The following is a 56237-nucleotide window of genomic DNA, read 5'->3' as shown; positions in this document are numbered from 1 at the left end:
CCTTTGGACGCCTCAATCACCAGTGTTCCCAGTCCTGGCAAAGCGCCTTTAGCGGAGTTCACTCCGCGGGTAAAGAGCGGGAGGGTGTGAGGCTGCAACGACTTCTGCCACGACTCGAAAGCCGACTTGATACCCTTCGGACCCTCGATCGAGTCGTATAGGGCACGCTGCTCCGGCGACAGCTTCGCCAGTTCCTTGCGGAATTCCTCCGACTTGGAGAGAGCAGTCGACGTCGCGGACGCGCCAGACAGACGAGCTGACGCAACGCCACGTTCCGCGGACTCCACAGACTCAGCGGCAGACACCTGAGCTTCAGCAGCGTTCTGTACGGCGTCCGCTACACGACGTTGTGCGTCCGCGACAGACTGAGCCGCATCCACCTGTGCACGGGCCGATGCTTGTTGTGCGTCGGCGACAGCTTCGGCACGTTCCACAACGTCGCGCTGAGCATCCGAGAGACGCTCCGTCGCGGACTTCACCGCATCAGAACCCTCAACGCCGGCCTTGGCCTGACGACGGGCTTCCTTCTGGAGTTCCTGATAGTCCTGACGTTGCTGTTTCGATGACAGCATTGCCTGGTCGAGGGCTAGCTTGGCTTGCTCTCGTTGCAGATCACTAGCCTTCGGATCCTTCATGACTTCTTGAAGACGAAGCTGGGCCTCTGTTACACGGAGCGCCGCCGACCGTTGGTCAAGCGCGCCGCCCTCGATCTGACGATTCAGGTCACGGAGCTGCTGGGTTGCCGACTCTCGCGCCTGTGTGAGGTCCATTTCGGCACGTTGTGCCGCATGCTTGGCGTCGGCAAGGCCCTCTTCGGCTCGCTTCACCGACTCGGCAGCCTGCCGTCGTTGGTCCGCGGCCCGCTGGGATGCGTCGGCAACGGCACGTTCCGCGTCCGCTACCTGGCGGTTGGCCTGAGCGATGCTGCGGGCCGCGTTGCGGTGAGCCGACTCCAGAGCCTGCTGGGCACCCGCCATCTGAAGGGCCTGTGAGGCTGCCTGTTGTGTTGCGGCAGCCGCCCGAGACGTCGCGCTGGCAGCGTCATCCTCAGCCGCCTTCTTAGCCTTGATGACCTCGGTGACGCCCTTGACAGCAGGGATGGCCGCCAGAGCGAAAGCGCCGACACCCGCACCCGCCGTGACCAGCATGGACGTCAGTGCGCCAATACCGGCCGTCAGGATCGGGGCCAGGGGGATGGCGGTGAGGATGCCGATCTGGAGGCCTAGGTGCATGATCGCGTTACCGGCACGCGACGTGTCTGCAAAAGCCGTGATACGGAAAACCTTGTTGTCATCCGCCATGGCCTTAAGCGCCGCCAGCTCAGCAGCGGCCTTGCCAGTGTCTACCCTGACGTCGATGTCGGTGCGCTGAACACTCAGCGCCCCAAGGCGTGCCTGGATAGCCGTGACCTCCGCGAGTGCTGCACCCGCGTCGATATCGATACCAACACGCACATCCGCCAGAGCCGCCAGACGGGCGCGGAGCTGCTGCATTTCCGCCATCGCGGGCGACGTATCGGCGTCGACGTTGACCTCAGGTAGCGACGCCTGAGCCGCAGCAACCACCGCGCGGAGCTTCGCGCCGAATGCGCCGTCCACCTCGATTCCGACTTCACGCCGGCCCGGGATTGACGCGATCTCCGCCCGAATCTCCGCCAACGCCGCGCGGGCAGTCGCCGTGTCCGCCCGTACCGCGACGCTCGGATGTTGGGCGCCAAGCTCCTGGAGTTGCGCCTCCAGACGGGCTATCTCAGCCTCAGCGGCTGCGACAGAAACATCCACACCAATGGTCTTGTTTGACAGCGTTTCCATGCGTGCCCGGATTCGGGCCAGCTCAGCGTCTACACCTGTATCCCCAAGTCGAATATCCAGCTTAGGCATAGCCCGGAATGCGGCCGTCAGTTTGGTCCGCAGGGAGCGAGCAAACGCACCACCCGCGTTGTCACCCTGCCGGCCAGCAGCCTGAACTCCCGCCCGACCACCCTGGGTTATGGCATTGGGAATGGCGATCACGATGTTGTTCGAAATCGCCTGCCCCATACGCTTCCCTGCCTCCTTACCCACCTTATCGGCGATAGGCAGCACGAGGCCTTTGAGCTTGGTGTGAAAATTCGGAATGATGGGTACGACGTCGACGGCCGCATTGCCGACAATGGGCGGAGTAGTCATGGTTCTCCTACGTCTGATTCCTCAGCCGCGGGTCTAGCGCGCGGCGCTGCTCATCGCTCAGCGACTTTCGCGGGCCACCGGTCGACGTGGGGGCAACTCCGGGTCGCGGAGTCGGATGGAACGGCGGGGGCTTTCCACCAGCAGCCGCGATTGCGACGCCACGGCTGAGGAAGATCTCATCCTTGATGCCAGCGAGGAGAATCTCAGCGGCGCTCCATGGACCATGACCTGGCCGGCGATTGGTCTTGGCCTTTTCTAGGTCGGCGGGATCGATGGAATTCCAGATCGCTGTCTTCGTCGTCGACTCAGGCGGAAGGCGTTCGATAAGGACCCTCAACTTCCGAAGCGAGAGCTTTCCTCGATAGACGTCGAGAAGATCCAAGCCGTCGCAATAGAAAGCGAGATCACCTTCTAGCGCTTCCGCGTGCTCCGTGAGGACCGCGAACGTGCTCCAGACTTTCCCGGGGTCTCTCCCACAGCCTCCATAGCGGCAGTGGTGAACGCGTTGATCTCGTCGAAGGTCGCATCCTCGTCGATGAAAAGCTGCACGTCATCTTCGTGAAGGACGCCAGCAGCCCACCCGTCGTAGTCGCCCTGGCGGAGGGCTCGCATGTACGAGGGGCGCCAGTGGGAAACGCTCTTGATGCGGAGTGAGATGCCATTCAGCTCAGCGACACCGTAGCCATCGGTGGCCTCGATCTCCTGTGCCTCAGCGGAAGTGATTTCAGACATGCGCGGGTCTCCTAAGTCAGAATGCGCGGGTCAAAAGCATGAGAAAGCAGAGCCCCGGACCCGCGCGGTACAGGGCTCTGCTGGTTTGGGTTACGGCGTCGGGAAGAACGCCGACACGTCAACGCCGCCATACTTCAGGGAGCGCTTGACAGCTGCCGCATTGCTGGCGCCCTTGTAGAACTTGAAGGTCATCTGGAGCGGCATCACGTCGGTGGTTTGCGGCTGTTCGTCGCCTCGTTCGGTCACCTTGCCGTTAGGCATGTACAGGCGCATACGCTTGGCGCTGTCCATGGTGTCGAAGATGAATGCGTACCGAAGATCGGCCGGCTTATCCGGGAGGTCGTAGGTAGCGACGTCCGTGGTCGGTTCTAGAGAATCGATCGGCACGTTGTCGTAGAGAGCCCGTACCAGGGGATTGAGACCTTCGAGGAAGGTCACCTGAGCGGACTTAGTCGACTTAGTCGTCAGAGTCCGGATCGGGTCCAAAGATCCTGCTGCTTCTACGTCCTGCTGCTCTTCCTCAATCTTGAAGAGTCCACCCTCAGTGGTGATCCAGCCTGCATTGACCCACGGAGTCGCAGGGTCAGCGAAGGCTGTAGGCATAACGGTGTTAACGGCCGCCACATAGACGAGGTAGTCGGTTGCGCCGAACGTGAGATCGGCATTACGGGTATCCGCCATCAGCCCTCCAGGGCATGCGAAAGACCCGAATGCCGACGGCGATTCGGGTCAAAGAGTTGTGGGTTATGCGGCTCGAAGGCTTACGGTGTACGTGGCGCCACGTCGATGGATTGCGGGACTGGCCCACGGCTGCCGGGACGGACCAGAGTCACACCGCACGGAGCGAATGACTGCACCGTTCACAGAGCCGTGAAGGAAGAGCAGTGCGTCACGAACCTGAGCCGCCAGTGTCCGAGCCTCGTCCGCTGTAGCCGCGAAGACGTCGACTGCCACTCGGGGATGCAGCGAGAACCGATCGTCGTGTCCGCCAACGCGCTCCACCCGGATCACAGGGAGTCGGTCCTCCAGGTCGGCAGGAGTCTCGGCAGCGGAGAACACATCGAACGTCGACTCAGCCCACGGGGCCAGCACTGCCTCGATGTCAGCCATATATGGCCTTCACAGCATCAATGGCCGTCTGCATCGGTGCGTAGCGCGGCACCCGCCCGTCACCATGCTCCACACGCCAAGCGTGCGACGCAGAGTTGATCAGCCGTGCGCCATGGCGGCGACGTGGACGACCCCTGAAACGGACGCTCTTGGCGATAGGCACAACGCTGAAGCTGGCCTTATACAGACCAGGGTGCGCATCCTCCGTCGGGTCTCCGACAGGCGATACAGCCTGAGCCGCTACACCAATCTCGTCCGCGGCAGCAACACATCGTGCTTGCAGCCATGGTGCGGACACCATGGCCCCCAGACCTGAGTAGCGCCCGGTGTACTTAGAGCGGTACGCCATCAGCCGGTCACCTCCTCCAGGGATGCCTCCACGCGGGCCAACGACGTCAGAGGAAAGATCAGCGGCCGTCCGATGACTTCGTACGTTTCGCTTCCACGATTGATTCGATCGCCAGCACGCACATCGGTCCCAAGCGGCGCCGACAGGACGCGTCGTGTTGTGACAGTCGTCGACGCGTCCTGCTGTTCCGACGAGGACCCAACGGTCACGCCGTACGGGCTCATCACCGCGCAATCCTCCACAGTGATGAACACCGGAGGGCCAGGGACGAACGAGCCCGTAGAGTCACGAACTGGTGTGCCGGGGCGTCGGATCTGGATCGTCTCCGACATCAGTTCTTTGATCAGGCTCATGGCGCCTGCCAGATCCGAACATGCCGTCCGTCGTCGATGGGAGCGATCGTCAGCATCGAGGCCCCAGAAGACAGACCCACCGCGCGACGCAGCCGACGGCGCTCATCCTCAGAGAGCGCAACGCCGGTTTGTGCGTCTGCGTAGGAGATCAGCATTCCGCCTGCCTGTTCAGAGCGGACCCCTGCCGGATTCGTCAGCACCCGGGCAGCCACCGCCAGGGCGACGGACTTCACTCCCGGCTGCGGAGGGTCGATGATCCGATCCCCCACTTCGCCACGAATGGCGTCCTCCGTCAGGTCGTGCGCCAGGTCCGCGCGCTCGTCGGAGATGGTGCCGATAAGTGCTCGAAGCTCAGCCGTTGTGAACAGAGGCATCAGGAGCCGCCTTACGCCGTGCTGAGGCACGCTTAGCTGGAGCCTTCGCAGGTTCTGGCTCCGCGAGTCGACTTACGGACGGGACCTCGTCCCATACCTTCGGGTTGGTGATCAGTGCCTGTGCCCACTCCGGGACCTCGTCCGCGGGGCCGAACACGTGGGCGTTGCCCTTGTCGTCGGTGACATGGACGACTGACTTCAGGGTTGCCATGTGAGTGCCTCGCGTTCGGAGTTAGATGACGTCGGCGACAAACGTGAGGTCCGGAGCGCCCAGAACAGGCAGGACAATGGCAGTCGCGCGAGTCCACACGGTCTGGGGGTCCTCCGACTTGTACGCGCCCACAGCCACGCCCGCAGCATCACCAGCCAGCCCGTATCGAGGATCGTTCGCCTCCACGGGGACACCCCATAGCGTCTTACCCAACGCGTCACCCTGCGCTGGCAGGAATGCGATCTTGTCCTCCGGAGTGACACGGGTAGCCGTACCCGCTACGGACACCTTGGCGTCGTAGATAGCCACAGGCGGGATGTCGAAGTCACCCAAGATGTTGTTCAGGTCGTCCTTGGTCAGTACGGTCGGTGCGGTCGAAGATCCGCGATAGGCAAGCTCTCGGATCTGCTTGTTCCGACGCAGGAAGTTGTATGCCTTCCGCGACATGAGAGTGTTCGCCGGTAGGTCGCCGTTCGTGTCGTTGTAGACGTCGAGCCATGCCATGAAGTAGTCGTAGGCCAGCGACGTCTCCGTGGAACTCCACGCAATCGCGGCCGTCACGGAGTGTCCGGCCTTGCGACCGAAGTCAACTCCAGCTGAGACGTTGTTTTCAGCAATGGTGACGGACCCGTTGAAGATCGCGTCACCACGGGCCAGTTCTGTACGAGCCGCGATGGCAGAGATGCCCTTGACGGCATCCTTCTCCATCGCATCGCGGATCTCGTCGTCCTGACTGTCCACGTTTCGCATCTTGATCTGGTCGTACTCGCCAAGCGGGTACTTCCGCGAGATCGGCGGAAGCTCGCCGGTTACCCTCGCGGCACCTGACCGGGATCCGATGTCCGACTCAGCGTCGAACGCCCGGAACACAGCTGCCTCCACGAGGCCACCGCCTCCCCGGTTGAACCGATAGACAAGATCATTGATCGTGTCGTTGGGGAGCCAGCGGTTGAGGGAGAACTGATTCTCCTCCCGGTCCCGCAACGCCTCGCGTGCGTAGCCGGTCAGCTCCGCAGGGGTCGCGTACTCAGTGATGAGCTGCATTTATCAGGGCCTCTCAGACGAAGATGATGCGGCCGGCGACATCGGTCTTGCCAGCAGCGTCGACGGCGATCGGGAGCTTCGCCTCACGGATGAAGCAGTGGACGAGCATCGAGCCGACGACCTTGGTCGACGCCACCCGTCGCGCGTTGACATCCTGTGCGGTGAACAGGAAGCCCACGAGGGTCTGCCGGCCATCGCTCACAGCATCGTCGTAGGGGCCATAGAGCCCGGTGGCCGTCACCTTCCCCAGCGGGATACCGCTCTTGATGTACCCGTCGGGGTAGTGGGTACCAGCGGTGAACTTACTGACGTCGAGAGAAGCTGAGACAGGCGCGTCCGTGCCGTGCGCGGACCCCAGCCAATCCCGGCGATCCTGAGTGAAGCTCTCAACCTTGAGGCTGAGGTCCATATGTCCTCCTAGAGGAGTGGTCAGTTCTTTCCGTGGCGCTCGCGATATCGCTCAGCGCCGGTCGTTACGCCCTTGGTGCCACCGACGTCGCTCCCACGGGCTCCGCCTGAACGGGACGATCCGCCCTGGCTGCCGGCATCTCCGGTCTGGCCGAACTCCGCCTTCAGCGCATCGGCGTCTGCCTCCAGTTCCTCCTTCGTGGAGCCCTGGAGTCGCTTGGCCTGAGCGACGGTCAGTCCCTTGTCTGCCGCGACCCGAACGCGCAAGAGCTCAGCCGTCGCAGCCGCAGCAGTCGCTGCATTGGCAGCAGCGAGAGCCGCAGCGTCGTCGCGTTCCTTCTGAAGTCGCTCGGTTTCGCTCAAGTCCGCGGCCTTGCGGGTGGCGAGTTCTGCGTCAGCGGCACGCAAGCGTTCCAGTTCGGCCGGGTCAGGGGCCTGAGAGGCTCGCTGCTCATGCTTGCGAGCGTGGTGCTTCCAGTAGGCGACTTGGTGTTCCGCGGACATGTCAGCGGTGGGAGTGTTGTCCGGATATCCGTGCTCGTTGACCGTCGGAGCGCCCCCTCCGCCTCCGCCACCGTCAGGGTCCTCGTGGAGAGTCCACGGCTGAGAGGCAAAGGTGAGCAGCGCAAAGCGAGCGCGGGTGCGCTTGGGCATGGTGGTTTCCCCTGTCGGGATAGGTGTTAGCCCCTGTCGGGCATGAGAAAGGGCCCGCTGGTGGGCGTGCCCTAGATGCGCTATGCGAGTACCTACTCGGAGACGTCCTCCATACAAGGCCCATCGCCAAGGCGACGCATCACCGCATCACGAGTGGTGGACACCGTGGCGTCAGGAGTCTCATCAGCGGCAGCTTCAGCCTCCAACATCGATTCGAGCCGGCGTTGGGCTTCCTCGAATCCGTATCGCTCCACTAGGTCCCCGACCACTGACCGTCTATCCATGTTCATAGCTTCCCCAGCAGTCCTAGTTGCTCAAAGAGCTCGTCAAGAGCGTCAGCGATTTCAGCGAATTCCTCCGCAGGCCATTGCCCGGGGTACCCGGCCGTAAAACCGGTGATCAACTTGGCCCCCATACCAGGATCACTGAGCTCATGCAGTTGCTCCATGAGGACTGGATCATACGAACGTGTAGCGATCCACTGTGCATACGCTCTACCGAACACCTCCCGTGGACGCGCCAGGTAACTCACGTACTCCCGAGAGACGTAGAAGTCCTCAATGGTGCCGTTGGGCTGTTCGATCTTCGCCCATCGCATCTTGGGACTCCACTTCTTCATCATCCGAAGTGTTCGATGCGTGTCTGTACGCTGTACCGCATCCCACCACTCGGCAAATATGCTGTCAGGTGCCACCTCGTCGTTGTCCAGGCCCGTACTCATGACTCCGGGCTCACCGATACCTTGGTGATCCAGGAAGTGTCCCAGCTCATGTACAGCGGTCAGTTCTGGATGGGCGTAGGGTGCTGGGTTGATTCGTAGCAGCACCGACTCATCTCCGACACGCCTGTACACCCCGCCATAGTCGGGGCGAGTCTCTGTATAGAGCGGGATGCGCGGTAGTTCGCGATCCATACCGTGGACGCGAGCAATCGCCGCGATGGCATGATCAAGGGCCTGACGCGTTCGAACAGTAGGTGGCGTCTCGTCATGGTCGTTGGCCCCACCATCGAAGATCGACGATCCCAGGGGACCCGGACCATCTTCAGGGGGATTTGGCTGTGCGGGAGTCGTCGAGGGAGGCTCATCTCCACCGTTACCAGTAGGTCCGATGGCGCCAGGTCCGATGAAGCTATGGTCCTGGAATGTCAACACGGGCCCGATCTCACCGTGCTTGCGCGCGATGATGATCTGGCGGTAGTCGATCGCGCGTCCACCACGGTCACTCTGACCTGTGGCCTCTTGGACGAGCTCATGTATCCGCTCAAGCTTTGCCTCGTCGATGATCTGGCCAGGGTCGTAATCGGCACTGACCGTCTTGACGATGCAGTTGCATCCGGGGTGGATAGGCTGGAGGTCGCGCTTGTGGTACCTCTGCGTCGACGCGATCATGCACAACGCACAGTCGTACTCGCCGAACAACTCCCGGACGGTGTAGGTCACACCGTCCTGATCGGCAGCGACTTCACGCACCGTGTGAGTACGCGCTAGCTGGAGATCCGTCGCCGTGATGGTGTCGAGGCGGTGAGCGCCTCGTGTGGTGGCGACATCGAGTGACTCGCCCTTCGAGAGTGCGTTCCACACCTCTTTGAAGGGGCGTCGATAGACTTCTTCGGGGTCTACATCCCGCAACGCCCTGCCCGTGACAGCGTCGAAGTCCAGGTCGATGGGGTGAGCGTCATCGGCTTCGGATTCCCGATACAGCGTCTCCAAATACGACGCCGTCAGGCTCGCCACCTGACGCTGACCACCGAGGACCGTGGGAAGTGCAGCGCGCTGGAATCGCCGTACGTCTGCCTCCCGCCAGGACCCAAGGTCAGTCCATGACCGACCAACCCGTCCGCGGACACTCGTCCACACCCGGCTGACTGCGGCCCCGTACTGGCGATCAAGCCGCGTCAGCATCGGCGCCCCGTCCGATCATGAGTCGCTGATCGCGCTGTGCACGAGCATCTGCGAGGGAGGCCGGCTGCTGTTGTGGGTCAGGCGCGGGAGGTGTTGCGTTCAGCGAGTCCGCGGCACGGTCGATCTCCATACGGTCGATCTGTGTGGGGGTATAGCCCATGTCTTGCATTCGCTGACGCCATGGGACGTCGGCAGCCTTCTTCTTCACGGCTGCGTCGGCCAGCTCAGCAATGCTGCGGGACTCAGGATCGCGCCAAACGGTTTCTGCGTCGTAGGTTGTGGCGCGCTTCTCGTCGCCAAGAACGACGAAGGACAGACGCATGACCTGTTCCCACGACTCGCCGAAGTTGCGCTGTCTGTCGCGCACCTTGCTGACGAGTCCGGTCTCCGCAGCCTTCAGCGCGTCTCCGCTGACGTTGACGACCTGGCCCAACAGGTAGTGCGGAGGAGTGCGGGAAATGGCTGCCAGGTCCTGTACCGCGGACTCCACAGCTGCGATATAGGGCGTCAAGTCGGTGGCAGCGAACTCACCGAAGCGAGTGTCAGTCTCGGCGGATGTCCACAGCTTCCGAATATCGAGCTGGAACGGCTGGATCTTCTGTCCCGTGACCGGGTCCTCGTCAACCTCCAGGCCAGAGGCCCAACGCTGTCTGAACGCTCCGTATTTCATGGCAGCGATCAGGTTGATCAGCGACAGGTTGATGCGGTTCTGGATGGTCAGAACGTCCTCGTGCTCCGCGAAGCCCTCCGGTCGACGGTTGCGTCGGTTGATGAAGGGGACGAGGGGGACGGCCTTGAGATCATTGGGACGCGTGCCGTCTTTCGCGTTGGGAAGTACCAACGCATCCCATGACCGGAGCTGTGCAGATCGTCCGCCAAAGGCGGGCGCATTTGACTTGGTCATGAACTCGTGCACCGTCTCAGGCGTCCAGAGCGTCGCCCGGGTCTGTCCAGTCCAGTCGTCTCGCCACAGCTTGAGGCCGGCAGCGAGCTTCCGACGGTTGCCCTGCGCGTGCTCGACGGCCACCTGACGAGGTGTCTCGTGCGTCAGAACGGGTCTACCGTCGTCGCCCTTCTCCACCAGGACGAACGCTCGCCGTTGTGACAACGCGCCGTAGTGGACGAGGTCGGCATCGGCGTCCATGCTGTTCTCTTGCCAGACTCGGTTGGCTTCCTTGTCTGACGTCGACGCACCGTCACTCTTGCCCTCAGGGGCGCCTTCGTCGGTGCTGCCGAATCGGAAACCGTCGACGTGCATTCGCTCGACTGGACTGTCCAGCACCAGCGCAGTCCAGTTGGTCCGCGCGTCCCGCATCCACTCGCGAACCTCCCGCGGATCCACACCGGGAACGTGGGGCATCTGTGGGCGGCCTTCGGCGAAGTCGCGGAGAGTGTCGAGTCCCGGTGTTTTCTCACCATCAGAATCGATCGAGTCTGCTCGCTCGTCGAGCAATTTCTTTCCGAGCCGTTGCAGCCACCATCCGGGAGACTCCACCTTCGTTGCATCGATAGGCACTTACGGACCTCCCTCAGAAGGCGACGAGACGACGAGAGCGCTTCTTGCGCTTGGTGATTCCTGCTGCGACGGCATCGGCGCGGCACTCGTAGGCGAGTACGGCGGACATGGCGGCATCGATCTTTTTGGGGCTCTTGGCGTGCTCCTTGCCAATGCCCAGGTGGTTCCGGGCCATGGGCCGGCGCCTGGCGTTCTTGACGTGGCGAGAGAGCGTTGCGCCCAGACGCAGGCACGAACTAGGTTCGTCAGGGTCCAGGGATTCTGCGTGTGACAACGCCTTGTCGTCGACGGCTTCCATGAAACGGTCGAGTGCGGCCTCCATCGCGGTAGGCCGGTTGGTCCAGTACTCCAGTGGACGCGCCTGCGTGGCCCGGACCTGCAAGTTCTCACCGAAGTCCGCGGTCCATCGGTCGACGTAGTCCTGCCAGTGGGGCGGGTCAGCGTAGAAGCCGACCACGTCGAAGCGGTCGAAGGCACGGGACACCGCAGCGTCGACGGACACGCGGTCGACCTGCCAGCCTTCGCCTTCCGGGCCTTCAGGTTTCTCCCAGCAGCCGAGAAGCATCAGGTGGCCATCGGAGACACGACAGGCAGTCAGCGCCGTGGCGTCGTCACGGATCGAGCCGTCGAAGCCCAGTGTGATCAGGTCTCCTGTGGCTATCTCTTCCGCGCGCCGGCAGAGTGCCCATGCGTCCGGGTCCATCCAGGCGTCAGACGCAACGGTGCGGGAGTTGAGGAAGTAGCGACGTCCGTCCGCAGAATCGTTGCGAGTGTCATAGAAGTCGTCGACAAGACTCTCAAGGTCCATCCACTCCATCGCGTCGCCGTAGGCATCGATGAGGGCATCACGAAGCTCGTTCTCGTCCTTGAGGTTCTTGCACTCACCCCAACGGTGGTCGTACATCAACCTCGCGCGACCACGCTTCTTACGGCCGTCGCGGATTGCTTCTGCTTCCTCGTACGTCTTCTCTGCGACGGAGTCTTGGCCAGGCGCGAACATCGTGGTGGTTTCGAGATACCACGGTTCGGCCAGGCGCTTCCTCTTGCGGAGGTTTCGCGTGACGGTTGCGTACATGCGGCGCAGCTCAGGCGTGTTGTAGAGATGTGTTTCGTCGAAGACGACGAAGGTCTCTTTACCACCGTCCTTCGATGAGGACGAGGCGGTTGACGGTGTGATTTCCCCACCGTCAGGGAGATTGATTCGGGTGATGCCAGGGTCTACCCCGGGCACACGAAAGAGCGGCGCGTCCTCGTCGGTCAGGTTGAAGTGGATGGTGTCAAAGACGTTGCCGGTCTGGCCTTCTTCAGTGGCCATGATCCGGATATACGGCACGCTGACGGGGCGACCCATTGGCTCACCGGGCTCGTAGACGTACTCAAAGCCCAAGCCCCACGGGTCGCGGTAGACCTCACCGCCTTCAGCCCAACCGTCGAATCGGCAAGGTCCGAGAGCTTCGAAGAGCGCCAGACGGGCGCCAAGTCCGCTCTTGTCACAGCCCTTCGGCCGACTGAAGAATGCGGAGTCGTAGAACCGTCGGCCGTCACCATCGAGGCCGTAGCAGTCGACTACGAACCCGGTGTACTCGTCTCCGTGCCGTACCGGCATCCCCTGGACGTCGCCAGGGCCGTGTACGACGAAGAACTCCATCCATGCGACCGATAGCCACCCCAAGGAGCGGGATCGGTTATGACCGGGGGCGCGCACAATGGCGCGCGGCACACGGTCTCCTTATCCAGTGAGGCGAGCCCTACGGCTGCTGATGTCACTCACGTTGTCGGGGCGCTGTACGGGCGTCTGAGAGGCGTTCGTTGGGTCGTCGACCTTGAGCTTCAGACGGGCTCTATCCTCCGGTGTGGCGCCGTATTTGGCGGCACGGAGGCGCACCTCAGAGGCGAATTCCCACCTACCCTTCGTCCACATGACGTGGTGGAGGAGCGCAGTGTCAAGGAGGAAGTCCCAATCAGTGTCAATGAACGTCGACGCCTGCGGAGACTCGCGCCAGGTCTTCCACCACTGGAGTGTCCGCGGGTGCCAATCCGCATCGTCAGGGAGGATGCCAGTCGGCAGCTCGGGGCCGCGGAGTTCGTTGTCAACAGTGACGATGAGCTCCTGCTCAGAGGCGTTGCGCCGACGTCGCCTGACAGGGTCCTTCGGGGCGGGGCCACGTCCGGCCATCAGGTGGCCCCCTCGGTTACCCAGACTCGGCAGTACACGTCAGACGCGTGGTCCGTCTTGTGCTCCTCGTGAGTCCCTGCCAGGCGCACGCAGCGCTGACGGGTCTCCGGGTGACGTTCATGGCACTGTGTGATCGCGCCATCCATGGAGTACCTTCCGGTTAGGAACGGCAGCGCCGTCCCACATCGGGAGGTACGCCGTCAGGTGATTGCGGGGATGTCCCCCTCGTGGATCAATCGCCCACCCAACGTAACGCCGTCGCGGACGAGCAAGATGAGGGGTCGCACAACGTCTCCGTCGGCCACGCCGCCTTCAACATGCTGCCCCAGGGACTGGCTGGCGTCTCCCCACGGATACATAGGGTTCTGCGAGGCACGGATATACAGCGCGCCGTCCGCTGCAAGGACAACGTCACCCGGCTGCCAAACGGCATCGAAGCTGTGGATCTTGTGTACGTCGCTCATAACATCATCATGCCTCCTGGGTCTGACAGCCGGATGTCAGCGCAGCCACCAGGGCGGAAACGTCCGCGAGTATCGACGGAGACTTACCATGCCGGCGTCCCGTCATCGTGATGTACCGGCCAGTGCCGTAAATCTCCACGGCCGTACCGTCGGGACGTCGAATGCGACGTCCCTGTCGGACATCCGCATAGCCAAAGATGTGCAAGCCTTCGCCGGACGGGGACACCTCTACGTAGGTGGCGCCCGCGTCACGGACGATGGCTGCTGCCCATGGGACGAGTTGCCCAGTGATGCGGTTGCGGCAATGGTCGAGGTCAATGCAGACGATGTTGTCGACGTTGGAAAGGACGAAACCCAGCCCAACGCCGGCTGCTGACTCCGTAGCGCACTTGTACGTGCTCCAAGTCCGCTTGTTCGTCGACGAAGCAGCCATGCCGGCTACCGTCAATGGGCGCTTGTCCGCGGCTCGTCGAACCCACCTGTCGCGGGTACGTAGCTCAGCGGGGATGCCCTTCGTCGTCCGGTGCGCCCTGGAGCGGCATCGTGTTCCGCAGAAGCGGGCATGCCGACGAGCCATGATCGGAAGTGGTGTTGAGCACTGCTCACACGTCCTGGCGGGTGTCGGATGCATACCTCCATCATACCCGATGCGAACGCTTTCAATCCTCTGACCTGCACGGATACCCACACTCCGTCGAGTGGGAAGGCTGTACGTCGATGTGCCGAACAGGGGGTCAGATCACCCCAGCGACCATCAGGCCGGCCCTCCAGCGGGCACCTGTGGACGCCGTGCCGGCATCCCCCAGACCCGTACGGACCGCGCGGGGCAGCAGCTTAACGGTCTTCATGGCGGCCGTCCCGAGTACACCCCCCTATACGGGTGGCCTCCTCACGCCGCCGGAGCCCACGTCAACCGGGAGCCCTTCGCCGAGTTGCACCTGAAGTGAGCCGCCCGCAGGTTGATCATGGTATGAGCTCCACCACGCGCGATCGGCACCACGTGGTCCAGAGTGGGAGCTAGCGGAGCTGGAGCTACAACGTCACGGTCGATGTCCTCACCACAGAGATGACAACACCAATCGTCGCGCTGGAACACTCGCGCACGATAGACAGTCTCTCGCTCTACCTCACGCTCACGTGCACGCCGAAGTGCACCCTTGGTACCGTCGTGGCACGCCCGTGAGCAGTGTGCAGCCGGCCGACCACCTCGCACCTTCACCACATACCGGCTATCACACCGCACACATGCGGCGTCTGCCCATACGCCCAACCCCCGCACACCACGTGCGGCACGCTGAAGTCGACGCCTAGCCAGCACCTGGCGAGAGGGGGCCGGCTTAGGCTGACCCCTGTATCCATCCCCCTTGCACTCGGGTGAGCAGTACTTAGCATCCTTACGGTGCGTCAACCACTTGCGCCTGCATGTGTGACACTCCCGCTCTACCTTCCACCGACCAACGTTCTCGGATCGGTAAGCAGCTATCTTCCCCGCACGTTTGCGTCTGCTCTGCGCGGCACGACCGTCGGCCACCTTGGCCTTTGAGTATGCGCGGTTGGCACAGAGCGGCTCGCAGTATTTCCGACGCCTGGCTGCCTCAAAGGTCTTTCCGCAAGGCTCGTACTGACACGTCAAGGTATGGCTGAACGACACGTCTACTCCAAGGAATGACGAAGGGCCCCGACGCCTTGGAACGTCAGGGCCCTTCTCTCCGCGGGGATCAACCGCGGGTGCTTATGGGGTTATGGTGCTACGTCGCTGCGAATCCAATTGCGGAGCGTGAGTCACTCGCGCGGTCGTCTTTGATCTCCACCCTTGATGGGATGAGAACGAGGGTCACTGTCACCATGTCGTCGGAGTCGATGTGAATCTTCGGCATCGTGGCCAGAGCTCCGACGTCGACACCGTTCACGCGGACGCTGGTGGGGATCAGCGCCTTCCGGGCTCATGCGCTGCACCGATGATCTCCACTCGGGAACCAGTCACTACTCCTCCAACGCAGGGTGGCCTTCGACCGGCCGTCGAGTGCGAACCACTGACGAGGCAGCCGCCGTTCCCCCTTCGCGAGCACTCTTCTGCCGGTGATGCCACGTGCACAGCATCTGTAGGTTCTCATCCCTGTGATCGTCTCCAGGAATGATGTGATCTACGTCAGTACCAGGCAGCCCACACGTGCGGCCGTCGCTGTACCGCGCCACACACGCGCCCTTGTCACGGCGGATGATGCGGCGTCTGATGCGAGGCCAGTCCTTCGGAAGACGGCTTCTGCGGGTACTGCCGGCCCACGCCATTCCGTCACCTCCATGCCGGTATCTGCCGTACTCTGGTCGCCTCATGTGGCTGGGGAGTCACAGACGGTGGGGGAATCATGCGTATCGCAAGTCGGGTTGCCACTTCGTCGGCAGCCTTGGTCATCACTCTGATAGGCGTCACGGGATGTTCAGGTGGGACTGATCAGAAGGCAGATACGAAACCCACCGAGTCGGCAGTATCGGGACCTGATTTCTCCACGGAGAGCGTCGCACCCGAAACCGCAGAACCAGCGCTAAAGATGGGGCAGACGGGGACGTACGTCGTGGGCACGACGAGCATGGAGATCACACCGAAGGGCGTGAAGTACGTGACTCCGTCGGACGTTGGTACAGAGACTCCTCCGCGCGGCCAGTACGCCGTTCTCACCTTGACGGTGAAGAACGTCGGTTCCATGAGCGGACCCTTTAAGTCTTGGCACTCGCTCAAGTGGTTCGACGCCACCACCGCCATGCAGGATGTATCCACGGCCATCGGCACACCAGGACTAGACGTCGACACCACATACGCGCCCGGCCAGTCAGTGACCGGTGACATCGTCCTCGATGTAGTACGTCGTGGCGGAAGCGTGGGTTACTACGAAGACGGTGTCGACATCCCCGCGTTCAGCATCAACTTGCCGAAGTAGCTGCGACACGACTCAGCCCCGCCACAGGTATGCCCACCGTGACGGGGCTGGATGGTCGCTCAAGCCTGATGAGCGAGGTGCCGCGCCATTCGCCGGCCAACCGTCGAGCTCATCAGGAAATCTGTTTCTACTTGTGCTGGTCGCAGCGTCCGCCACTGCCGGCAGAACGCCCACAGCCGCTCGCACTGCACGTCGCGTACGTTCCGCCACTCTTCGGCGTCGTCTGTCGTCGGTACCGATCCACAGCGTGCGCGGGGCACCTCGGACCTACTACAGCGGCAGATGTACAGCCGCCCTCACTACACGTCGGGTGTATCAGGTCGCCCATCGTCCGCCTCCTCTATCGGAGGCTTTCCCTCCCCACTCAGGATATGTGGGGGCAGCGTCATCTCAATGAGCCGCCCCCACACTCGTCGGACCGGCATCGCTACAACCGCAGGCCCGGAGGAGAGTTCGGGAGAGCGGGAGCGATGCAGCCCGAAGGGGGTGGCGCGCGGTCAGGCGCTGCATCTTCCCCCTCTACTTAAGTTATGTGGGGGTGCGTCACGGTTTTGGCTTCATGACCGTCGACGGCCCTCCGCCTCCCCAGAGGCCGGTGATGACAAAAGGACAAACTAACTCCCTTTTTCAAGTCCCCTTGAGAGGTCTCTATAGGGTTAGAAAAATAGGGGTTAGTTTGTCCTTTTGACCTCAGAACGGCCTCACTTACAACCGAGAGTGAGGATTGCCCGCCGAGTAGCTACGCATCGTGATCACTCGCGACTATGGCAGGCGAGGGAAGGCGGCCGACGGGAGGACAGCGAGGTCAATTCTCCCCGACGAGCGCGCCGACAGCCCTCCATCACAACGCCAGAGCCTGTTATAGAGTCGTTACCTTTCGGCCCAAACTCGCGCCCTCCAGCTCAACAACCGCGCGAATGGACGCCCTCATACGGGAGATGACTTGGCGTCAGTCGGTGTTCTCCTCAGCCACGATCGCCTCCAGCGCGGCGCCTTCAGGGTCTCCTTCGGACTGATATGTGAAGATCAGGCGGTCACTCCTGAATGACCGTGCACCCTTCTCAGGTGCTCGCTTCACCTCGATGCGCGCATGGAACATGCGGTACAGCTCGTTGTGGCCCCGTTCGCCACGCTCCCGCAGATCCTTGCGCTCCTCCGCATCCTCGACGACGAGTGCGCCGCTCTCATCCACTGCCATCGATCGGAGGATGAGCTTGCCGTGGCGGTTCCATTCGTCGGCAACCGTCCGGCCGGTGTCTCGGGATACCGTCGATGCCTCACGCGTCGGCAAACTCCGTAGGCGCTCTAGACGTTCCGTCAGGCTCCGGTGCTGTGTGCGAAACCGCTCGACGGCGCTCCCCTTATATAGGCCCGACCGCCGATCCGCCTCCAGCTCATCTAGAGCCGTTTCAGCAGCCGCGATGTCTCCGGCATAGCTGACCCCCGGAATGTGTTCTTCGATCACGTACTTCATGCTCCCGTGCCGCCTGAGGAACTCCTCCCCCACCCACGTCTCCACGGGATCGGCAACGATGTTCACACCCGGGCAGTCCAGGCCCTTGGACTTCGATGGGCAGCGGTAGCGCAGACTGCGCCGGTAGCCATCGCTGCCCACGCTGGTAGAACCGTCCCGGTACATGAGGCCTCCGCATTCATGACATGCCTGCACGTACGACAGAGGCCCAGTGTTTTTGCGTCGTGGCGTCTCCAACTTCTCCCGTTGCGTCGTGCTGTGCGGCTTCGACTCGATCAGTGACCGCAGTTGGTCTTGCTCGTCCAGGCTCAGGATGGGACGCGCGATCATGACGGGCAGTCCGTCGTCCCCGCGCACGATGCGCCCATCATGGTCCGTGATGACGCCGGCAGTCGTGGGGTTTAGGAGGATGCGGACCAGGGTCTCCCGGAGCCATTTGGTTCCCGTCGGCTCTTTGCCCGCATCGATGAGCCGACAGTCCGATTCAGTAGGCTCCCCTTCGGCATTGAGTCGCTGAACCTCAGCATGAGGAGACGACGGTATGCCGGACACTCCGAAGATGTTGTCCGCGGCTCGTCGGATGATGCCGCATCGGTGGCGGTGGTCATCCAGCTTCCACCCCAACGACTTGCCCGTGTCCGGATCTTTCCCCAAGTGCACTTTGATGCGTCCGTATGGCACCCGTCCGCCAGGCCACCGACCCGTTTGACGGAGGGTGTCCCTGGTCTCCTGTGCTCTCTCCTTCATGACTTCCAACTCGTTCTCCGCAAACATGGCGGCGATGCCGGCGAACATCCTTCCCTCTCGCGTGCTCGGGTCAATGTTCATGCGTACGGTGTTGATGCGCTTGCCGTTGTCCCTGCACCAGTCCATGAGGGCTGAGAACCAGACCACACGACGTGCCCACCTATCGACGCGCAGTGCGACCATGCCGTCATAGGGCTTCGGAGGAGTCGACGTCAGCCACTCAGCCAGGTGCTTGCGCTTCCAGGGAGACACCTCTCCAGAAACGTCAGTGTCGACGACAACTTCGACGACAACACCGCCCATGACGTCCTCAACCCAGCGGCATCCTTCTTCAGTCTGCCGCTCGACCGATGTGCTCTCGTCGGTGTCGCGGCTCAGGCGGACGCTGACGATCCACCGGTCACCTGCCGAGCCGGCTGTAAGCGCTGGTCTACGCGAGTGTTTGACGTTCCGACGACGCGGGTTACTTGTCTCGGTCTCTACCATGGCCGCATACCTCCGTGGTCGTAGGTGTGAACGCTACTCTTTTGACCATGCCATGTGGTTCCACCGCCCCTTCCGCGCCGACGAGTGGTTCCTCTACGACCAGGAGTCCCCGATCTCCACCGGCGGTCGCGGGCTCGCCCGTGGACGGATCTACGATCGCGAGGGCAGGCTGCTGGTGTCCGTGGTGCAGGAGGGCCTGTTCCGTAAGTTGGGCGGCTGAGCCGCCCTCCCCTTGAGGAGACAAAGATGACAACGCTGTATGACATCCCCCTGCGCACCCTCACCGGTGAGCCCACCTCGCTCGCCGAGTACCAGGGCAAGACCCTGCTGATGGTGAACGTCGCCTCGAAGTGTGGTCTGACACCTCAGTACGCGGGTCTGGAGCGGTTGCAGAAGAGCTACGGGGCCCAGGGCTTCACGGTGATCGGCGTACCGTGCAACCAGTTCGCCGGGCAGGAGCCGGGAAGCGCGGAGGAGATCCAGACCTTCTGCTCAACGACCTACGGGGTCAGCTTCCCGATGCTGGAGAAGGTGGATGTCAACGGCGAGAGCCGCCACCCCCTCTACACGGAGCTGGCCAAAACGGCGGACGCGGAGGGCAAGGCCGGAGACGTCCAGTGGAACTTCGAGAAGTTCCTGATCAATGGAGACGGCGAGGTGGTCGCCCGTATCCGGCCCCGCACCGAGCCGGATTCCCCTGAGGTAATCTCCGCGATCGAAGGACTGCTCACGTCCTGACGCGGCGGGTGAACCGTATCCCGCCGTCCCGATGTCACCAGGGGGAGAGATGGCGCTGGGTCAGAAGACGGGCACGGCAACGGCGGACCGGCGGGAGCGACCCAAGTGGACCAACTTGGTGTCGCTCGCCGCGGGCGGCGTGGTCGCGGCGCTGGGTACCCACTGGTCGTATGTCACCGCCTTCGGTGGCACGCCCCCGATCGTGGGGACGCGGATCACTCCGGAACAGGCCAGTGTGGGGATGGGGCTCGCGCTGCTGCTGGGTACGGCTGTCGCGGTCCTCGTGACGGAGCAGTTGTTCCGCAGGATCGCCATCCTGGCAGCCAAGGCGCTACGGCCGCCGAGCTGACCGGGTGCGCTCCGAGTCCGGCATCTACTCCACCCCAGGCGGGCAGCTGCCGGGCTCGCTCCGGCCCCAGCGGCCGCTCCTACCAGGCAGGGGAGCGCCGCCCTGGTCGTCTCGCAGGTGGGCCACCCCGCTGGATGGGTGAACTCAGCACCGGGCACGGGTCTTCCTCCAGGCTGAACGGCACGGGCCCCGTTCACCCCACGGGTACGGTGAGCCATCACGTTGATCTCCAGAGACGCCGACCGGGGAAATGGCGCGGTAGGTGATCATCGGGGTCAGAGCTTGTAGATCTTCCCGGCCCCGTCCATGATCGCGTTGAACCGAGCACGGACCATCGCTCTCCGGTCCCGCTGGTCAGTCTGCTCTTCGGCGGGGCTTCATCGGCTGGGCCATCGCACTCGTCCTCGCCATGCGCACATCCGCGGTGCGGGCGAGGTGCCTGAGAATCCGACGGCCGGCCCTGGGAGAGCACGGGCCCGTGGAGAGCACCGGCTCTTCGGGAACCCCGGCTCTTCGGGAACGGGGCAAACGCCGTTGGCCGAAGGGGGCGTCGAGCAGGCCCGGCCCGGAAGTCAGCGGATCGGCACCCCCGCCAGAGCGCGTGCGATCACCAGTCGCTGGATCTCACTGGTCCCCTCGAAGATCGTGTAGATGGCCGCGTCCCGATGCATCCGCTCCACCGGGTACTCGCGGGTGAATCCATTGCCGCCGAGGATCTGGATGGCCTGAGCGGTGACCCGTTGGGCTGCCTCACTGGCGTACAGCTTGGCCATCGAGCCCTCGGCCGAGGTGAACGGCTTGCCGCTCGCCGCCATCCAGGAGGCGCGCCACACCAGCAACCGTGCCGCGTCGATCCCGGTGCGCATGTCGGCGAGTTGGAAGGCGATGCCCTGATTGTCGATGATGGGGCGGCCGAACTGCTGGCGGATCTTGGCGTAGTCGAGGGCGATCTCGTACGCGGCCCTCGCCGTGCCCACCGCCATCGCGCCCACCACGGGTCGGGATGCCTCGAAGGTCGCCATGGCCGCATTCCTGACCCGGGAGTCAGGGGTGGTAGCCAACTCTCGCGTTCGAGCGAGACGCTCATCGAGCCTCTCTTTGCCGCCGAGCAGGCAGTGGCCGGGTATTCGCACGTCGTCGAGGACCACTTCGGCCGTGTGCGAGGCGCGAATGCCGTGCTTGTGGAACTTCTGGCCCTGGGCCAGCCCCGGAGTGCCGGGCGGGATGACGAAGGAGGCATGGCCCTTGGAACCGGCCTCGGGGTCAATGACCGCCACCACCACATGCACCTGGGCGATTCCACCGTTGGTGACCCACGTCTTGGTTCCGTTGAGGACCCATTCGTCCTTGGTCTCGTCATAGCGGGCACGGGTGCGCATGGCGGCCACGTCGGAGCCGGCGTCCGGCTCCGACGAGCAGAAGGCGGCGACCTTGACGTCATGGGCATCGCCGTACATCTGCGGTATCCAGGTGCCGATCTGCTCCTCGGTGCCATTGGTCAGCACACCGACGGCGGCGAGTCCGGTGCCCACGATGGAGAGGGCGAGACCCGCGTCACCCCAGAAGAGTTCCTCCATGGCCATCGGTAGGCCGAGACCCGTGGGGTCGAAGTACTGCTGGGCGTAGAAGTCGAGTGAGTAGATCCCCGCCTTCGCCGCCTCCTGGATGACCGGCCAGGGAGTCTCCTCGCGCTCGTCCCACTCGGCCGCGGCCGGACGCATCACCTCGGAGGCAAAGCCGTGCAGCCAGTCGCGGATCTGCTTCTGGTCCTCGTTGAGTTCAAAGGTGAACCCGGCCATGTCCCCTCCAAGGCTGCGACGGCACCAGCTGTTACTTCCGGTAACTTCAGTCTGTTACCGCTTGGTAGCGCGTGTCAACCGCCGAGGGATCGAACTCCCTGAGGCCTCTGGAGGGTGTTAGTTTTCCCAGGCGTCACGCAATCGCTCGGGCGGGGAGATACACGCATGGAGACCACACAGCAGCCCTCCGACCAAGATCGGCCGGCACAGCAGCGGCGCCGGGAACTACTGGAAGCGGCTGACCGGGTGGTCCTCAGGGATGGACCCCATGCGTCGATGAACGCCATCGCCGCGGAGGCGGGCATCACCAAGCCCATCCTGTACCGGCACTTCGGGGACAAGGGCGGCCTCTACCGAGCCCTGGCGAAGCGTCACACCGACGCCCTGCTCGGGTCGCTCAGAGCGGCACTGGACGCACCCGCGGAACGACGGGAGCGGGTCGAGGCCACCCTCGACACCTATCTCTCCGCCATTGAGCTGCGACCCCAGGTGTACCGCTTTCTGATGCATCCGGCGGAGGACCACCAGCCGACCGAGGGAGGCTTCGACGTGGGCCGCCACTCAGCTCCCCTACTGCGGCGGCTGGGTGAGGAGTTGGCCCAGGTGATCCATGAGCGGGTCGAACTGGGGCCGGACGGGGAGCGGCTCGCCCGAGTGTGGGGTCATGGGATCGTCGGAATGATGCACGCCGCGGGCGACTGGTGGCTCGGGGAGCGCCCCTGCTCCCGGGCCGAGTTGGTGCGGTGCCTGGCGGACCTGCTGTGGGGGCGACTCGCAGCGGTGGGGGACCGCGCGGGCGGGCCGCAGTTCTGAGGCCCCGCACCAGGGACACCAGCCACCGCGCCACCGCCCCGCGGTACCTGGTTCGACCAGGCCGGATCGAGTCGGCGGCGCCCTCCACCAGGCGCCCGCACCCACGTCGGACGCAGCACACCGCGGAGTCCGGGACTTGGCGATGGTCCGGGGCTCAGGGGAGTACCCGCCGTGCGGGGAGCCGCGCCGGGGCCCAAGGCGCCCGGCGCACCGCGCGCAGCAGCCGTGAACGGCGCCACCCGGTGACTCGATCCGCGTACACCACACCCTCCACATGGTCGCACTCGTGCTGGAGGCAACGGGCGAAGAATCCCGTCCCCTCCACCCGCACCGGAGTGCCCTCCTTGGTCACTCCCTCCACCACCGCGATGTCGTATCGCTCGGTCCCCGCCTCAAGTCCAGGCAGCGAAAGACACCCTTCGGACCCTCGGAGCGTGACCCCGTCCACCGCCACCAACGTCGGATTGACGACATGTCCGAGATGGCGTACATCGTCGTCGTCCGGGCAGTCATAGACGAACACCCGCACTCCGAGGCCCACCTGATTCGCCGCGAGTCCCACCCCACGGGCCGCGTACATCGTCGCGAACATGTCCTCGACAAGCTGATTTAGCTCCTGGCCGAAGTCGGTGACACTCTCGCAGGGTGTGTGCAGCACCGGATCGCCGATGAGGCTCATCGGCCTCACACGTCCCGTACTGCCGGGGATTCGCCGATTTCGCATGGCCGTAAGCGTACGTTCGGCACGAGCCTCCCATCTCCGGCGGTGCCGAGGTAGGGCCGTTGCGCCGGACCTGGATAGGCTGGGCGGGACCAATGCAAGGAGGATCAAGGACGATGTCAGGCAACTCGGAGCCACTGACGCCACGCGCCAAGCTCGCCGTGACGGCGGGTAAAGCCGCGGCCGCGGTCTCGCGCGCCGCTGGACGGGGCAGCGGTTCGGTGATCGGCGGCCGGGTCGCGCTCAAACTCGACCCCGATCTGCTGGGGCGGCTGGCGCAGCACCTGGACGTCGTTCTCGTGTCGGCGACCAACGGCAAGACCACCACCACCCGGCTGATCGCTGAGGCGCTGAGAGCCGCCGGCCCGGTCGTGTCCAATGCGCTCGGCGCCAATATGCCGGCCGGTATCACCTCGGCCCTCGCCGGTGGCTCGGACGCCAAGTTCGGGGTGATCGAGGTGGACGAGAAATATCTCGCCGGTGTGGCCAGGGATGTGACGCCCAAGGCCATCGCCCTCCTCAACCTCTCCCGCGACCAGCTCGACCGTGCGGCCGAGACCCGGATGCTCGCCGAGAAGTGGCGTGAGGGGCTCGCCGGTTCCAAGGCGATCGTCATCGCCAACGCCGATGACCCGCTGATCGTCTGGTCCGCCTCCTCCTCCCCCAATGTGGTGTGGGTGGCAGCCGGCCAGGAGTGGAAGGACGACGCCTGGTCCTGCCCGTCCTGCGGCGGTGTGATGCAGCGCCCCGGCGACGACTGGTTCTGCGGTGAGTGCGGTTTCCGCCGCCCGGCCCCCAGCTGGGTGCTCCGCGGCGACCATGTACTGGACCCGCATGGCTCCGCCTGGCCGATCCGGCTTCAGCTCCCCGGCCGGGCCAACAAGGCGAATGCCGCCACCTCGGCCGCCGTGGCCGCCTGCTTCGGTGTCCCGCCGCAGGTCGCCCTGGAGCGCATGTACTCGGTCCAGGCCGTCGCGGGCCGCTATGACGTGGTCACCTTCATGAACCGCGAGCTGCGGCTGCTGCTGGCCAAGAACCCGGCGGGCTGGCTGGAGACGTTCTCACTGATCGACCCACCGCCGACCCCGGTCATCCTCTCCGTGAACGCCCGCGGTGCGGACGGCACGGACACCTCCTGGCTCTGGGACGTCGACTACACCCGTCTCCGGGGCCATCCGATCTTCGTCATCGGCGACCGCCGACTGGACCTCGCGGTCCGCCTGGAAGTCGCGGGTCTGGAGTTCCAGGTCTGTGACACGGTCGACGACGCGGTGTACAACGCCCCGCCCGGGCGGATCGAGCTGATCGCCAACTACACCGCCTTCCAGGATGTACGCCGCCGCGTCGGCAACTGATCCGCGGACCCGAAGCAGACCGGCAGCCGACCGGAGAACGACGTCAGAGGATTCCCATGAGAATGAGCGACAACAGTCTGCGGCTGGTCTGGATCTACCCGGACCTCCTCAGCACCTACGGCGACCAGGGCAATGCGCTCGTCGTGGAGCGCCGGGCCCGACAGCGCGGGCTCGATGTGATGCGCATCGACGTGCGCAGCGACCAGCCGATCCCCACCTCGGGTGACATCTACCTGATCGGTGGCGGTGAGGACCGTCCGCAGCGGCTCGCGGCCGAGCGGCTACGTCGCGACGGCGGGCTCTCCCGGGCCGCCTCCAACGGGGCGATCATCTTCTCGGTCTGCGCCGGCTACCAGATCCTGGGTCATGAGTTCATCAATGACCTCGGTGAGCGCGAGCAGGGCCTGGGGCTGATCGATGTGATCTCCACCCGTGGCGAGGGCGAGCGCTGTGTGGGCGATGTGCTCGGCGACATCGACCCCCGGTTCGGGCTCCCGCAGCTGACGGGGTTCGAGAACCACCAGGGCATCACCCATCTCGGCCCCACCGCCCGCCCCTTCGCCCGTACGGTCATCGGCCGGGGCAACGGCACGGGCGACGGTACCGAGGGCGCCTACAACGACACCGTCTTCGGCACCTATATGCACGGCCCGGTCATGGCACGCAATCCGCAGATCGCGGATCTGCTGCTGAAGCTGGCCCTGGACGTGAACGCGCTACCGCCGACGGACGACCGGTGGTTCGAGGCGCTGCGGGCGGAGCGGATCGCCGCTGCGACCCAGCCGGCGTGATCGCCGCGACCGTCAACGACTCAGTGCCCGGGGTTGCGACAGCACCCCGGGCACCGTCATGTCACGCGGGGCGAGTGGAACGTCCCCACTCGTACGCAAGTGGGATGTGAGCCGTCCATCACTCGGACGCTCAGTTCGGTTCTCGCCACCTCGCGCCGGTAGGGTGGCGTTGATACAACCGGACGACGTGGTCCGGGAGTCGGCCCACGTTTGCAAAGGTACTCGGGCAATGCGCATTGGTGTACTCACCTCCGGCGGCGACTGCCCCGGTCTGAACGCCGTCATCCGCTCCGTCGTGCATCGCGCGGTCGTTGACCACGGTGACGAGGTCATAGGCTTCCACGACGGTTGGAAGGGTCTTCTGGAGTGCGACTACCGCAAGCTCGATCTTGACGCGGTGGGCGGCATCCTGGCGCGTGGCGGCACCATCCTCGGATCTTCCCGGGTCCGTCCCGAACATCTGCGGGACGGTGTAGAACGCGCCAAAGGCCATGTGGCTGATCTTGGCTTGGACGCCATCATCCCCATCGGTGGCGAAGGCACCCTCAAAGCGGCACATCTGCTCTCCGAGGGCGGCTTGCCGATCGTCGGGGTACCGAAGACGATCGACAACGACATCGCCTCGACCGATGTCACCTTCGGCTTCGACACCGCCGTGGGTGTGGCGACGGAAGCCCTCGACCGGTTGAAGACCACCGCGGAGTCCCACCAGCGGGTACTGATCGTCGAGGTCATGGGTCGACACACGGGTTGGATCGCCCTCCACTCCGGCATGGCCGCCGGCGCCCACGCCATCGTGGTCCCGGAGCGCCCCTTCGACATCCAGGAGCTGACCAAGCGGGTCTCCCAGCGGTTCGACGCGGGAAAGCGATTCGCCATCGTCGTGGTCGCCGAGGGCGCGAAGCCCCAGGAGGGCTCGATGCACTGGGACGAGGGCGGCAAGGACATCTACGGGCACGAGCGCTTCGCGGGTGTCGCCCGGCAGCTCTCGATCGAACTGGAGCAGCGCCTCAACAAGGAGGCCCGCCCGGTGATCCTCGGGCATGTGCAGCGCGGTGGTACGCCCACGGCGTACGACCGGGTCCTCGCCACCCGGTTCGGCTGGCACGCGGTGGAGGCTGCGCACCGGGGCGAATTCGGCATGATGACCGCACTGCGGGGCACGGACATCACCATGGTCCCGTTGAAGAGCGCCGTGGAGACGTTGAAGACCGTCCCCGACGCGCGCTACGCCGAGGCGCGGGTCGTGCTGTAGGGCCTCAGAGATGAGGGAGCTGCCCCCGGCGGAAGTCTCCGCCGGGGGCAGTTCTACTCTGGTGCAGGCAAGCGGACAACCCAGTACGAAACAGGAGCCGGCGGATGGATCACAGCGGGCACGGCACGACCATGGATCTGCCGCCGTTCACGCTGGGACGGGCCTTGGAGTTCTCCCCTGACCTCTTCTTCCTGATCGGCTGCGTGCTGGCGCTGCTGCTCTACGGCTGGGGTGTGCTGCGGCTGCGCAAGCGCGGCGACTCCTGGCAGGTGAGCCGGACGGTCTTCTTCGTCATCGGTGTGCTGAGCGTGGCACTGGTGACGTGCACCAAGCTCAATGACTACGGCATGGTCATGTTTAGCGCGCACATGGTCCAGCACATGGTGATCAGCATGCTCTCGCCGATCGTGCTGCTCCTGGGCGCACCGGTGACACTGGCACTGCGGGCGCTGCCGGTCGCGGGCCGGGGCCGCAAGGGTCCCCGTGAGCTGCTGATGGCCCTGCTGCACAGTCGCTACATGCGGGTCGTGACGCATCCGGTGTTCACGATCCCGCTGTTCATCGCGAGCCTCTACGGCCTCTACTTCACCCCGCTCTTTGACTTCCTGATGGAGTCCAAGCCCGGGCACATCGCGATGATGGTGCATTTCCTCGCCGTGGGGCTGATCTTCTTCTGGCCGATCATGGGGGTGGATCCGGGACCGCACCGGCCCGGATATCTGATGCGGATGCTGGAACTCTTCGCCGGGATGCCGTTCCACGCCTTCTTCGGCATCGCTCTGATGATGGCGAGCGAGCCCATGATCAAGGCGTATCAGAATCCGCCGGCGTCACTCGGTATCGATGTGCTCGCCGACCAGAACGCGGCGGGCGGGATCGCCTGGGCGTTCAGTGAGATCCCCTCGGTGCTGGTGTTGATCGCGCTGGTGTACCAGTGGCGTCGCTCGGAGGACCGCCAGGCCCGGCGCACGGACCGGGCCGCCGACCGCGACGGTGACAAGGAGCTCCAGGCGTACAACGCCTATCTCGCCTCGCTCCACGCCCGAAGCGGCGGTGGCGGCAACAGGAAGAGCACCGGCGGCGGGAGCGGTGGGACGGGGGCGGGCACCGGCGACCGTCAGGGTGTGCCGTCACCGTAGCGACGGGTCTGCCTGCGCGATCGGAGGCCCGACTGCTTCCCCCGGGTGCCTGCTGGCGGTAGCGCGAAGCGCCGCCCTGGGGTGACCATGAGCTGTGACGGTCGGCCGTCGAAGGAGGGCTCATGTCCGGATCGACGAAGGCGATGGGAGTGCTCACGGTCTCGGCCCTGGTGGTCGTGACCGCCTACACGGCGGCACTCGGCAGCAATGGCTGGCTCTGGTTCGGTTGGGTGGTGCTCGGTCTGCTGACCCTCGGGATGGCGGCCTCGCGCGGTGCCTGACCGCGGATGGTCATCTCAGCCAGGCGGCCCGGGTGACCGCGCGGGTGGCTTCGGCCGCCGTGCGCACCGCGTCCCCGACGCCCTCCCAGGGGACCGGCGCGAGGGAAGGCAGGAGGTTGGCCTCCGGTAGGGGCGCGCCAGGGGTCGGCGCGGCCGGTAGGACCCGCTGGGCCTCGTTGATCCGACGGCTGAACCAGATCACCTTGCCGCCGGGTGTGCCGCAGGTGCCCCAGCTGTCGCTCAGCAGGGCCACGGTGGCAAGGCCGCCCCTCGGCGGACTGGAACTCGTCAGCCGAGGCATCCGGCTGTCGCGATCCGCCACCGACACCACCAGATGGCGACCGGCCCAGCGCAGCTCCACCTCACATGCCCTGTCGCCGGGGACGTGCTGGATGACGTTGCCGATCAGTTCGTCGACCGCCCGGCAGACGGGGACGATATGCGCTTCCAGCTTCCAATGGCGTAGATGCGCCGCGAGAATGCGGCGGATCTGGGGAATTCGCTCTGTCGACGCCTGTACTTCGACCGTGTAGCGACAGGCCGGCTGACCGTGCATGTCCTTGACTCCTCACCGCGACCTGACCAGTTCCTCGACCGCCCGACCCCCGAGTGCAAAGAGTCAGCACGTGTCGTTTCTGGGTCACTGATCAGGGTGACCCGGAGTCCCGTGGTCCGCAACACTTCGCCCATCCGGCGCAGGCTCTCCACTGCCCGAGGACTACCGGGCGTGCCCGGTATCCGACCGGGGCCGGTGGGGCGGCAAGGCCGCCGAACGGGGCCGAGCGAAGCACAGAGGCCGGCTCTCGACCAGAGGGGAGCTCTCCCGATGGCGGGGGTGAGCCGGCTGTGATGGGGCCGAGTGTGTGTCCCCAGGGCGCACCCGTAGGGTGCTCACGTCCGAACGGACGAGGGCGGCGATGGGGGCCGGGACGTGAGGAAGGGAAGAGTCCTTCACCGTCGGATCGCTCTACCCCGAGGAAGCGGAATACACGAGCGGTTCTCATGGGGCCTCGCTAATGTGGGCCACCCATATGAACGCCCATCGGCCGGCGGACAGATGGGAACCAGGACAGCCGCCTCGTCTTGCGGGAAGCGTTTCCCCCATCCCATCGTCATTGACGGCTTCACCCTTCTGCGCACCCTGCGCCGAGCTCCCCTGCGGGTCATGCTCAGGAGATTCGGACCCGGGGGGAAGAATTCTTATGACTCGACCGATCCCTCCCTTCGTCTACCGTGACGACGAAGGAACAGAGCATCAATACCTATCCATAGACGAACTTCAGGCAGACGTAGAATTCTCGGATGATCTAGATGACTACCTCTGCAGGGATGCCACGGGCAATCGCGTACGCCTCATCGTCTGGTGCATGGAGGCGTTGCTGGTTCAACGGGTTCCCGAAGATTTCTCCCTACAACGAATCGTTGTCCATAGGACCAGGACGGCTACCACGGATGTGTTGGTCGAGGCATTCGATGATCAACCACTGCGTGCCCTCGTCCGCGGTGCGGGCACACAGTGGGAAGCGATGCCTCTGGAGGAGATCGACCCCGAGGCAGCCATGGCCCCCCACGACGATGTGACAGCTGCGGAATTCGCCGAGATGTGGCTGAAGTCGAGGACTCGCAGAGAACCACGGAGGCCAGGCGGCCCAGGCGGCTTCTTCGGCTGGTTGAACCCTCTGGCAGGTAGCTGACCCGAGCGGCTCATCGAAGCGGCCGCCCCGATGAGGCGAAGTCCCGAGCCGGGGAGGTTGCCAGGCCCCCAAGGGCCGGCCCCCTCGACAGCCGGATGGCGCTGCCGGGGTCCCATGCCCCCTGGCTGGCCGCGCCGCACCGCGAACGCCAGCGGAGCGGAACGCACGGTGCCCGCTCCCGGACGGACCGGGAGCGGGCACCCTGGGATTGGCGATCAGGCGGGGGTGATGTTCTCCGCCTGGGGGCCCTTCTGGCCCTGGGTGATGTCGAAGCTCACCTTCTGGCCCTCGTTGAGCTCACGGTAGCCCTGGGTGGCGATGTTCGAGTAGTGGGCGAAGACATCAGGGCCTCCACCGTCCTGCTCGATGAAGCCAAAACCCTTTTCCGAGTTGAACCACTTGACGGTTCCCGTAGCCATGTTGTCCTCCAAGGGGACTCGTAGTCGGTGCCCGCACGGTGCGGGAACCGGAGGTGATCGCCCTGGCCCTCAGAGACTCTGAACATCACAATGCCCGCAAGCTCACGCTCACGGGCGACCGGTACTGCGGAACCATGACAGCTGACGCAGACGCTACATTGCGTCGCAGCCGCGCACCAGACTGACTTTTCGGAAAGTCTCCGTCCGTCGGTACCCGTACGCGTCACCACACGCCCCGTGTCGGGACGAAAACGGGCGTTTGCCACCGTCAGCGCACCACCGAGGGTCCACGAGGGACGGGCCACCGGCCTCAGTTCGCCATCCGCGAACCCCCGGTGCGCCCCGATCGACGCAGGCGCCGAGGGAGCACCCGCCCTCGACCGAGGGCCGGACACCCCCACGACCGCCGCCCCGGCCCCCCACCGCCCCGGCGATCGCTTCCCGTCGGCGCTTAGGGCTCGCCGGGAAACAAGCCGTCGCTTCCGTTGCCGAGCGTCGTTGTTGTGGTGTGGGGAGACCGGAGGGGATCGAGACCGCGCTGGCGGCGAAGTTCCAGGCACTGTTGCCGCACCTGGAGCGTCAACGCCGACTGGCCATAGGAGCGGAGGCTCGGGCGCTGGGACACGGCGGAATCAGGCTCGTCGCCCGCGCGGCAGAAGTGCGTGAGGGCACCGTGTCGCGCGGGGTGTGTGAACGGGAATCCGGTGACGCGCCGTTGGGGCGGGTCCGCCGGTGGTCGGGGGCCGCAAGCGGGCGGTGGACCTGGATCCGGGTCTGCGGCCCGGCCCGCGCTGCTGGCCTTGGTGGAACCGGGTGTACGTGGCGATCCGATGTCGCCGCTGCGGTGGACGGTGAAGTCGACCCGGCAGGGCCGTCGGGTCTCGGGCGACACCGTCGCTGCTCTGCTGCGCGATGAGGGCTTCAGCCTCCAGGGCAACTGCAAGACCGTCGAAGGTGCCCAGCACCCGGACCGGGACGGGCAGTTCCACTGTCTCAACGAAAGGGCCAAGGACTTCCAAGCGGCCGGGGACCCCGTGATCAGCGTGGACACCGAGAAGAAGGAACTCGTCGGCAACTACAAGAACGCCGGGCTCGAATGGCACCGCGCAGGCGACCCGGTCCGGGTGCAGACCCACGACTTTCCCCACGCCGATCCGGGCGTCGATGACCGACGAAGTTGCAACAACTCCCATTGGAACTAACGCATACCAGCTCAGAAGCACGATCAAAACTCCGCTAACCGCGAGCCACCTGCAAAGCGGCAGCTCAGAGGCCCTCTTCGATTCTCACCAATGGACTTGCAGCACACCAGGTCATCGGTGGAAAAGCCGTAGCTGTACCTCACATCCCATATCCGCAGGAAGACTCGGTACGCCGTGAGCTTGACTCTGAAGCTCGTATAGATCGTCAAGCCGCAGGAGACGCCGATAGCGCGCCGCTGGATGCGCTATCGATGTGTCGGTATACCCCTCGCGCTACGCAGCGCTTGAGGCATCTGAAGATGTCCTTCGTGGGTGCGCCGGGCGATGGAGTCGCGGGTCGTGACGCACGCGGACCAGCACAATTGTGTGCAGTGCGCGGTTGGCCTGGCGGTCACTGAGCCTTTTCCATCCTCAGTCTGAGCTGGCCAGATGGAAGGTGAGGACGGCTTGGGAGAGCGTGGGGGCGAGGGCGGCCAGGAGTTCGACGGCCTCGGTGACGAAGCGGTAGGCGGTGGTGGTGCCGACGCCGAAACCGGCCGCGAGTTGCACGTAAGGGTGGCCGTTTCGGAGGTGGGCGAGAGCGAGCAGGGCCTGTCGGCCCGCGCTCAGGCGCCGCCATCGGGTCCCCGGAGCGCGGCGGTGTTCTCTCAGGCCGGCGGCGAGGAAGCGCAGGGCGGAACTGGAACGTCGCCTCGGACCAGTGCCGTCTGTTCACACCGCCCGGCCTTGTCCGGTATGCCTCTGGATCACCCCTTGCGCGGCCGCGGTATCCGTGGCCGACGCCAGACTGCCCGCGGGCGGGTCAGCCTGCGGGGCGGGTGACGGTCGGCGAGGAACCGCCCACCACCACACAGCCGCTCCACGAACTCCAGCGCTCCGCGACGGGGTTCGTGCTTCCCGGAGGAGAGCCTGCAGATTCCCGGCGTGCGGCAAGGAGATTCACAGCCACCCTTTACAACCGTACGTACGGTCAGTAAGTTCGGCCGCATCGGCTCACCGAATATCCACAAATCACGATTAGTAGTGCCTTAGAAGAAATCTTCAGTAGATCTACTCATTCTGGGGAACCTGATCCACCCTCTACACGACGCCGGAGCAACCCTGGCTCGTCTCCTGATTCCATGCCGAAGACAGAGGACATATGCCGATCTCTTCAACCGGCCCGGCGGACTCCGTCACCTCGCGGCAGGGACTGAGGCTCTTCTGGTACGGACTCTCGGGCGGAACAGACCGCGGGCTTCCAGTCTCTGGGGCCGTCCGTATGGCTTGCCTGGTCAGGAACGGCGATGAGGGCGGCTCGCTGCGACTCCTCAAGGAGACCCGGACAGTCGCACAGGACATCGCGGGCGCCCTCGGGCCGACCAGGATCCCACGCGGCCGGGGGCGCCACCCCAGGCCGCTGTGGAGCCGGAGCCTTCCACCAGGCGGCAAAACGCGAGGCTCCGGCGTACGCGGATCGGGCCGGACTCGTCCCGCCGGGCGGACAAATGCGACTCCCGGTCAGGGCAGAGCCCCGGCCTCAGCGACCGGCCCTCGGCTTCTGTGCGCCCACGCCGCCCCGAGTCGGCACCGACATGCCTCCTCCTCCCCTTTTCCCCGCATTCCTCGCTCAGCGCATCAGCACACTCTGTGAAGGAACGGCCTCATGATCCGTAGACGAATTCTGCCCGCCGCCGGCTTCGCTGCCCTTCTGGTGGGCGTCAGTGCCTGCGGGGGATCCGCGGGCAGCGGTGACACCACGGCCCGGAAGAGTGACTTCTGCAAGCCGCTCACCAAGACCGAGAAGGTGTCGTTCGGTTCCTCCCCGTCGCTCGCCCTCGCCACCTCGGCGCAAGCGGAGGGCGGAGGGTATTACAAGAACGAGAAGCTGGACGTGAAGGCGTCCACGTTCGCCACGGGCCAGGACGTGATCGCCCTTGTCGGCCGAGGTCAGCTCGACGCGGCGATGGTCGGGTACCCGGCGAACATCTTCAGCGCCGTCGACCGTGGCGTGGACGTCCGCATCGTCTCCTCGGCCGGCCAGAACTCCGCGGACAACCCCAGCTCCGCGGTGTACGTGCGCTCCGACCTGATGAAGAACGGTGCCGTATCCGGCATCTCCGACCTGAAGGGCAAGCGGATCGGGATCGCCGGAGCCCCCGGATCCGGCTCCTACTACCTGATCGGCCGGGTCCTGCAGAAGGGCGGCCTCAAACTGGCCGACGTCAAGCATGTCTCCCTCTCGACCGCGGACATGAACACCGCCTTCGAGACCAAGAGCATCGACGCGGCCCTCGTGATCACTCCCTTCAACGCAGCCATCGACAACAGCGGAGTCGCCGAGGTCCTCAGCAGTCAGGGAGCCCTGACCCGCGCCCAGGCAACAGGCATGATCATGGGACCCAACCTCCTCAAGAAGCGGCCCCAGGTCGCCTGCGCCCTGCTCAGGGCCAACATCAATACCGTTAACAAAGAACTCGCACCCGGCTACAGCAAGCGCCCCGAAGTCGTGCAGCGATTCACTGACCTGGCCAAGTTCCCCAAGGACCTCGTGGAATCCACGCCCGAATCCATCTACGACCCCACTCTGGCCGTCGACAAGAAGCAACTCGAGCAGATGCAGCTGATGTTCATCGAACAGGGCTCACTCGACCTCAAGGCACCGCTGCCGTACGCCGAAGTGGTCGACATCGAGCTCCGCGAGCAGGTGGTCAAGTCCCTCGGGCAGGCCCCCCAATAGCACCCGCCAGCGTTCACCACCGTCATGGCCGCGGACACCGACGCCGGGAAACAGTTCCAACGGCGGCGCACCATCACCCGGGACAGGTGACCAATCCCGGGCCCGGACGGGCCTCGACAGACTCGGTACGCTCCAGGACCTCCCCCCGGCCGATCGTCGACTGCGACAGGCCCGTGCGGGCAGCCATCGAGGCACGTGACCAGTGGGTATCCGAGGCAGGTGTGGATTCCAGGGTGGCCACGACGACATCCTCGACCTGGTCGAGGAGGATCGAGGGCGGCCGGCCCGGCCGCGGCTCATCGGCCAGGCCGTCCAGGCGGTCGGTGATGAACCGGGCGCGCGAACGGTCCACCGTGGAGGTGTCGGTACCAAGCTCCTCGGCAGCCTGCTTGTCCGTCCCGCCTTCCGCGCAACGCGGGACGATTCTCACGCGAGGGCCAGGTACCGCGCGGTCTTCGCACCCCGAGACCACCGGACCAGTTGCTTCCGTTCCTCCTGACAAGGGTCATGTGGCGGTGCCAGCCGGGGTAGCGGCGGACCTGGTAGTCGTCCGGGCCGCACTCCTGCTTCGCGGTCTGGAAGCACTCCCCCACCGCCCAGCGGCTGCCGGCGATACGGATCAGCTTCTCCAGCGTGGTGCCCGCGGGGCAGTAGGCGATGTAGTAGGAGATCTCCTCGGGTCTGCTGACGCTACGGCGGGCGATCCCCCAGTGCCGGCGGTCCTCGCGGTGCCAGGGCCGCACCTCGACGCGGGCCCAGTCGTAGATCCGCCGGCCATGGGCTCCCTCGCCGCAGGAACGGCGCTTCCACTTCTGATGGGACAGACCGGGGAACAGGTCGTGGACGGGGTGGTCGATGGACCAGCGGGGGACGACGGTGCCGTGGCGGGTGGTGGCCATGACATGGAAGACGTCCGCCTCTCCAGCTGAACCGCCAGCCTTGCTGAAGCCGTAGGCGGCGTCCGCCGTCACCCAGCCGAACGGGATCCTGTCGGCGATCGCCCGGCGGACCATCGCCATCGCCACCTTCGCCTCGAAGGCGACGCTGTCGCCCATGCCCGCCCGTCGGCACCGCTCACGATCGTCCGTCCAGGACGTGGGCAGATACAGCCGCCGGTCGATCAGTGTGCGTCCGCGGCCGGTCGCGTAGGCGAGGAAGACCCCGATCTGGGAGTTCTCCGTGCGTTCCGGTGCTTGCGCCCGAATATGAACTGCCAACGAAATGATCTTCGAGGTGGTTGGATCGTTTCGGGACCGTTGATCTGGGGGTGTGGCTCGGCCGAAGCCGTGGGATGTGGATGACGAGTTGCGGACGGTGGTCGAACCCCTGCTTCCGAAGGTGGAGCGACGGGTCCGCCATCCCGGGCGCAAGCGGCATCCGGACCGGCTGGTGTGCCAGGCAATCCTGTTCATACTGCATACCGGGATTGCCTGGGAGCACCTGCCGCAGAAGCTCGGTTCGGTTCCGGAATGACCTGCTGGCGTCGTCTGGCTGAGTGGACCGAAGCCGGCGTGCGGGTCCGCCTGCACGAGGTACTTCCTGCGAAACTCCGTCGCCCGGATGCGCTGGACTTCTCCCGGGCAGTGGTCGACGGCTCCCACATCCGGGCGCCAAAGGGGGATCGCCGACAGAACGAAGTCCTGTCGACCGGGGCAGAACGGGCAGCACAAACACCGCCTGATCACCGACGCCAACGGCATCCCGCTCGCTGCCACTCTGACCGGCGGCAACCGCAACGACGTCACCCAGCTCATCCCCCTCCTCCAGGCGATACCGCCCGTGCGGGGCAAGGAAGGTCAACCACGACGCCGCCCGGATGTCGTACTCGGCGACCGCGGCTACGAGTACCGCCACCTCGTCCGCACTCTCGGTGTGAAGCCGTTGATCGCCCGACGCGGTACCCCACACGGCTCCGGCCTCGGCACCCAACGACGGCTGGTAGAACGCGCCTTCGCCCACCTGCGCTGGTTCCGGCGCCTCCGCACCCGCTGGGAGATCCGCGGACGACATCCACGCAGCCTTCCTCACCCTCGGATGCGCACTCATCTACTGGCGACGCCTCAACTCATTGCGACAGGAGTTCTTCGGGCGACCGCTCGTACGAATCTCCAACTCCGCCACCGCACTTGACAGCCAAACTCTTCGGAATGAACATTCATTCCGTGCCTCGACCCTCCGCCGACCTGGCTTCCCGACTCCTTGAATCCGCCCTCGCCCTCTTCGCGGAACGCACCTACGAGGGCACCCAGATGCCCACCGTGGCCCAGCACGCCCGCGTCGGAGTCGGCAGCATCTACCGCTACTTCCCCAGCAAGGAGGCCCTCGGCAATGCCGCCTTCCGTCACGCCAAAGGCGGGCTGCTCGCCGAGTTGACCCGGACCACCGCGGAACCAGCCGACTCAACGAGGGAGGAGTTCGCACAGATATGGCAGGGCTTCACCAGATTCGCCGGCTCCTATCCCGCCGCTTTCGCCTTTCTGGAACACCAGCAGCACGACACCTTCCTGGACGCCGAGAGCCGTGCGCTCGCCGCCGAGATCGACGCCTTCTCCACCGGCTTCATCGAACGCGGCCAGCAGGCCGGTGAGATCCGCGACGGTGACCCGCTCCTTCTGGTCGCCCTCGCCCTGGGCGCCTTCGGCGGCCTGCTGAAAACCATCCGACCCCAACTCATCACCGAACTCTCCCCCGAGGCCCTGGCGGGCGCGGAGTCCGCCGTCTGGGACCTCCTCCACCGGAAGACGTGAAGCCATGAGCACGCCCACCAGTGTCCTGATCACCGGTTGCTCGTCCGGCATGGGCCAGCGGACCGCTCTCGCCCTGCATCGACTGGGCCACCATGTCTACGCCACCGCCCGTCGCCCCGGCGATCTCGCCCCACTGGCCGCGGAAGGCCTGACCACCCTGGAGTTGGACGTCACCAGCGAGGAGTCGATGGCGTCGGCGGTGAGCCGGGTCGAGCACGATCACGGCGTGGTCGGCCTGCTGGTCAACAACGCGGCCTACGGGCTGCACCTACCGGTCGAGCTAGCCGACCCGCAACAGGTCCGGGCCCAGTTCGAGACGAATGTCTTCGGGCTGGTCCGACTCACCCAACTCGTCCTGCCCGGGATGCGCGCGGCCGGTAGGGGGCGGATCGTCAACATCTCCTCGATGGGCGGACGCTTCTCACCACCCGGCGGCGGTTTCTACCACGCCACCAAACACGCGGTGGAAGCAGTCAGCGACTCGCTGCGCCTGGAGGTCGCGCCCTTCGGAATCAAGGTCGTGATCGTCCAGCCGGGCCCCACCATCACGGGGTTCGCCGGCACCGCCGTCTCCACCATGGACAGTGGCCCCAGCGAGGGTCCGTACAGTGCGTTCCGCAGGGAACTTGCGCACATGTATGCCCATAAGACATTCACCCGGCGCAACGGCGCCGTACCGGCCGAAGCCGCGACCAAGGTGATCGTCCACGCCTCCACCACCCCGCGACCCCGCGCCCGCTATGCGATCGGCGCGTTGGCCAGGACCGTGATGATCGCGCGCCGGCTCCTTCCCGATGTCGCGTTCGACGCCCTGATGCGACGAAACTTCCCTCTCCCGGCGGCTCGATAGCTCCACGAACGCGCCCTACTGCCAGGGCGGACCGGGAATGGGGGCTGCGCCGGATCAACTGGGCGCGCGGGGGCGATATCTCCCCCTGTCGCGAGGGGAAGCGCGGGGACCATCGGCCCCATTCCATCGGAGCTCCCAAGGATCTCCCCGCCCGGCCCGACTGAGGGACATGGAAGCGGTGGAGCAGGCCCCACTCCACCGCTGACTCATCAGAGAACTCTTTTCCCCTTGCTGAGTTGTCGCAAGGGGAAAAGAGGGAAAGCGCACATGATGGATGGCCGGGCGCCGTCAGGACGAGGGTCAGGGCAGCTCAGGACCGCCCCGCGTTCACGGACCTGTGCCCGGCAGTCCTGAGAAACACCAAAGACCACGACAGGGAACAAAGGAGGAGCAGCACACCGTCCGTGCCCTGCTGGGAGAGGTTCTCATCGGCTAGGACCTCGTCACCGAGGAAGGAGGACTCCTCGGGCTGGTTCCTGTTCTGGATCCTGTGGCGGTCGAGCGCCTGCCGGTGGTGCGTTGCGCAGATCAGCGGGCTACGATCGATCGCCGCGGTTACGTGGCGACGCACTTCCCCCGCCGTTTACCGACCATTCGTCAGCGAATCGGCGGGGCGAATCAACAGGAGTCCGGCCGAAGACGTCCACAGCCCCTCAGACCTGCGAACAGCCTGCCCCGCCGGAACAACCCGTGACCTGTTAAGAACGCGGCTCCCGAGCCGATCCGGTCGAGTGAGGAGCTCCCCGTGTTCTACTACGTGCTCAAATACGTCCTCATCGGGCCACTGCTACGTGTGCTGTTCCGCCCCAGGATCGAGGGGCTTGAGCACATCCCCGAGCAGGGTGCGGCCATCGTCGCCGGGAACCATCTGTCGTTCTCCGACCATTTCCTGATGCCCGCGATCATCAAGCGCCGGATCACCTTTCTGGCGAAGGCGGAGTATTTCACAGGGCCCGGGATCAGGGGCCGACTGACCGCTGCCTTCTTCCACAGCGCGGGCCAGATCCCGGTGGATCGCTCGGGAAAGGAAGCCGGCCAGACCGCCATTCGGGAAGGGCTCGGGGTGCTCTCCAAGGGGGAGCTGCTCGGAATCTACCCGGAAGGGACTCGCTCGCACGACGGCCGGCTCTACAAGGGCAAGGTGGGTGTGGCGGTGATGGCGCTCACCGCCGGGGTGCCGGTGATCCCCTGCGCGATGGTGGGAACCTTTGAGATCCAGCCGCCCGGGCAGACGCTGCCCAAGATCAAGCGAGTGACCGTGCGGTTCGGGGAGCCATTGGACTTCTCCCGGTACACGGGCTTGGAGAACCAGAAGGCCGCTATCCGCGCCATCACCGACGAAATCATGTACGCGATCCTGGAGCTCTCCGGACAGGAGTATGTGGATCGGTACGCGGCAGAGGTCAAAGCGGAGTTGGAGCAGTCGAAGAAGGCCGCCCGCAGGCGTGAATGAGGACGAACGCCCCCCTGGGGCGCCGTGGGAAAGACGAAGGAAAGGAGAGGAGGGACGGCCGACGATGGCCGCCCCTCCTCCTCGCCGTGGCACCTCTCGCCGTGCCGTCAAGAGCGGTGGTCAGCGCGTTGTGCCCGGTTCCCGCACCGGGCACAACGCGCTTGCTCCGTCGCTACGGCTTGGGCACAGCGTGCGGATCACAGGTCACATTGCGACTGTCGAGCGTGCCGCTGAGTAGATAGGCGTCCACCCGCTGGTTCACACACGGATTGACCAGGCCGGTCACCCCATGCGATCCGGCGTTCTCCTCCACGACCAGCCGTGAGCCCTTGAGCCGCTTGTGCAGTTCGACCGCGCCTTCGAAGGGGGTCGCGGCATCGCGCTCGGCCTGCACGATCAGTACCGGCGGAAGGCCGTTGCCCGACTTCACATTGACCGGGGTGTGCTGCTTGGACGGCCAGGTCGCGCACGGAAGGTTCATCCAGGCATTGGCCCAGGTCATAAAGGGGTAGTCCCGGTGGAGTCGGGTGTTGTCCCGATCCCAGGTGCGCCAGCTCGTTGGCCACTTCGCGTCGGCGCACTCGACCGCGGTGTAAACGGCGTTGCTGTTCTCGGAGCGGATGTTGCCCGCGGTGTCGGAGAGATCGGGTGCCGCGGCATCGATCAGCGGCTGGGCGTCACCAGCCACGTACTTGCTCCAGATCCGGGCGACCGGCGCCCAGGAGGAGTCGTAGTAGGGGGCGCCCTGGAAGAAGCTCGTCAGCTCGGCCGGGCCGACGACTCCACCGAGCGGAGCCTTCTTGGCGGTCGCGCGCAGCTTCTGCCACTGCGCCTCGACCTTCTGGGAGGTGTCCCCGATACGGAAGGTGGCGTCGTGCGCTGCTATCCACTCCTTCCAGTCGTCCCACCGCGTCTGGAAGGCGACGTCCTGGTCGAGGTTGGACTGGTACCAGATCTTCTTGCGCGAGGGGTTGACCACACTGTCCACGACCATCCGGCGGACATGGCCGGGGAAGAGGGTCGCGTAGACGGCACCGAGGTAGGAGCCGTAGGACACGCCAAGGAAGTTGAGCTTGCGCTCCCCGAGTGCGGCCCGAATGACATCGAGGTCGCGAGCGGTGTTCGGCGTGGTCATATGGGGCAGCATCCAGCCGCTGCGCTCGGCGCACCCGTCCGCGTACTCGGCGGCGAGTTTTCGCTGAGCCCGCTTGTCGCCCTCGCTGTCGGGAACCGGGTCGGCCTTCGGAGCCTTCACGAACTCCTGGGGGTCCATACAGGAGATGGGTGTCGAACGGCCGACACCGCGCGGATCGAAGCCCACGAAGTCATACGCCTTGGCCGTATTGACCCATAGGGGGTTCTTGTTGGTGACGCGGGTCGGGAAGCGCAGACCGGAGCCGCCTGGGCCGCCGGGGTTGTACAGCAGGGCTCCCTGGCGCTCCTCCTTGGTCCCGGTGTTCGCGATGCGGTCGACGGCGAGAGTGATCTGCTTGCCGTGGGGGCGCGCGTAGTCGAGCGGTACGGTCACCGAACCGCACTGGATCGGTTGGGGAATCCCCCAGTCGGCGGGGCAGTTCGCCCAGTCGATGCCTTTCTGGGCGGCCCGCTCGGCGGCGATCTCCACGCCGCGGTTCTCGGACGGACCACCGTGCCGCGCCTCGGCGCTGGCTGTCGGCGCGGCAATCGCGCCCGCGATGAGTGTGCCCGCTATCAGAGTGCCGGCCGAGCCGAGCACCGCTGTGCGTCTCACCTGGAACTCCCCCTATCTGTCGTCGGGTCCTTTCGGGGATCTTGTCGCTTGAAGGTGCACCAACAAAAGGTCGGGCAGGCGTTCTTTGCTCAACCAATAACCGGTACCCGGAGTCCGCTCAGCGGTACAGGATGAGTTCGCCATGAATGCCCCTTCCGAGGAGGGGCGCGCTGCGGACCGCAGACCGCGCATCAGGCGGGTGTGTCGGGGGATGTCGTGGGAATGGGGTCACCGCTCCCCAAGGGACGCGGGCGCACACCAGGGCCGGGTGTCCCCGCCTTGGTGAGCGGCGAGCACCCGGCCGTCGTCCTGCGAACGTCATTCCACCCAAGCCCGGCCCGGGGGCCCTCTACCCGGTAACGGAAGCCATGGCTCCCCGGCCCGCCGGGGAGAACGAAGGGTTCAGCCGTGCGGACCGGGGCGACGGTGCTCCGAGGTCAGACCGAAGCCGCCACGTCCAAGAGCCGCGGTTCCGGCAGTGCTCACGGATGAGACCGCGCTGACCGCCTGATCCGCCACGGTCTCCTGCTCGGCACGCTCCTGTTCGAGTCGCTCCAGATCGGAGGCCGACACCAGCGCTACGAGCGGCTTGCCATGGCGGGTGACGACAACGCGCTCACCACCGTAGACAACGCGGTTGATCAGCTCCGCCAACTCTGCGCGTGCTTGCGTCACCGGAATCTCGTAGGCCATGCGTTCAGCTTAGTCCGCGCGCCGAACCTCCACGGGCTGGAGAACGCGGCCGAAGTCCAGGTCAGGGACCGTCCGGAGCGGCGACCAGCGGCCAAGGGGATATCCCGTAGTTCAGGGTGGATCGCCCCTTAGGGGCAGGTTTCTTCGACCTTCACCGCGCCGAAGTTCAACTCGGTGTCCAGGGGCATGGTCTTGCCCTCCGGGTAGTTCTGCGTGCAGACCTTCCAGTTCCGGTCCAGGACCTGCATCCGGCTGGCGCCGGTGCTGTCGTGTGAGGTGAGGATGTGGAAGCCCGCCGCCTGTGCGGAATCCTGGGCGTCCTGGAGTCCCATCCCCACGAACCGGGGCACGGCCTTGCTCTCCGATTCCTCGGCACGCGATTCCTTGGTCTTCTGCGGGGCGGGTTCGGTAGCGGTGTCGACGGCAGCCTTTGCCCCCTTGCCCGTACCGTCGACGGGTTTCACCGTCACGGTCGCGGTGACGGTGGGCGCCGCAGCCTTGCCGCTGCCCGCGGTCTCCTTGCTGTCACTTCCGGACGAACCGATTCCCACGCCTATGAAGAAGAGCAGGGCAGCCGCCGGGATCACGATCCGCTTGCGGGCCCAGGAGGGCTGCTTCGTCGGCGGTTGGGCCGGGGGCTGACCCCACTGCGGCCCGGTTGGCGGCTGCTGCGGTTGCTGGCTGTATGTCACTGCGCTCCCAAGGTCGAGTCATGAAAGACCAGAACTTAGCGGGATGGATACTGGATTTTCGAATCAAAGGGGATCAGTAACTTTTTCGTGACAGATAGCCGGAGATGTGGTGACGGCCCATCACGTGATGACCTCCACCCCCTTCCTCCACCCTCGAAGCGGTATATGCCTGATGTGTCACACTCAACGTACGTCCTGTACATTTCCTGGAAGCCGTCCCCTGGAGAGGTGCGTCATGGACCGCCCCAACGCCCGCCATGAACCGCCCGAACCACCCCCGCTACCCGCCCTCACCCGCGCCGAGGAGGAGTTCATCGACGCCTATCTCGGCGTCCTGGACCAGGTGGGGCGCATCAACCCAGCCCGCTCGACCCACACCTACGGCGCGCTCCGTGCGGCGCAGGCGCTGGTCTCGCGGGCGACGGCCCTGAGGAAGGCCCTCACGCTGATGCATCAACGCGGCGAGAGCGAGGTGCACACGGAGACACTCACCCGCGCGCTGAGGGTTCTCGACGGCGAGCAGAGGGCCGCGAAGGTCGCCGTGCCACCGGTGACTCCTCCCTGACGCCTCATCGAGAGCGGCATCACAGGTCCCGTCAACCGCCATTGGAGTAGCGGTCAAGCTCGCCCATTTGAAGTACGTACCGCTCGCCTAGCAGCTACGGTCGAGTTGCGCATCACCATGACGTGTCGAACGGAATGTCTTATTCCGGTGCTGGTACGGGCATCCTCACCCGTCGAGGGCCGATCGCTCCCGGCCCATGTCCACCTGATCAGACCAATGGTGTGAAAACTCACATATCACCGTTTCCACTCGGCAATTTGACAGGTCGTGGGTCAAGATCCCTGGGACGACAAGCCCCCGTCACCTCGGCGGGGCAGCCCGGGAGGACGCCGAATCCTGCCGCCGCCTGGGCGACTGGTCGACAGGAGTGCTTCGGCAGGAGTGGAGGACCCAAGCAGTACGGGACATCCGGAATTCCGAATGTCCCTTGGGGTGAAGCCGCATTAGCGACCGGGCACCTTCGTCCGCCCGAACCCGACAGGTCATCCTTCACAGGCGGCTGACGAAGGGTTGCGCATGAGTGCGCAGAAAAACGTCCCGTTCCTGCTGAGTCGGGCGGGGGCGGTATCCGCCCTCACCATCGCCGCTGTCGGGGGATCGCTGCTCGTACCGGGCGGCACACCCGAGGCACATGCCGCGTCGAGCCACGCGGGCAAGGCACTCAAGGTAGCGGCATCAAAGAAGGGCGCACCGTACAAGTACGGCGCAGTGGGACCGTCCCGCTTTGACTGCTCGGGGCTGACTCTCTACTCATTCAAGAAGGCGGGCAAGAAGCTCCCCCGTACCGCACAGCAGCAGTACAACAAGACCAAGCGCATCTCGGCCTCCAAACGGCAGGCCGGGGACCTGGTCTTCTTCTACTCCGGGAGGAACGTCTACCACGTGGGCATCTACGCCGGTCAGAACAAGATCTGGCATTCCCCCAAGACGGGCTCCTGGGTGAAGCTGGACAAGATCTGGTCGAAGAGCGTCAAGTACGGCCGAGTGGGCTGACGGCCCCGCACCAAGCCTCGTACTGAATCCGCGTCGGCCCCGGGTGTGGTCCCCGGCGGTCGGCGCGGTGCTCTGTCTCCCGGTGCCGGCGGTTGCCGAGGCCGAGCGCCTGCGTCGATGGACGCCGATCGGTTCCGCGAGGTGTCTGCCGACCGCTGCGGACCCTCTCCGCTCCCGCCGAAGAAATCCGGTCAGCTACGGACCGCGGCCGTCCACGGGAGGGCGATCCACACGGTCTTGCCCCCTTCCTCGGTCGGCGTGACCGAGAGCTTCCCGCCGAACTCCGCGGTGAGGCTGCGCACGATGACCATCCCACGACCGTTGTCCTGCCGAACAGCGGCAGGTAGCCGCTGCGGCCAGCGCGGGTGACTGTCGGTCAACCCGATCCGCAACTCCTCGTCCCGCGCCAGTCGCAGACCCAGGGTAAAGGTGGGCGACTGGCCGAAAGTGTGTTGAACGGCATTGGTGGCGAGCTCCGAGACGATCAGCCGGACCGTGTCGACGGCATCACTCTCCTCGCGCAGGCCCCACTCGGTGACGATGTCGGTGGCGTACTTTCGCGCCATCGACACCGAGGCGGGATCGCTCGGCAGAGTGATGGATGCTTCCTGGTGATCTGCCATGACGACGCTGTCCCTTTCCCACCGCGGCCGGGCTCCGACTCGAAGCGGAGGGATGCGCGGGCGGCCACGGATTGCGCTTCGGTCAGACTGCCACCCATCGCGCTGCGAGGGGGGCCGATCCCACAAGATATGCATATATCTGTCGCTCAATGCGGTGAACTCTGCGACGCGAGACCGTATTTTCCGGCCTGACGCACTTTGATCTCGGGCGGACGCAACACCCGCAACAGATCAATCGGAAGGGGCACCCATGCATCAGGGGCCCGTAGTCCGCCGCCGCCAGCTCGGCGAGGAACTGCGCAAGGTGCGCTTGGCCGCTGGGCTCACCAGCCGCCGCGCCGGAGAACTCGCCGACTGGCACCAGTCGAAGGTGAGCCGGATCGAGACAGGGACCAGCGGCGTCAAACCGGAAGACGTACGGCTACTGCTGGACCTCTACGGGGTGAGTGAGCCTCCACTGCGCACCCTGCTGGAGACCCTGGCGGGCGCCGCTGACGGCGGCAGCGGCGGCTGGTGGCACGCCTATCGCAGTGTGCTGCCGCCCGAGTACCGCGATTTCATCAGTCTGGAGTCCCAGGCCAGCTCGGTCCGCTCGATGGAGACCTCGGTGGTACCCGGACTGCTTCAGACGGCGCGGTACGCCCGGGCCATCACCCGGGCGACGTTGGAGGAGCTGCCGGCGGCCACCGTCGACCAACTCGTCGAAGTGCGTATGACACGTCAGGCGGTGCTGCGAGCGGCGGACCCGCTGCGGCTGAGCGTGGTGCTCGACGAGGCCGCGCTACGCCGCGAGATCGGTGGAACCAAGGTGATGAAGGAACAGTTGCGGTCACTGGCCGAATCCGCGGCACTGCCCCAGGTAAAACTCCAGATCATGCCCTTTTCAGCCGGGGAGTATGTAGGACTGGCCGGTTCTTTCGTTATCTTCTCATTCTCGACCACTTCTGATCTGGATGTGGTCGTTCTCGACCACTTGGCGAGTAGCCTCCATGTCGAACGGGCAGAGGATCTGGCGGTGTACGGAACAGCGTTCGCAACGATGCAGGCGCGTGCCCTGTCACCGGTCGAGTCCTTGGATCTCATCACCGGCATCGCTGCCGGCGCATAGGGAGGCCCCCCATGTCCACCTGCATCAACCACCCCGGCTTAGCCTGGCGGCGCAGTAGTCACAGCACCGCGGCGAACAACTGCGTCGAGGCCGCCAGGCTGCCTGATCTCACCCTCGCCGTACGGGACTCCAAGGACGTGGTCCGTGCGGCACTGCACTTCTCCCCCCAGGCCTGGTACCGGTTCCTGATCGCCGTGGAAGCCGACAGCATCAGCTGACCGGGGCCAGCGCACCTACCGGAGCGGTCCGCGCGACCGTGTCCACCGCCCAGGCGATCTGCTGATCGGTGAGATCGGCGCGAGCGGTCAGCCTGAGCCGGGAAACCCCGTCCGGGACCGATGGCGGGCGGAAGCAGCCCACCCCGAGGCCGGCCGTTCGACACGCGGTCGCCCACTCCACAGCTGACCGCGGTGACGGCGCCCTGACCGAGACCACCGCGGCGTCGGGGCGTACGGCCGTCAGACCCCGAGCCGTCAGCAGACGGTGCAGGGTCTCGGCGACCGTACGCACCCGATCCGCCAACTCCGGTGCGCCTTGCAGCACCCGCAGCGCGGCGAGGGCGGCTCCCGTGGCGGCCGGTGCGAGCCCCGTATCGAAGATGAAGGTCCGTGCGGTGTTGACGAGATGGGCGATGACCCCGGCCGGTCCAAGGACCGCGCCGCCCTGGCTGCCCAGCGACTTGGAGAGCGTCACGGTGGCGACCACGCCCTGACGGCCGGCGATTCGAGCAGCGTTCAGCCCACCGCGACCGCCCTCACCCAGCACCCCCAGGCCGTGGGCGTCATCCACCAGGAGGGCTGCGCCCCACTCGTGGCAGACCTCGTCCAGGGCGGCCAGCGGGGCCGCGTCCCCGTCCACGGAGAAGACCGAGTCGGTGACCACCAGGGCGCGCCGTCCGGGGTGGGCGGACAAGGTGTGGCGTACGGCCTTGGTGTCGAGGTGCGGCACCACCGCGGTCTCCGCGCGGGAGAGCCGGCAACCGTCCACGATCGAGGCGTGGTTGCCCGCGTCCGAAACGATCAGTGAACCGCGGGCGGTCAGCGCGGTCAGCGCGGCGAGATTGGCCGCATAGCCGGAGGACAGCACCAGGGCGGCCTCGAACCCGCAGAAGCCGGCGAGTGCCTGTTCGAGCTCGGCGTGGAGTTCGGTGCTTCCGGTGACCAGACGCGAGCCGGTGGACCCCGCGCCCCAGCGGCTGGCCGCCGTGGCAGCCGCGGTGATGACCTCGGGGCTGCGGGTGAGCCCGAGGTAGTCGTTTCCGGCGAGATCCAGCAGGTCCGCGACCGCGGTGCGAGGCCGCAGCGTACGCACCAGACCGGCGCGCTCCCTACCGCGCGACTCCTCGTCGATCCAGCCGAACGGGTCCTGAAGTCTCATGGCGCTCTGGTCCTTCTGTAGGCCGTTCTATGGACCGGTTTGTAGGCAGCGCACAGACCATAACCGGCCCCCCACCAGGAATGAGTGTGGTCATACACACACCTCGCCAAGGGTCTGTTGTGGGGTTCCGCCTTTCCTCCGACCTGTCCCGTGCGTCAGGATCTGCGCCATGGACCTGCTGAGCACGCTGGTGGAGAAGGGGCTGCGGCGCGAGCTGCCGACCCGTGAAGAGGCACTCGCCGTACTGTCGTCCTCGGACGACGATCTGCTCGATGTGGTGGCCGCCGCCGGCCGGGTGCGCCGTCAGTGGTTCGGCCGCCGAGTGAAACTGAACTACTTGGTCAACCTCAAGTCAGGGCTCTGCCCCGAAGACTGCTCGTACTGCTCGCAGCGGCTCGGGTCCACCGCGGGAATCCTCAAGTACACCTGGCTGAAACCGGACGAAGCCTCCCAGGCGGCGGCGGCCGGGGTCGCGGGCGGCGCCAAGCGGGTCTGCCTCGTCGCCAGCGGGCGCGGCCCTACCGACCGGGACGTCGACCGGGTCTCCAAGACCATCGCGGCCATCAAGGAGCAGAACGAGGGCGTCGAGGTGTGCGCCTGCCTCGGGCTGCTGTCCCAGGGGCAGGCGGAGCGGCTGCGGGACGCGGGAGCCGACGCGTACAACCACAATCTGAACACCTCCGAGGAGACCTACGGTCAGATCACCACGACCCATACCTATGAGGACCGGGTGGACACCGTGCAGCAGGCGCAGGCCGCGGGGCTCTCCGCGTGCTCCGGCCTGATCGCCGGGATGGGTGAGAGCGACAAGGACCTGGTCGATGTGGTGTTCGCGCTGCGCGGACTCGACCCGGACTCGGTTCCGGTGAACTTCCTGATCCCCTTCGAGGGCACTCCCCTGGCGAAGGAGTGGAACCTCACTCCGCAGCGCTGCCTGCGCATCCTGGCCATGGTCCGCTTCGTCTGCCCGGATGTCGAAGTACGGCTGGCCGGTGGACGCGAGGTGCATCTGCGGTCCCTCCAGCCGCTCGCCCTGCATCTGGTGAACTCCATCTTCCTCGGTGACTATCTGACGAGCGAGGGCCAGGCCGGGCAGGTGGACCTGGACATGATCGCGGATGCGGGCTTCGAGGTGGAGGGCGCCGGGACCACCACCCTGCCGGAGCACCGGGCGGGCGGCGGCTGCGGCTCGATCTGCGCGGACGCCGGCGATCACGGCGCTGACAGCACCGGTTGCGGGGGAACGGCGCAGCCGGGTGGCGCCCGGGCGGGCTGCGGTGAGCGGTCGACCGCCGATACCGCGCCGGAGCCGGCACCGGTAGCCGCGGAGGTCGCCCAGGGCGCTGAGCCCGGGCCCAGGGCCCCGCGTACGGATCTGGTGACGGTCCGCCGCCGCGGCGCCGGAACGGATCTCGCCCCCAATGCCTAGCCCCGATGCCGGGGTTCCGCTCCACGGCGGCGCGCGGCTGTCTCCGGGTGAGCTGGTGGAGCTGGATCGGGCCCATGTCTGGCATCCCTATGGGCCGATGCCCGGCCGAACCGATCCCCTGGTCGTCGACTCGGCATCGGGGGTACGGCTGCGGCTGGCCGAACCCGTCGACGGCAGGCGCGAGTTGATCGACGGCATGTCCTCCTGGTGGTCGGCGATCCACGGCTACAACCACCCCGTACTCAACGAGGCGGCCCATGGCCAGCTGGATCGGATGAGCCATGTGATGTTCGGCGGGCTGACCCATGAGCCCGCCGTCCGGCTGGCCGCCCGGCTGGTCGAGATCACCCCTGAACCGCTGCGGCATGTCTTCCTCAGCGACTCCGGATCGGTGTCGGTCGAAGTCGCGGTGAAGATGTGCCTTCAGTACTGGCACTCGGTCGGTCGGCCCGCCAAGCGGCGGCTGCTGACCTGGCGCGGTGGCTACCACGGGGACACCTGGCAGCCGATGTCGGTCTGCGACCCGCAGGGCGGTATGCACCAACTCTGGTCCGGGGCCCTGCCCCGGCAGGTCTTCATCGGTGCACCGCCGCAGGAGTTCCAGGAGTCATACGCCGACTCGCTGCGCGAGTCGATCGCCCGGCACGCCGATGAACTCGCCGCGGTGATCGTGGAGCCCGTGGTGCAGGGAGCGGGTGGCATGCGCTTCCACTCGCCCGAGTACCTGCGGGTGCTGCGGGAGGTATGCGATGAGCAGGACGTGTTGCTGATCTTCGATGAGATCGCGACTGGTTTCGGACGCACGGGACGGCTGTTCGCAGCCGAGTGGGCCGGTGTCTCCCCCGATGTGATGTGTCTGGGAAAGGCGCTGACCGGCGGCTATCTCACCATGGCGGCGACCTTGTGCACCAGCCGGGTGGCCGACGGCATTTCGCGGGGCGAGGTGCCCGTGTTGGCCCATGGCCCGACGTTCATGGGCAATCCGCTGGCCGCCGCGGTGGCGAATGCCTCGATCGACCTTCTGCTGTCACAGGACTGGCAGCGGGAGGTCCAACGCCTGGAGTCGGGGCTGAAGGCCGGGTTGGCGCGGGCGGAGGGCCAGCCAGGGGTGAAGGACGTCCGGGTGCTGGGCGGGATCGGGGTGATCCAGCTCGATCACGAGGTGGACATGGCGGCGGCGACCGCCGCAGCGGTGCGCGCGGGGGTGTGGCTGCGGCCGTTCCGGGATCTGGTCTATGCCATGCCGCCCTATGTGACGGACGACGACGACCTCGCGACGGTGTGCGAGGCCCTCTGCGCGGTGGCGGCCGTGGGGTAGCGCCCGCGCGGTCGGGCGCTGCTCCGGCCAGCGGCCCCGCCGCCGCGGTGGGGGTCCCACCGGATCATCCTCATGGGGCACCCGCACCGGCCCGCTGCACCTCTGGGCCCGCCCTCACCGGTGCCAGGCACCTTCCATCACACCGAGTCGTTCGCACGGTCGTACGACTGAACCACCAAGAGAGAGATACGGCCAGAGTCGTGGGCATCATTGTCGTCTCCGGAACGGGGACCGAGATCGGGAAGACCGTTGTCACCGCTGCGCTCGTCGCCGTCGCACGAGCCAGGGGCCAGCGCGTCGCCGTGGTCAAACCCATACAGACCGGCATCCTGGCGACCGAGCCCGGGGATCTCGACGAAGTGAACCGACTCGGCGGCGGTGCCCGGACAGTGGAACTGGCCCGTTTCGCCGAACCCCTCGCGCCGGCGACGGCCGCTCGCCGAGCCGGTGTGGACGGCATCCGGCCCGAAGAGGTGGTGGTGGCCGCGGAGAAGCTCGCGGGCGAGTACGACCTGGTGTTGATCGAGGGCGCCGGCGGACTGCTGGTGCGCTTCGATGAGACCGGCAGCACCATCGCTGACACCGCGCGGCTCCTCGGAGCGCCCGTGCTGGTCGTCGCGCCCGCCGCGCTCGGCACCCTCAACGCGGTGGCGCTGACGGCCGAGGCTCTGAGCGCGCGCGGTGTCGAGCAGCTCGGGGTGGTGGTGGGGAGTTGGCCGCACAGACCGGATCTGGCCGCGCGCTGCAATCTGCTCGATCTCCCCGAGGTCGCGGGGGCGCCCCTGCTCGGAGTGGTGCCGGAGCGAGCAGGGCGGCTGAGACCGGTGGACTTCCGTGCGCGTGCGGCTGGTTGGCTCGCTCCTCGGCTGGGCGGGACCTGGGATGCGGGGACCTTCGCGACGACGGTCGGCTGACCGTTCCGGGACGGGGTCGCCACAGCGGCCGGATGGAGCAGGGACCCTCGGTAGGCGGTGACCGGTGGGCCCCTGAGCCGCCGGGGGGCTCCAGCTGAGATGACTCGGCCTCCCCTCCCCCAGGGCCACCACCGCCGTACCCTGACCCGATGCACGCACGGATCGACGAGATCGTCTACGACTGCCATGACCCCGCCCTGCTGGTGCGTTTCTGGGCCGCACTGCTCGGGGGCGCGCCGGTGGACCGCGGCCCCGACTGGTCCTCTGTCGATCCGCCGGGTGGGGTACGGATCGCCTTCCAGCGGGTACCGGAGGGCAAATCGGTCAAGAACCGGCTGCACCTGGACCTGGACGCCGGGGACGTCGAGCAGGCGGCGGATGAGGCGGTCGGTCTGGGTGCCGTACGGCTCGGCACGGTCGTCAACGACGAGCACGGACGGTTTCAGGTGCTCACCGACCCGGAGGGGAATGAGTTCTGCTTCGTCCAGACCGGGGGACAATAGAGGGGCACCCCGGAGAGGAGGCCGTGATGAGACCGCGCAGCGCCTCGGTGCCACCCGATGCCGTCCATCACCCGATTTTCGCCCGCTTCTACGCCCGATTCAGCCTCGCCGCCGAAGAGCAGGCCGGCATCGCCGCCCGTCGGAAGGAACTCCTGGCGGGTCTGTCCGGTCGGGTGATCGAGATCGGCGCCGGAAACGGACTCAACTTCGCCCACTATCCGGCCGCCGTCTCCGAGGTCGTCGCCATCGAGCCGGAGCGCAGCCTGCGAGCGTTGGCGCTCGAGGCCGCGAGCAAGGTGGAAGTGCCGGTGGACGTGGTGCCGGGGGTAGCCGAGTCGCTGCCGGTGAAGGGTGAGTCCTTCGACGCCGCCGTGCTGTCTTTGGTGCTCTGTTCGGTACGGGATGCGCCACGGGCGCTCGCCGAGGTGCGGCGGGTTCTTCGCCCCGGGGGTGAGCTGCGCTTCTTTGAGCATGGGCGGGCGGATACGCCGGGGATGGCGAGGGCGCAGCGGCTACTGGACCGCACGGTCTGGCCGCGCTTGTTCGGCGGCTGCCACACCGCGCGGAGCGCCGTCGCCGCCCTGGAGGACGCCGGGTTCCGGCTGGGGCCCTATGCACGGTTTCGGGTTCCGGAGCGCGGAATCGCGATGCCCACCTCGTACTGTGTGCTGGGGGTCGCCCACCGTCCGTTTGACGAGGTGTGACGGCGGCTTCGCCCGATGGCTCGTCGTGTCCACGCCCTGGCCCCGAAACACCTGCGCCAGAGCGCTCAGCTGCTCCATAGCCGTAGCTCATCGGCGATCACCCGAACGCCGGCCTTGCCCTCCTTGACCAGCCGCGCCAGATCGCGTACCCGTTCCGGTGAAGTGTGGACCGGTTCCCCACTGGCCACGAGATAGCCATAGGCCACGGCAGACGCGTACAGCGCGTTGGAGTGTTCCAGCGCCGGTACATGGAGCAGCAGTTGGAGCAGGGCGGCGGCGCGGGTGTGTGGATCGCTGTACACGGGGATGCCGAATATCTCCGCCTCATGACGGCTGACGGCGGCGACGAGTGCTCCCCAGTCCGTCACCTGTGGATCGCCGGGGGTCCGGTACTCGGCGATCATCAACAGCCAGGCGAGATCGATCTGCTGGGTCAACGCGGGCCTTCGGAACCGGCGCCGGCAGGGCCGTTCTCGTCCGGGGCCAGTGTGTTCGTGGCAACCCTGCTGGGGCGAGGTCCGTCCGGGGCGTGCGTGGTTGCCCCGACTCCATGGCGACCGGCGCGGGCCATCGGACCGACGCGGAGGTCGGAACCGATCCCGGGCGGTGTCGCGAGATCCTCGTCCGTCTGCCGCGCGGAACCCCCGAAACCGTCGGCGAGCTCCTCGGCGAAGACGGATTCGTACCGCTTCATAAAGTCCGCGGCGGCTTCGACGAAGGTGCGGCCGGTCTCTCCGGCGTCCTGGCGGACGAGTTCCTCGATGTAGCGGTTGACGCTCATCCCGCGCTGCTGGGCCCGCTCGCGCGCGGCTAGTGCGGTGGATTCGTCCACTCGCACGTTCAACTGGGTCTTGGCCATACCAGAAAGCTAGCGCTCAACCGCTAGCACGGGCAAGGAATCACCCGAAGAGCCTTCCATGCCCCTTACATCAACCCCGAGTACCAGACCTGCGGCGGATATCGGAGCCAGCCGACCGCCTCTAACCTCCAGAAGCCTTGCGGGAGTTCGGATCGCCCAACCCATCGGATCACCCATCCCCAGGAGGCGGCCTTGTCCACACCACTTACTGCACCCACCCATGGCCTCGCACCAGGCGTGCCGCTCGCCGCCAGGGCGCGAGCCCTGACCAAGGCGTACGGCAGCGGGGAGACGGCCGTACGCGCCCTCGACGCCGTCGATGTCGATATCGCCCGCGAACGCTTCACCGCGGTGATGGGCCCGTCCGGCTCGGGGAAGTCCACCCTGATGCACTGCCTGGCCGGGCTCGACACCGTCTCGTCGGGCCAGGTGTGGCTGGGCGAAACCGAGATCACCGGCCTCAACGACCGGGCGCTGACCCAACTGCGCCGGGACCGGATCGGCTTTATGTTCCAGGCGTTCAACCTGCTCCCCACACTGACCGCCGCCGAGAACATCACCCTTCCCATGGACATCGCCGGACGGAAGCCCGATCGGGAGTGGGTGGAGCGGGTGATCGACACCCTGGGCCTGCGGGATCGGCTGAAGCACCGGCCGGCTCAGCTCTCCGGCGGCCAGCAGCAACGGGTCGCCTGTGCACGGGCGCTGGCCTCCCGACCGGAGCTGATCTTCGCCGACGAGCCCACCGGCAACCTCGATTCACGGGCCGGCGCCGAAGTGCTGGGGTTCCTGCGGGAGGCGGTCGACCGGTTGGCGCAGACGGTGGTGATGGTGACCCATGACCCCGGGGCCGCCGCCCACTCCGATCTGGTGCTGTTCCTGGCGGACGGCCGGATCGTCGACGCCATACCGGAACCGACCGCGGAGGCGGTGCTGGAACGGATGAGACTCTTCGCCGGCGCCGGGACAGGCAGCCAGCCTCCCCCGATCGAGCAACAACCGGGGCATGACGGCACCGGCTTCGACACCACGCACAGGAGCTGAGGCAGACCGTGCTGAGGGCAACTCTGCGAAGCTTCTTCGCCCACAAGGGACGACTGCTCTTATCCATGCTGGCGGTCTTGCTGTCGGTGGCCTTCGTCAGCGGCTCGCTGATCTTCTCGGACACGGTCTCCCGCACCTTCGACCGCCTCTTCGCCTCCACCGCCGCCGATGTCACCATCACACCGAAGGAGGGCATCAGCGAACGCATCCCCTCCGGAGCCGTACGGACCCTGCCAGCGGCCCTCGCCGACCGGGTCGCGGCGATCGACGGAGTGGACAGCGCGCATATCGAAGCAGCGGTGGAGAACATCACCGTCATCGACGACGACAGGGAGCCGGTGGCACCCAGTACCGGCGCCGTCACCATCGCCACCAACTGGTACATCACCGAACGCAGTCCGGTGAAGCTGACCACCGGTCGCGAGCCACGCGGTGCGGGCGAGGCACTGATCGACCGGGACACCGCCGACCGGCGCAAGCTGAAGATCGGGGATGGGCTCACTCTCCAGGCGCAGCCGGGCTCCTTCAAGGTCGAGATCGTGGGCATCGCCACCTTCACCACCACCAACCCTGGTGCCGCCCTTGTCTTTCTGGATACGGCCACGGCACAGAGCAGACTGCTCGGTGGGGCGGACAGGGCCACTTCGATCACGTTGGACGCCGCTGACGGCATCGAGGACACCGTGCTCAAGCAGCGGGTCGCGGCCGAGCTCGGGGACGGGTTCGAGCTGAAGACCGCCGATGAGCAGGCCGAGACGGCGGCCGCGGAACTCGGTGGCTTTCTCGATGTGATCACCTATGTGCTGTTGGGATTCGCCGGCGTCGCCGTCCTCGTGGGTGTGTTTCTGATCGTCAACACCTTCTCGATGCTGATCGCGCAGCGCACCAGGGAGTTGGGACTGCTCAGGGCCCTGGGCGCGGACCGCGGCCAGGTGCGGCGGTCAGTGCTGGCCGAGGCGTTTCTGCTCGGGCTGATCGGCTCCACCCTCGGGCTCGCCTCCGGGGTGGGGTTGGCCGCCGGGCTGATCGCGCTGATGGACGCCTTCGGGATGAATCTCGGCGCGGCCCAGATGGTGGTGTCGACCAGGACCCCGATCGCCGCATACGCGGTCGGGCTGGGAGTCACCTTCCTCGCCGCCTATCTACCGGCCCGCCGGGCCGCGCGCGTCTCCCCGATGGCCGCGCTCACCGATGCGGAGATCGCCGGTACCGGACGGCCGTTGAAGGTACGGGCGATCGTGGGCGCGGTGGTCGCCGCGCTGGGTGTCGCCGCACTGACCGGTAGCGCCCTCAGCGACGAGACCGCTTCGGCCGCTTCCCTGCTCACCCTCGGGATTCCGCTGACGCTGATCGCGATGGTGATCGCCGGTCCGCTGCTGGTGCGTCCGGTGATCCGAGTGCTGGGCGGGGCCTTCCCCAGGGTGTTCGGACCAGTGGGACGGATGAGTCAACGCAATGCCCTGCGCAACCCGCGCCGTACGGGTGCGACGGCAGCGGCCCTGATGGTGGGGCTGTCCATGGTCGGCGGTCTGTCCATTGCCAGCGCCTCGATGACGAAGTCGTTCGATCAGCAGATCGATCGCACGCTGGGCGCCGACTTCGTCGTGCAGAACAGCAACTTCTTCCCCTTCCCCCAGGAGGTCACCGAGACGGTGCAGAACGTGGAGAGCGCCGGGACGGTGGTACGGCTGCGGTTCACCCCGATCGGGGTGACCCTGCCGGACGGAAAACGCGTGGAGACCACCGCTGCGGGCTATGACCCGCAGTTGGATCAGGCCGCCCGCATCACCTATGCGGCCGGCGACACGTCGGCCGCTTTGGCCTCGGACGCCGTCGCCATGGCTGGCGACTTCGCGAAGGACCATCGGGTGCGGATCGGGTCGGTGGTGACGGCGGAGTTCCCCGGGGGTCGCACGACCCGGCTGACGGTCGGCGCACTCACCGACATGGACCAGGCCGGCGGGCCGGGTACCGAGGGCGGACTCTTCATGGGGCTGGCCACCGTGGAGAAGTACCTACCGGGCGGTCAGGAGGCCGCGCTCTATGTGAACGCGGCGAGCGGCAGCGATCCGGCCGACCTCCGCAAGGACCTGGAGAGGGCCCTTGACCCCTATCCCCAGGTTCAGGTGCGGGACCAGGCCGACTACAAGGAGTTGGTCGGGCAGCAGATCGCCGTGATGCTCTACCTCGTCTACGCGCTGTTGGGTCTCGCCATCGTGATCGCCGTACTGGGTG

Annotated in this window: 55 protein-coding genes, 5 pseudogenes and 1 riboswitch (1 of these 61 cut by a window edge); of the genes and pseudogenes, 28 read left to right on the top strand and 32 right to left on the bottom strand. The window is 66.0% G+C overall.

Annotated elements, in window-relative coordinates:
- The 17 genes from NBG84_RS26070 to NBG84_RS41595 form a co-directional block, all read right to left on the bottom strand.
- A protein-coding gene (locus NBG84_RS26070) for a peptidoglycan DD-metalloendopeptidase family protein (protein ID WP_250922039.1) crosses the window boundary here: on the bottom strand, nt 1-2168 show its 5' end (the start). 3289 nt of this gene lie to the left of the window's left edge; only the first 2168 of its 5457 coding nucleotides appear in the window; it begins with the start codon at nt 2166-2168; its stop codon lies off the left edge, out of view.
- Between the two features lie 411 nt (nt 2169-2579).
- Nucleotides 2580-2900 carry a hypothetical protein gene (locus NBG84_RS26065; protein ID WP_250922038.1) on the bottom strand — a complete coding sequence of 107 codons (321 nt, stop codon included), beginning with the start codon at nt 2898-2900 and terminating at the stop codon, nt 2580-2582.
- 90 nt (nt 2901-2990) lie between these two features.
- The gene (locus NBG84_RS26060) at nt 2991-3581 is read right to left on the bottom strand and encodes a phage tail tube protein (RefSeq protein ID WP_250922037.1); all 591 of its coding nucleotides are present in this window, start codon (nt 3579-3581) and stop codon (nt 2991-2993) included.
- 777 nt (nt 3582-4358) lie between these two features.
- Nucleotides 4359-4712, bottom strand: a complete 354-nt coding sequence (locus NBG84_RS26055) for a hypothetical protein (RefSeq protein ID WP_250922036.1) — start codon at nt 4710-4712, stop codon at nt 4359-4361.
- Nucleotides 4709-5086, bottom strand: a complete 378-nt coding sequence (locus tag NBG84_RS26050; protein ID WP_250922035.1) for a hypothetical protein — start codon at nt 5084-5086, stop codon at nt 4709-4711. Before NBG84_RS26050 ends, NBG84_RS26055 begins: the two co-directional genes overlap by 4 nt.
- Complete coding sequence (locus NBG84_RS26045) at nt 5064-5297, bottom strand: hypothetical protein (protein ID WP_250922034.1); 234 nt, start codon at nt 5295-5297, stop codon at nt 5064-5066. Before NBG84_RS26045 ends, NBG84_RS26050 begins: the two co-directional genes overlap by 23 nt.
- A gap of 21 nt (nt 5298-5318) precedes the next feature.
- Entirely contained in the window at nt 5319-6341 is a 1023-nt protein-coding gene (locus NBG84_RS26040; RefSeq protein WP_250922033.1) for a major capsid protein, read from the bottom strand.
- Between the two features lie 13 nt (nt 6342-6354).
- A complete protein-coding gene (locus tag NBG84_RS26035) occupies nt 6355-6750 on the bottom strand; it encodes a head decoration protein (protein WP_250922032.1) in 396 nt (131 codons plus the stop codon).
- A gap of 20 nt (nt 6751-6770) precedes the next feature.
- Nucleotides 6771-7403: a hypothetical protein gene (locus tag NBG84_RS26030; protein WP_250922031.1), complete on the bottom strand. Its 633-nt coding sequence runs from the start codon at nt 7401-7403 to the stop codon at nt 6771-6773.
- Nucleotides 7404-7495: 92 nt separating this feature from the next.
- On the bottom strand, nt 7496-7687 hold the full coding sequence (locus NBG84_RS26025) for a hypothetical protein (RefSeq protein WP_250922030.1): 192 nt from the start codon (nt 7685-7687) through the stop codon (nt 7496-7498).
- A gap of 2 nt (nt 7688-7689) precedes the next feature.
- A complete protein-coding gene (locus NBG84_RS26020; protein WP_250922029.1) occupies nt 7690-9138 on the bottom strand; it encodes a hypothetical protein in 1449 nt (482 codons plus the stop codon).
- Nucleotides 9139-9289: 151 nt separating this feature from the next.
- A complete protein-coding gene (locus NBG84_RS26015) occupies nt 9290-10822 on the bottom strand; it encodes a phage portal protein (RefSeq protein ID WP_250922028.1) in 1533 nt (510 codons plus the stop codon).
- 13 nt (nt 10823-10835) lie between these two features.
- On the bottom strand, nt 10836-12137 hold the full coding sequence (locus NBG84_RS26010; protein ID WP_250922027.1) for a terminase: 1302 nt from the start codon (nt 12135-12137) through the stop codon (nt 10836-10838).
- A gap of 414 nt (nt 12138-12551) precedes the next feature.
- Nucleotides 12552-12998 (bottom strand): phage terminase small subunit, encoded by a 447-nt coding sequence (locus NBG84_RS41790; protein ID WP_486679381.1) that lies wholly within the window; start codon nt 12996-12998, stop codon nt 12552-12554.
- A gap of 200 nt (nt 12999-13198) precedes the next feature.
- Nucleotides 13199-13462, bottom strand: a complete 264-nt coding sequence (locus NBG84_RS26005) for a hypothetical protein (RefSeq protein ID WP_250922026.1) — start codon at nt 13460-13462, stop codon at nt 13199-13201.
- Between the two features lie 7 nt (nt 13463-13469).
- On the bottom strand, nt 13470-13895 hold the full coding sequence (locus tag NBG84_RS26000; protein ID WP_308312113.1) for a hypothetical protein: 426 nt from the start codon (nt 13893-13895) through the stop codon (nt 13470-13472).
- Nucleotides 13896-14351: 456 nt separating this feature from the next.
- Entirely contained in the window at nt 14352-14558 is a 207-nt protein-coding gene (locus NBG84_RS41595) for an HNH endonuclease (RefSeq protein WP_425608698.1), read from the bottom strand.
- 1270 nt (nt 14559-15828) lie between these two features.
- On the opposite strand from NBG84_RS41595, the gene NBG84_RS25995 reads away from it, so the two are divergent.
- Nucleotides 15829-16398: a DUF4352 domain-containing protein gene (locus NBG84_RS25995; RefSeq protein ID WP_250922024.1), complete on the top strand. Its 570-nt coding sequence runs from the start codon at nt 15829-15831 to the stop codon at nt 16396-16398.
- Nucleotides 16399-17347: 949 nt separating this feature from the next.
- On the opposite strand, the gene NBG84_RS25990 is transcribed toward NBG84_RS25995, so the two are convergent.
- Nucleotides 17348-19105: a recombinase family protein gene (locus tag NBG84_RS25990; protein WP_250922023.1), complete on the bottom strand. Its 1758-nt coding sequence runs from the start codon at nt 19103-19105 to the stop codon at nt 17348-17350.
- Here NBG84_RS25990 and NBG84_RS25985 point away from each other — a divergent pair.
- The 3 genes from NBG84_RS25985 to NBG84_RS25975 are packed head-to-tail and all read left to right on the top strand — an operon-like array spanning nt 19062 to nt 20192.
- On the top strand, nt 19062-19325 hold the full coding sequence (locus tag NBG84_RS25985) for an acyl-CoA thioesterase (RefSeq protein WP_285367687.1): 264 nt from the start codon (nt 19062-19064) through the stop codon (nt 19323-19325). The two genes, NBG84_RS25990 and NBG84_RS25985, sit on opposite strands and share 44 nt — an antisense overlap.
- Before the next feature lie 26 nt (nt 19326-19351).
- On the top strand, nt 19352-19843 hold the full coding sequence (locus NBG84_RS25980; protein ID WP_250922022.1) for a glutathione peroxidase: 492 nt from the start codon (nt 19352-19354) through the stop codon (nt 19841-19843).
- 49 nt (nt 19844-19892) lie between these two features.
- Nucleotides 19893-20192 (top strand): hypothetical protein, encoded by a 300-nt coding sequence (locus NBG84_RS25975; RefSeq protein WP_250922021.1) that lies wholly within the window; start codon nt 19893-19895, stop codon nt 20190-20192.
- 572 nt (nt 20193-20764) lie between these two features.
- Here NBG84_RS25975 and NBG84_RS25970 read toward each other — a convergent pair.
- A complete protein-coding gene (locus NBG84_RS25970; protein WP_250922020.1) occupies nt 20765-21991 on the bottom strand; it encodes an acyl-CoA dehydrogenase family protein in 1227 nt (408 codons plus the stop codon).
- A 165-nt stretch (nt 21992-22156) separates the two neighbouring features.
- On the opposite strand from NBG84_RS25970, the gene NBG84_RS25965 reads away from it, so the two are divergent.
- Nucleotides 22157-22804: a TetR/AcrR family transcriptional regulator gene (locus NBG84_RS25965; protein WP_250922019.1), complete on the top strand. Its 648-nt coding sequence runs from the start codon at nt 22157-22159 to the stop codon at nt 22802-22804.
- 154 nt (nt 22805-22958) lie between these two features.
- Here NBG84_RS25965 and def read toward each other — a convergent pair whose 3' ends face one another.
- Nucleotides 22959-23528 carry a peptide deformylase gene (def, locus tag NBG84_RS25960; RefSeq protein WP_250922018.1) on the bottom strand — a complete coding sequence of 190 codons (570 nt, stop codon included), beginning with the start codon at nt 23526-23528 and terminating at the stop codon, nt 22959-22961.
- A 113-nt stretch (nt 23529-23641) separates the two neighbouring features.
- On the opposite strand from def, the gene NBG84_RS25955 reads away from it, so the two are divergent.
- From NBG84_RS25955 to NBG84_RS25935, 5 genes are all read left to right on the top strand, one after another.
- Complete coding sequence (locus NBG84_RS25955; RefSeq protein WP_250922017.1) at nt 23642-24880, top strand: Mur ligase family protein; 1239 nt, start codon at nt 23642-23644, stop codon at nt 24878-24880.
- Between the two features lie 62 nt (nt 24881-24942).
- The gene (locus NBG84_RS25950; protein ID WP_250922016.1) at nt 24943-25671 is read left to right on the top strand and encodes a type 1 glutamine amidotransferase; all 729 of its coding nucleotides are present in this window, start codon (nt 24943-24945) and stop codon (nt 25669-25671) included.
- A 229-nt stretch (nt 25672-25900) separates the two neighbouring features.
- The gene (locus tag NBG84_RS25945; RefSeq protein WP_250922015.1) at nt 25901-26926 is read left to right on the top strand and encodes a 6-phosphofructokinase; all 1026 of its coding nucleotides are present in this window, start codon (nt 25901-25903) and stop codon (nt 26924-26926) included.
- 104 nt (nt 26927-27030) lie between these two features.
- Nucleotides 27031-28065: a cytochrome c oxidase assembly protein gene (locus NBG84_RS25940; protein ID WP_250922014.1), complete on the top strand. Its 1035-nt coding sequence runs from the start codon at nt 27031-27033 to the stop codon at nt 28063-28065.
- Nucleotides 28066-28187: 122 nt separating this feature from the next.
- Nucleotides 28188-28346, top strand: a complete 159-nt coding sequence (locus tag NBG84_RS25935) for a hypothetical protein (RefSeq protein ID WP_250922013.1) — start codon at nt 28188-28190, stop codon at nt 28344-28346.
- A gap of 10 nt (nt 28347-28356) precedes the next feature.
- Here the strand turns inward: NBG84_RS25935 and NBG84_RS25930 are convergent, their stop codons facing one another.
- Complete coding sequence (locus NBG84_RS25930) at nt 28357-28902, bottom strand: ATP-binding protein (protein ID WP_250922012.1); 546 nt, start codon at nt 28900-28902, stop codon at nt 28357-28359.
- Nucleotides 28903-29548: 646 nt separating this feature from the next.
- Between NBG84_RS25930 and NBG84_RS25925 the strand changes: the two genes are divergently transcribed.
- The gene (locus tag NBG84_RS25925; protein ID WP_250922011.1) at nt 29549-30040 is read left to right on the top strand and encodes a hypothetical protein; all 492 of its coding nucleotides are present in this window, start codon (nt 29549-29551) and stop codon (nt 30038-30040) included.
- A 215-nt stretch (nt 30041-30255) separates the two neighbouring features.
- On the opposite strand, the gene NBG84_RS25920 is transcribed toward NBG84_RS25925, so the two are convergent.
- The gene (locus tag NBG84_RS25920; RefSeq protein ID WP_250922010.1) at nt 30256-30459 is read right to left on the bottom strand and encodes a cold-shock protein; all 204 of its coding nucleotides are present in this window, start codon (nt 30457-30459) and stop codon (nt 30256-30258) included.
- Between the two features lie 508 nt (nt 30460-30967).
- On the opposite strand from NBG84_RS25920, the pseudogene NBG84_RS25915 reads away from it, so the two are divergent.
- A pseudogene (locus NBG84_RS25915) lies at nt 30968-31616 on the top strand (ISAzo13 family transposase); the annotation flags it as partial.
- 486 nt (nt 31617-32102) lie between these two features.
- Here the strand turns inward: NBG84_RS25915 and NBG84_RS25910 are convergent.
- Nucleotides 32103-32333, bottom strand: a pseudogene (locus NBG84_RS25910) (helix-turn-helix domain-containing protein); the annotation flags it as partial.
- A gap of 973 nt (nt 32334-33306) precedes the next feature.
- Between NBG84_RS25910 and NBG84_RS25905 the strand changes: the two are divergent.
- Nucleotides 33307-34380, top strand: coding sequence for an ABC transporter substrate-binding protein (locus NBG84_RS25905; protein ID WP_250922009.1), 1074 nt, complete (start codon nt 33307-33309; stop codon nt 34378-34380).
- Between the two features lie 73 nt (nt 34381-34453).
- Here NBG84_RS25905 and NBG84_RS25900 read toward each other — a convergent pair whose 3' ends face one another.
- Together NBG84_RS25900 and NBG84_RS25895 are read right to left on the bottom strand one after the other, a co-directional pair.
- Nucleotides 34454-34810 (bottom strand): helix-turn-helix domain-containing protein, encoded by a 357-nt coding sequence (locus NBG84_RS25900; protein ID WP_250922008.1) that lies wholly within the window; start codon nt 34808-34810, stop codon nt 34454-34456.
- A gap of 70 nt (nt 34811-34880) precedes the next feature.
- Nucleotides 34881-35564: pseudogene (locus NBG84_RS25895) on the bottom strand (IS701 family transposase); the annotation flags it as partial.
- 85 nt (nt 35565-35649) lie between these two features.
- On the opposite strand from NBG84_RS25895, the pseudogene NBG84_RS25890 reads away from it, so the two are divergent.
- From NBG84_RS25890 to NBG84_RS25875, 4 genes and pseudogenes are all read left to right on the top strand, one after another.
- Nucleotides 35650-36454: pseudogene (locus NBG84_RS25890) on the top strand (IS5 family transposase); the annotation flags it as partial.
- A gap of 73 nt (nt 36455-36527) precedes the next feature.
- Nucleotides 36528-37127 (top strand): TetR/AcrR family transcriptional regulator, encoded by a 600-nt coding sequence (locus NBG84_RS25885; protein WP_250922007.1) that lies wholly within the window; start codon nt 36528-36530, stop codon nt 37125-37127.
- A gap of 4 nt (nt 37128-37131) precedes the next feature.
- Nucleotides 37132-37977: an SDR family NAD(P)-dependent oxidoreductase gene (locus tag NBG84_RS25880; RefSeq protein WP_250922006.1), complete on the top strand. Its 846-nt coding sequence runs from the start codon at nt 37132-37134 to the stop codon at nt 37975-37977.
- 745 nt (nt 37978-38722) lie between these two features.
- Nucleotides 38723-39430 (top strand): lysophospholipid acyltransferase family protein, encoded by a 708-nt coding sequence (locus NBG84_RS25875; protein ID WP_250922005.1) that lies wholly within the window; start codon nt 38723-38725, stop codon nt 39428-39430.
- Nucleotides 39431-39602: 172 nt separating this feature from the next.
- Here NBG84_RS25875 and NBG84_RS25870 read toward each other — a convergent pair whose 3' ends face one another.
- The 3 genes from NBG84_RS25870 to NBG84_RS25860 all read right to left on the bottom strand — a co-directional run bounded on the left by NBG84_RS25870 (nt 39603) and on the right by NBG84_RS25860 (nt 42565).
- Entirely contained in the window at nt 39603-41180 is a 1578-nt protein-coding gene (locus tag NBG84_RS25870; protein WP_250922004.1) for an alpha/beta hydrolase, read from the bottom strand.
- 402 nt (nt 41181-41582) lie between these two features.
- Nucleotides 41583-41873 (bottom strand): type II toxin-antitoxin system Phd/YefM family antitoxin, encoded by a 291-nt coding sequence (locus NBG84_RS25865; protein WP_250922003.1) that lies wholly within the window; start codon nt 41871-41873, stop codon nt 41583-41585.
- 128 nt (nt 41874-42001) lie between these two features.
- Nucleotides 42002-42565, bottom strand: a complete 564-nt coding sequence (locus NBG84_RS25860; RefSeq protein ID WP_250922002.1) for a hypothetical protein — start codon at nt 42563-42565, stop codon at nt 42002-42004.
- 235 nt (nt 42566-42800) lie between these two features.
- Between NBG84_RS25860 and NBG84_RS25855 the strand changes: the two genes are divergently transcribed.
- Nucleotides 42801-43130, top strand: coding sequence for a hypothetical protein (locus tag NBG84_RS25855; RefSeq protein WP_250922001.1), 330 nt, complete (start codon nt 42801-42803; stop codon nt 43128-43130).
- Between the two features lie 326 nt (nt 43131-43456).
- Nucleotides 43457-43643, top strand: a riboswitch (cyclic di-AMP (ydaO/yuaA leader).
- A 3-nt stretch (nt 43644-43646) separates the two neighbouring features.
- Nucleotides 43647-44123 (top strand): C40 family peptidase, encoded by a 477-nt coding sequence (locus NBG84_RS25850; protein WP_250922000.1) that lies wholly within the window; start codon nt 43647-43649, stop codon nt 44121-44123.
- 191 nt (nt 44124-44314) lie between these two features.
- Here the strand turns inward: NBG84_RS25850 and NBG84_RS25845 are convergent, their stop codons facing one another.
- The gene (locus NBG84_RS25845; protein ID WP_250921999.1) at nt 44315-44746 is read right to left on the bottom strand and encodes an ATP-binding protein; all 432 of its coding nucleotides are present in this window, start codon (nt 44744-44746) and stop codon (nt 44315-44317) included.
- A gap of 250 nt (nt 44747-44996) precedes the next feature.
- On the opposite strand from NBG84_RS25845, the gene NBG84_RS25840 reads away from it, so the two are divergent.
- Together NBG84_RS25840 and NBG84_RS25835 are read left to right on the top strand one after the other, a co-directional pair.
- On the top strand, nt 44997-45854 hold the full coding sequence (locus tag NBG84_RS25840) for a helix-turn-helix domain-containing protein (protein WP_250921998.1): 858 nt from the start codon (nt 44997-44999) through the stop codon (nt 45852-45854).
- 11 nt (nt 45855-45865) lie between these two features.
- Nucleotides 45866-46072, top strand: a complete 207-nt coding sequence (locus NBG84_RS25835) for a DUF397 domain-containing protein (RefSeq protein ID WP_250921997.1) — start codon at nt 45866-45868, stop codon at nt 46070-46072.
- Here NBG84_RS25835 and NBG84_RS25830 read toward each other — a convergent pair.
- The gene (locus NBG84_RS25830; RefSeq protein WP_250921996.1) at nt 46065-47231 is read right to left on the bottom strand and encodes an 8-amino-7-oxononanoate synthase; all 1167 of its coding nucleotides are present in this window, start codon (nt 47229-47231) and stop codon (nt 46065-46067) included. The genes NBG84_RS25835 and NBG84_RS25830 overlap by 8 nt on opposite strands.
- Before the next feature lie 169 nt (nt 47232-47400).
- On the opposite strand from NBG84_RS25830, the gene bioB reads away from it, so the two are divergent.
- From bioB to NBG84_RS25805, 5 genes are all read left to right on the top strand, one after another.
- Nucleotides 47401-48660: a biotin synthase BioB gene (bioB, locus tag NBG84_RS25825; RefSeq protein WP_250921995.1), complete on the top strand. Its 1260-nt coding sequence runs from the start codon at nt 47401-47403 to the stop codon at nt 48658-48660.
- A complete protein-coding gene (locus NBG84_RS25820; RefSeq protein ID WP_425608697.1) occupies nt 48653-49978 on the top strand; it encodes an adenosylmethionine--8-amino-7-oxononanoate transaminase in 1326 nt (441 codons plus the stop codon). Before bioB ends, NBG84_RS25820 begins: the two co-directional genes overlap by 8 nt.
- A gap of 200 nt (nt 49979-50178) precedes the next feature.
- Nucleotides 50179-50892, top strand: a complete 714-nt coding sequence (gene bioD / locus NBG84_RS25815) for a dethiobiotin synthase (protein WP_250921994.1) — start codon at nt 50179-50181, stop codon at nt 50890-50892.
- A gap of 149 nt (nt 50893-51041) precedes the next feature.
- Nucleotides 51042-51395 carry a VOC family protein gene (locus NBG84_RS25810; protein WP_250921993.1) on the top strand — a complete coding sequence of 118 codons (354 nt, stop codon included), beginning with the start codon at nt 51042-51044 and terminating at the stop codon, nt 51393-51395.
- Between the two features lie 26 nt (nt 51396-51421).
- Nucleotides 51422-52099: a class I SAM-dependent methyltransferase gene (locus tag NBG84_RS25805; protein ID WP_250921992.1), complete on the top strand. Its 678-nt coding sequence runs from the start codon at nt 51422-51424 to the stop codon at nt 52097-52099.
- Nucleotides 52100-52164: 65 nt separating this feature from the next.
- Here the strand turns inward: NBG84_RS25805 and NBG84_RS25800 are convergent, their stop codons facing one another.
- Both NBG84_RS25800 and NBG84_RS25795 read right to left on the bottom strand, forming a co-directional pair.
- Nucleotides 52165-52536, bottom strand: coding sequence for a fic family toxin-antitoxin system, toxin component (locus NBG84_RS25800; protein WP_250921991.1), 372 nt, complete (start codon nt 52534-52536; stop codon nt 52165-52167).
- A 197-nt stretch (nt 52537-52733) separates the two neighbouring features.
- Nucleotides 52734-52958: pseudogene (locus tag NBG84_RS25795) on the bottom strand (toxin-antitoxin system HicB family antitoxin); the annotation flags it as partial.
- A 192-nt stretch (nt 52959-53150) separates the two neighbouring features.
- On the opposite strand from NBG84_RS25795, the gene NBG84_RS25790 reads away from it, so the two are divergent.
- Nucleotides 53151-54002: an ABC transporter ATP-binding protein gene (locus tag NBG84_RS25790; protein WP_250921990.1), complete on the top strand. Its 852-nt coding sequence runs from the start codon at nt 53151-53153 to the stop codon at nt 54000-54002.
- A gap of 8 nt (nt 54003-54010) precedes the next feature.
- Nucleotides 54011-56237 (top strand): ABC transporter permease (locus NBG84_RS25785; protein ID WP_250921989.1); only part of this gene is annotated, 2227 nt, incomplete at its 3' end.

Source organism: Streptomyces albipurpureus, assembly GCF_023701525.1.
Taxonomy (GTDB): Bacteria; Actinomycetota; Actinomycetes; order Streptomycetales; family Streptomycetaceae; genus Streptomyces; species Streptomyces albipurpureus.
This window is presented reverse-complemented; position numbering and strand designations above follow the sequence as displayed.

Excerpts from the sequence above, each read along its gene's own strand:
- NBG84_RS26065 (WP_250922038.1), bottom strand. The coding sequence starts at position 2,900 with ATGTCTGAAATCACTTCCGCTGAGGCACAGGAGATCGAGGCCACCGAT.
- NBG84_RS26060 (WP_250922037.1), bottom strand. The coding sequence starts at position 3,581 with ATGGCGGATACCCGTAATGCCGATCTCACGTTCGGCGCAACCGACTAC.
- NBG84_RS26055 (WP_250922036.1), bottom strand. The coding sequence starts at position 4,712 with ATGAGCCTGATCAAAGAACTGATGTCGGAGACGATCCAGATCCGACGC.
- NBG84_RS26050 (WP_250922035.1), bottom strand. The coding sequence starts at position 5,086 with ATGCCTCTGTTCACAACGGCTGAGCTTCGAGCACTTATCGGCACCATC.
- NBG84_RS26045 (WP_250922034.1), bottom strand. The coding sequence starts at position 5,297 with ATGGCAACCCTGAAGTCAGTCGTCCATGTCACCGACGACAAGGGCAAC.
- NBG84_RS26040 (WP_250922033.1), bottom strand. The coding sequence starts at position 6,341 with ATGCAGCTCATCACTGAGTACGCGACCCCTGCGGAGCTGACCGGCTAC.
- NBG84_RS26035 (WP_250922032.1), bottom strand. The coding sequence starts at position 6,750 with ATGGACCTCAGCCTCAAGGTTGAGAGCTTCACTCAGGATCGCCGGGAT.
- NBG84_RS26030 (WP_250922031.1), bottom strand. The coding sequence starts at position 7,403 with ATGCCCAAGCGCACCCGCGCTCGCTTTGCGCTGCTCACCTTTGCCTCT.
- NBG84_RS26025 (WP_250922030.1), bottom strand. The coding sequence starts at position 7,687 with ATGGATAGACGGTCAGTGGTCGGGGACCTAGTGGAGCGATACGGATTC.
- NBG84_RS26010 (WP_250922027.1), bottom strand. The coding sequence starts at position 12,137 with ATGGCCACTGAAGAAGGCCAGACCGGCAACGTCTTTGACACCATCCAC.
- NBG84_RS41790 (WP_486679381.1), bottom strand. The coding sequence starts at position 12,998 with ATGGCCGGACGTGGCCCCGCCCCGAAGGACCCTGTCAGGCGACGTCGG.
- NBG84_RS26005 (WP_250922026.1), bottom strand. The coding sequence starts at position 13,462 with ATGAGCGACGTACACAAGATCCACAGCTTCGATGCCGTTTGGCAGCCG.
- NBG84_RS26000 (WP_308312113.1), bottom strand. The coding sequence starts at position 13,895 with ATGGCTGCTTCGTCGACGAACAAGCGGACTTGGAGCACGTACAAGTGC.
- NBG84_RS25995 (WP_250922024.1), top strand. The coding sequence starts at position 15,829 with ATGCGTATCGCAAGTCGGGTTGCCACTTCGTCGGCAGCCTTGGTCATC.
- NBG84_RS25990 (WP_250922023.1), bottom strand. The coding sequence starts at position 19,105 with ATGGTAGAGACCGAGACAAGTAACCCGCGTCGTCGGAACGTCAAACAC.
- NBG84_RS25980 (WP_250922022.1), top strand. The coding sequence starts at position 19,352 with ATGACAACGCTGTATGACATCCCCCTGCGCACCCTCACCGGTGAGCCC.
- NBG84_RS25975 (WP_250922021.1), top strand. The coding sequence starts at position 19,893 with ATGGCGCTGGGTCAGAAGACGGGCACGGCAACGGCGGACCGGCGGGAG.
- NBG84_RS25970 (WP_250922020.1), bottom strand. The coding sequence starts at position 21,991 with ATGGCCGGGTTCACCTTTGAACTCAACGAGGACCAGAAGCAGATCCGC.
- NBG84_RS25965 (WP_250922019.1), top strand. The coding sequence starts at position 22,157 with ATGGAGACCACACAGCAGCCCTCCGACCAAGATCGGCCGGCACAGCAG.
- def (WP_250922018.1), bottom strand. The coding sequence starts at position 23,528 with ATGCGAAATCGGCGAATCCCCGGCAGTACGGGACGTGTGAGGCCGATG.
- NBG84_RS25955 (WP_250922017.1), top strand. The coding sequence starts at position 23,642 with ATGTCAGGCAACTCGGAGCCACTGACGCCACGCGCCAAGCTCGCCGTG.
- NBG84_RS25950 (WP_250922016.1), top strand. The coding sequence starts at position 24,943 with ATGAGCGACAACAGTCTGCGGCTGGTCTGGATCTACCCGGACCTCCTC.
- NBG84_RS25945 (WP_250922015.1), top strand. The coding sequence starts at position 25,901 with ATGCGCATTGGTGTACTCACCTCCGGCGGCGACTGCCCCGGTCTGAAC.
- NBG84_RS25940 (WP_250922014.1), top strand. The coding sequence starts at position 27,031 with ATGGATCACAGCGGGCACGGCACGACCATGGATCTGCCGCCGTTCACG.
- NBG84_RS25935 (WP_250922013.1), top strand. The coding sequence starts at position 28,188 with ATGTCCGGATCGACGAAGGCGATGGGAGTGCTCACGGTCTCGGCCCTG.
- NBG84_RS25930 (WP_250922012.1), bottom strand. The coding sequence starts at position 28,902 with ATGCACGGTCAGCCGGCCTGTCGCTACACGGTCGAAGTACAGGCGTCG.
- NBG84_RS25925 (WP_250922011.1), top strand. The coding sequence starts at position 29,549 with ATGACTCGACCGATCCCTCCCTTCGTCTACCGTGACGACGAAGGAACA.
- NBG84_RS25920 (WP_250922010.1), bottom strand. The coding sequence starts at position 30,459 with ATGGCTACGGGAACCGTCAAGTGGTTCAACTCGGAAAAGGGTTTTGGC.
- NBG84_RS25905 (WP_250922009.1), top strand. The coding sequence starts at position 33,307 with ATGATCCGTAGACGAATTCTGCCCGCCGCCGGCTTCGCTGCCCTTCTG.
- NBG84_RS25885 (WP_250922007.1), top strand. The coding sequence starts at position 36,528 with ATGAACATTCATTCCGTGCCTCGACCCTCCGCCGACCTGGCTTCCCGA.
- NBG84_RS25880 (WP_250922006.1), top strand. The coding sequence starts at position 37,132 with ATGAGCACGCCCACCAGTGTCCTGATCACCGGTTGCTCGTCCGGCATG.
- NBG84_RS25865 (WP_250922003.1), bottom strand. The coding sequence starts at position 41,873 with ATGGCCTACGAGATTCCGGTGACGCAAGCACGCGCAGAGTTGGCGGAG.
- NBG84_RS25855 (WP_250922001.1), top strand. The coding sequence starts at position 42,801 with ATGGACCGCCCCAACGCCCGCCATGAACCGCCCGAACCACCCCCGCTA.
- NBG84_RS25850 (WP_250922000.1), top strand. The coding sequence starts at position 43,647 with ATGAGTGCGCAGAAAAACGTCCCGTTCCTGCTGAGTCGGGCGGGGGCG.
- NBG84_RS25845 (WP_250921999.1), bottom strand. The coding sequence starts at position 44,746 with ATGGCAGATCACCAGGAAGCATCCATCACTCTGCCGAGCGATCCCGCC.
- NBG84_RS25840 (WP_250921998.1), top strand. The coding sequence starts at position 44,997 with ATGCATCAGGGGCCCGTAGTCCGCCGCCGCCAGCTCGGCGAGGAACTG.
- NBG84_RS25835 (WP_250921997.1), top strand. The coding sequence starts at position 45,866 with ATGTCCACCTGCATCAACCACCCCGGCTTAGCCTGGCGGCGCAGTAGT.
- NBG84_RS25830 (WP_250921996.1), bottom strand. The coding sequence starts at position 47,231 with ATGAGACTTCAGGACCCGTTCGGCTGGATCGACGAGGAGTCGCGCGGT.
- bioB (WP_250921995.1), top strand. The coding sequence starts at position 47,401 with ATGGACCTGCTGAGCACGCTGGTGGAGAAGGGGCTGCGGCGCGAGCTG.
- NBG84_RS25820 (WP_425608697.1), top strand. The coding sequence starts at position 48,653 with ATGCCTAGCCCCGATGCCGGGGTTCCGCTCCACGGCGGCGCGCGGCTG.
- NBG84_RS25810 (WP_250921993.1), top strand. The coding sequence starts at position 51,042 with ATGCACGCACGGATCGACGAGATCGTCTACGACTGCCATGACCCCGCC.
- NBG84_RS25805 (WP_250921992.1), top strand. The coding sequence starts at position 51,422 with ATGAGACCGCGCAGCGCCTCGGTGCCACCCGATGCCGTCCATCACCCG.